The following is a 55839-nucleotide window of genomic DNA, read 5'->3' as shown; positions in this document are numbered from 1 at the left end:
TTGGCCGTCGACACGCACGCGCCGCTCGCGTCCGTCCTGCTCGAATTCCCAGGCATAGAGCCCGCCGTAAGTCGGCAGCCGCAAATTGATGCAGGCATGGCCAGTGAGCTCCTCGAGCGTCTGCGGCCGCCCGCGCGCGGCGAAATAAGCGGGTGACGCCACCGCCAGCATGCGTGCGTCGGGGCCGATCGGCACTGCGATCATGTCCTTCGCGATGATCTCGCCGAAACGCACGCCCGCATCGAAACGCTCTGCGACGATGTCGGTCAGCGTATAATCGGTGACAATCTCGACCTGGATATCCGGATAGTCGCGCAGCACAGGCCTGAGCGCGGGCCACAACACCATCCGCATCGAATGCTCGTCGGCGCTGATTCGCACCTTGCCGCCGGGCTTGTCACGTAGCGCGCTCAGCTCGGCGACCTCGGCCTCGATCTCGTCGAAGCGCGGCCCCAGCGACAGCAGCAATTTCTCGCCCGCCTCGGTCGGCGTTACGCTGCGCGTGGTGCGGTTGAGCAGCCGCAGCCCGAGCCGCTCCTCAAGCGCACGCATGCTGTGGCTGAGCGCCGAAGGCGTCACGCCCAGTTGCGCCGCGGCGCGCGTGAAGCTGCGCTCGCGCGCGACCACCAGGAAGGCCGATAGCTCGGCCAGCTGCTGCCGGTTCATTGATGAATCCCGTTCACGACCACATGGAGACCATAGGCGCTAATCGACGGTGTCGGCCATGGCTATCTGTGCAGCCTGGCAGCCACGAAAGTGCAGGCAATGAAGATACTACGCAGCGGATCGCAGCCCTCGCAACAGGGGCCGGCGGACTGGTTCACCGGCGACGTCCGCATCGACCCGCTCAACGCTGCCCCCGCCCCGGCCCGGGTCGGCGTGGCGAGCGTGACCTTCGAGCCCGGCGCCCGCACCGCATGGCACACGCACCCGCTGGGGCAGACGCTCGTCGTCACCGCGGGCATGGGCTGGACGCAGTGCGAAGGCGAGTCGATCGTCGAGATCCGCGCTGGCGACGTCCTCTGGTGTCCGCCCGGCCACCGGCACTGGCACGGCGCCTCGCCGACCACGGCAATGACGCACATCGCGATCCAGGAGAGCCTGGACGGCAAGATGGTCGAGTGGATGGAACATGTCACCGACGAGCAATATCTCGCCGGTGCGGCACAGGAGCAATGACGATGCAGACGCGTATTCTAGGCAAGGGTCTCGAAGTCTCGGCGATCGGCTTCGGCTGCATGGGGCTCGACTTCGGCTATGCGACCAAGGTCAGCAAGGCGGATGGGGTCGCGCTGATCCGCCAGGCGGTCGAGCGCGGCGTTACCTTCTTCGACACTGCCGAGGTCTATGGCCCCTTCACCAATGAGGAAATGGTCGGCGAGGCGCTGCGCCCGATGCGCGACCAGGTGGTGATCGCGACCAAGTTCGGGTTCAACATCGTCGACGGCAAGCAGCAGGGCCTCAACAGCCGGCCCGACAATATTCGCGCGGTAGCGGACGCATCGCTGCAGCGGCTCGGGGTCGAGCAGATCGACTTGTTCTATCAACACCGCGTCGATCCCGACGTGCCGATCGAGGAGGTCGCGGGCGCAGTGAAGGAGCTTATCGCCGCGGGCAAGGTCAAGCATTTCGGCCTGTCCGAGCCGGGCGCCGCGACGGTGCGCAAGGCGCATGCGGTGCAGCCGGTGACCACGCTCCAGAACGAATATTCGCTGTGGACGCGCGGGCCCGAGACCAACGGCATCCTCGATGCGTGCGAGGAACTCGGGATCGGGCTGGTGCCGTACAGTCCGCTCGGCAAGGGCTTCCTTACGGGCGCGATGGGCAAGGACACCAAGCTCGGCGAGGGCGATTTCCGCGCGCTGCTGCCGCGCTTCACCCCCGAGGCGATGGAGAAGAACCAGGCGCTGATCGACCTGCTCAAGCGCATCGCCGACGCCAAGCAGGCTACCCCGGCGCAGATCGCGCTCGGCTGGCTGCTCGCGCAGAGGCCGTGGATCGTGCCGATCCCCGGCACCACCAAGCTCCACCGGCTCGAGGAGAATATCGCCGCGGCGCAGGTCGAGCTCACCCCGGCCGACCTGGCGGAGATCCGCGAGGCGCTGACCCATATCGACGTCGAGGGCGAGCGCTACCCGCCGCAACTGCTCGCCACCACCGGACGCTGAACTCACCAGAAGGAAGATTGATGACTGTTATCGCCTATGGCGCCTATGCCGCCGACAAGCCGCTCGAAGCGATCGAGATCGAGCGCCGCGCCCCCGGTGCGCACGACGTCCAGATCGACATCGCCTTCTGCGGCGTCTGCCACTCCGACCTCCACCAGGTCCGCTCGGAATGGGGCGGCACGATCTATCCGTGCGTCCCCGGCCACGAGATCGTCGGCAAGGTCAGCGCGGTCGGCGACGCAGTGACCAAGTTCGCGGTCGGCGACCTGGTCGGGGTCGGCTGCATGGTCGACAGCTGCCAGCATTGCGCCTCGTGCGGCGAGGGCCTCGAGCAATATTGCGAGAACGGCTTTACCGGCACCTACAACGCGCCGACCCCGGACGCGCCAGGCCACACGCTCGGCGGCTATTCGCAGCAGATCGTCGTCAGCGACAAGTTCGTGCTCAAGATCGGCCATGACGAGGCGCAGCTTGCCGCGGTCGCACCCCTGCTCTGCGCCGGGATCACGACCTGGTCGCCGCTGCGCCACTGGAATGTCGGCCCGGGCAAGAAGGTCGGCGTGGTCGGGATCGGCGGGCTCGGCCATATGGGCGTCAAGCTCGCGCATGCGCTGGGCGCGCATGTCGTCGCCTTCACCACCTCGGAGAGCAAGCGCGCGGATGCGCGCGCGCTTGGCGCCGACGAGGTCGTGGTGTCGCGCAACCCGGACGAGATGGCGACGCATGCCAACAGCTTCGACTTCATCCTCGACACCGTCGCCGCGAGCCACAATCTCGACGCGTTCACGGCCTTGCTAAAGCGCGACGGCACGCTGACCCTGGTCGGCGTTCCCGAGCATGCGCATCCGACCCCGGACGTGTCGGCGCTGATCTTCCGTCGTCGCGCGATCGCCGGCTCGCTGATCGGCGGAATCGCCGAGACGCAGGAGATGCTCGATTTCTGCGCCGAGCACGGCATCGTCTCGGAGATCGAGATGATCCGCGCCCAGCAGATCGACGAAGCCTATGAGCGGATGCTGCGCAGCGACGTGAAGTACCGCTTCGTCATCGACATCGCGTCGATGGCCGGCTGAGGTGGAGGCGCTGCCGACGTATCTCGCGTCGGCGGCGCTACCGCCATCTCAAAGCGGAACGAACCCCGCATCGGTCAGGCGGAGCTTGCGCAGGTCGACTCCCATCTCGCTGCGAAATCGCGCGACCGCGGCGTCGCCCAGCCGGCGCATCGTGTCGCGATCGCCGCGCTGCATCGCGTCGACATAGACGGCGTGCTGGATCAGGAAGTTGAGGATGAATATCTCCGACATTTCCTGGCGCTGCCCTTCGCTCTGCCCGGCCAGCCTCGGGTTGGCGCCAAGAATCCCCTCGACCTGTCGCCGCACCGCCAGCGCCTGGCTGCGATTATTGTCGGCGCCATTCGCCATCGCCCAGTTGAGCACCCAATAGCCGGTCAGCGAATCCGCGAGATCGTCGGTGTGCAGGCCGTCGCTCGCGACGATCTTCGACCAGCTCTGCACCGGGTTGCCGCGCTCCAGCGCCGCGCCGAGCTTGCCGGCGTCGGCGGCACCTATGGTGGTTCCCATCCACCCGATGAACTGTTTGCGGACTCGAAGGCTGACATCCGGCGACGGGCGATAGCGCGTGGTCGGCACGGGCGCGGACGGCCGGGCCGCGGGCTTGCTCGCCGGGCGGCGCGGGCTGGCCGGCGTACCGATCGCCGCATCGATCCGCTGGCGGTTGAGGATGTCCGAGAGGACATAGTTTTGCGGGAGGACGGTCGGCATGTCCTGCGCGGCGACCGGAGTCGCGAGCAAGCCGAGACCAAGCAACAGGGCGAATCTCGACACGCATTCCTCCGCGATCTTGCGCTCGATCGAGGCATAGCCTGCCGTCACGACGCGCGTAGAGCCGGACGCCTCACCTCATCGCAACGATCCCTCGCCTGACCCGAAACGCGCCCGACCAGTCGCCGGCAGCCTTCCGCATTACCCTCACCGCGATGCCGGTCGCATGGCCGTCAGACGTTCGCTCGGATCTCCGTCTGATCGCTTGCAAAGTCCGCTGCGTGATGCGCTACTAAGGCCGTCTTTAGGAGAGCAAGCGGTTGCCGACAGAATTTATCGTGCGCGAGTCGTGCGGCGAATGAGCGACGCCGATCCCGCCGAGCCAGCGCGCGAGCGCGCCGGCAGCCAGACTTTGCTGCGCGGGCTCGACATCCTCGAGCAATTGAGCGGCGAGCCGCTGCGCATCGCGGAGGTGTCCGACCGGCTCGCATTGACCTTCCCGACCACGCAGCGGCTGGCCTATGCGCTGATCGACCGCGGCTTTCTCAAGAAGCTTCCCAAGGGTCAGCTCGCGCTTGGCCCCAAGCTGGTCCAGCTGGGCTTTGTCGCGCGCGAGCAGATCGACATGCTCGACCTCGCCCGCGCCGGTGCCGACGCCTTGTGCGAGGCGATCGGGCTGTGCGTGTTCATCGGCGCGCGCGACGGCGATATGGCGCTCCACCTCCACCGCGCGATGGGCCGCCAGCGTATCGAGGTCTCGACCAAGCCGGGGACGCGGCGCGCGCTCGCCGATACCGGGCTCGGCAAGGCACTCATGTTCGACGACACGCCCGCGGCCTGGGCGCGGCTGTTCATGCTCGCGCGGCCGGAGCAGGATGACGGCGCCGCGGCGATCGACGAGATGCGGCAGCATGTCGCGGCCGGCGTGGTGCTCCATCACAGCACCAGCGACGACACGATCCGCTCGGTCGCCGCGCCCGTCCGCGACGCCAGTGGCGCGATCGTTGCGGCGCTGAGCGTGGCGAGCCCGGTCCAGTATCTCGACGAGCAGCGGATGCGCGAGATCGCGCCACAGATGATTCAAACCGTGCGCGAGATCAGCATCGGCCTGGGCTGGCGCGGCGAGGATCCGCCCGAAGCGTGAGATGCGGTGCTCCCGCGGATGCAGGAGCATGAGCGTATCAGGGCTTGCGCGGCGGCTTGTTACCAGCACCGGGCCCCGGCCCGCGCTTGGGGCCTTGACCGCCACCACGCGGCGGCCGACGCTCGCCCCCCGCGCCACTGCGCGGACGATGCACAGGCGCAGTTGGTGGCGCGCGGCGTACCTCGGCCGCCCCCTGCGGCGCGACCGAATAGCCTTCCTTGAGCAGCCGCGTGAACGCCGAGCGCACATTGGTGGCGATCGCCCCCTGCACTTCCTTGGGCAGATCGCTGAAGGTCGTGTTCGGATGAATGCTGTTGAGCTCGCGCAGCAACGGATTGGGAAGCCCGTTCGACGCGTCCTTCAACGCCACGATCGAATCGAGGACGGTGGAGAACAGGATCTCCTGCATCAGGTCGGTAGCCGATTTCGCCATAATGGTGCCTCAACGCCCGTCCGCGGCCGCGGTGTCAAGCGATGACATGTTTCGCCAATGTGACGCGCGCGCGACTAGACCGTCTCCAGCTCGGTGAATTGAACCGCCATCACCTCGCGCAGTGTCAGTTCGTCGCCGTCGCGCACGCCGCGCACCAGCCGCTGCGCGCCCGGCTCGCCGAGCGGCAGGACGATCCGCCCACCCTCGGGCTTGAGTTGCGCGACCAGCGCCTCGGGCAGGGTCTTCGCCGCGGCAGAGACCAGGATCGCATCGAACGGCGCGACCTCCGCCCAGCCGCGCGAGCCGTCGCCGATGCGGATCGCGATATTTTCGTGCCCGAGCTCGACCAGTTGCGCATCCGCGATCGCCGCGAACTCCTCGACCACCTCGACACTCCACACGCGGGCGGCGAGCCGGGCGAGGATCGCAGTCTGGTAGCCTAGCCCGGTTCCCACCTCGAGCACGCTGTCACCCGGCTCGAGGTCGAGCAATTCGGTCATCAGCGCCGCCACGAACGGCTGCGAGATCGTCTTGTCGAAACCGATCGGCAGCGGGCTGTCCTGATAAGCGAGTGTCCTGAACTGGGTGGGGACGAACAAGTGACGCGGCACCGCGAGAAACGCATCGCGGACGGGCGCGCTCGGCGCCGGACGGCCGATCTCGTCGCGCAACAGGTCGAATTCGATGTCGATGACTTCGACCATGTGGCGGCGAAGAATGGCGAGATGGGCGTCGGTAAGCGGCCGCATGAAGTTTGTCCTGAAGGTCCCGCCCACGAGAACGCATGATCCCGGTTACCGCAACATCAATTCGCCAACCGGCGCTCGCGAATGCCATGTCAATTCCTACCGATAGGTACGAATCTGCTTGCAACCGCCGTCAGCGGCGCTACTTGCTGCAGTGCAGAAAGGGGACCTTTGTGAGGCTCGCAGTCGCGTTTTTAGGATTGTCGTTGCTTGCCGGATGCGGCGGAGAAAAGGCACCGCCTGCTCCGCCTCCGCCCCAAGTGACCGTTGCGACTCCGGTGCAGCGCGAGGTCGAGGATTGGGACGATTACACCGGCCGCTTCGTCGCGCCGCAGGATGTCGAGATTCGTCCGCGCGTAAACGGCGTGGTGACCGCGATCCACTTCCGCGACGGTCAGGACGTGCGCCAGGGTGCACCGCTCTTCACGATCGACCCCCGCCCCTATCGCGCCGCGCTGGCCCAGGCCCAGGCCCAGGCGACCCGCGCCAGCGCCGCGCTGTCGAACGCGCGCCAGGTCACTGCACGCAGCCGCAAGCTCGCCTCCGCCCAGGCAGTGAGCACCGAGGAGCTGGAGGCGAACATCGCCGCCGAGCGCACCGCCGCCGCCGATCTCGCCGCTGCGCGCGCCGCGATCGACAACGCCCAGCTCAACCTCAGCTTCACCACCGTCCGTGCGCCGTTCGGCGGTCGCATGTCGGACCGCAAGGTCAGCATCGGCGACTCGGTCGCCGACGGCCAGACCGTCCTTACCCGCATCGTCTCGCTCGACCCGATCTGGTTCGAGTTCGAAGGCGCCGAGAGCTTCTACCTCAAGAATCTCCGCCAGGATCAGCGCGGCGAGCGCGGCTCGTCGAGGACGACCGCCAATCCGGTTCAGATCCAGCTCGCCGACGAAGCCGAATATCGCTGGCTCGGCCGGATGGAGTTCCTCGACAACGCCGTCGATCCGCAATCGGGGACGATCCGCGCCCACGCCGTGGTCCAGAACCCAAATCGCTTCCTCACCCCCGGCATGTTTGGCCGCGCCCGGCTCCTCGGCTCGGGCACCTACAAGGCGATGCTGATCCCCGACGAAGCCGTCGTCACCGATCAGACCCGCCGCCTCGTCTATGTCGTCGGTGCTGACAACAAGGCGCAGCCGCGCCCGGTCGAGGTCGGCGCGACGGTCGAAGGGCTGCGCATCGTCCGCGACGGGCTAGCGCCGACCGACCGTGTGGTCATCACCGGCATCGGCCGTCTCCAGCCGGGCGCGGTGGTCTCACCGGTCAAGGGCGTGATCAAGGCCGACAAGACCAAGCAGGCCGCGCCGACTGCGCCGACGCAGGAGCCGGCCTCGGGCCAGGCGACTGTCCGCTAAGGACCGCTTCGATGAAATTCCCTCATTTCTTCATCGACCGGCCGATCTTCGCGGCGGTGCTGTCGATCCTGATCGTGATCGTCGGCGCCATCGCCTATCCGTCGCTTCCGATCGCGCAATATCCGAGCATCGCGCCGCCGACGGTGGTGGTCACCGCCACCTATCCGGGTGCGAGCGCCGAGACGCTTGCCGAGACCGTCGCCGCGCCGATCGAACAGGCGATCAACGGCGTCGAGAACATGATCTACATGACCTCGTCGTCGACCGGCAACGGCCAGACGCAGATCACGATCGCGTTCAAGCAAGGCACCGATGTCGACCAGGCGCAGGTGCTGGTGCAGAACAAGGTCTCCCAGGCCGAGCCGCGCCTGCCCGAGGACGTCCGCCGCCTCGGCATCACGGTGAACAAGAACTCGCCCGACTTCCTGATGGTCGTGTTCTTCACCTCGCCCGACAACAGCCTCGAGATTCCCTACATCTCGAACTACGTCACCCTGCAGGTCCTAGACCGCATCGCCCGCGTGCCCGGCGTCGGCCAGGCACAGGCGTTCGGTGGCCGCGACTACAATATGCGCGTGTGGATCGATCCCGGTCTCGCCGCCGCGCGCGACATGACCGTCGACGAAGTCGTCACGGCGATCCGCGGCCAGAACCTCCAGGTTGCCGCCGGCGCGGTCGGCCAGCCGCCCTACGGCAAGGCGAGCCCCGCTTTCGAGCTCGGCGTCCAGGCCAAGGGCCGCCTCAGCACCCCCGAGGAGTTCGGCAAGGTGGTCGTCAAGCGCGACACCGAGGGCCGGCTGACCTATTTGCGCGACGTTGCGCGGATCGAGCTCGGTGCGCAGGACTACAGCTTCAACGGCTATCTCGGCGGCAAGCGCGCGGTCGGCATGGGCATCTTCCAGATGCCGGGGTCGAACGCGCTCGCCACCGCCGACGCGGTCAAGAAGGAGCTCGCCACCCTCTCGCAGAGCTTCCCCGCGGGAATGAAATATTCGATCGACTACAACCCGACCGAATATATCTCCGAGTCGATCAGCGCGGTCGAGCACACGCTAGTCGAGGCACTCATCCTCGTCGTGCTGGTGGTGCTGATCTTCCTGCAGAGCTGGCGCACCGCGCTGATCCCGATCATCGCGATTCCCGTGTCGCTGGTCGGCGCGTTCGCGGTGCTGCTCGCCGCGGGCTATTCGCTCAACACGCTGTCGCTGTTCGGGCTCGTGCTCGCGATCGGCATCGTCGTCGACGACGCGATCGTCGTCGTCGAGAATGTCGAGCGATTGATGGAAGAGGAAGACATCGGCCCGCGCGAAGCAGCGCACAAGACGATGGATGAAGTGTCGGGCGCGATCGTCGCGATCTCGCTCGTCCTCGTCGGTGTGTTCGTGCCGACGATGTTCATCCCGGGCATTTCGGGCGCCTTCTACCAGCAGTTCGCGATCACCATCGCCTCGGCGACGGTGATCTCGGCCTTCGTTTCTCTCACGCTCTCTCCGGCGCTTTGCGCGATCGTGCTCAAGAAGCCGGAGCACGGCGATGCCGCCCCGACGGGCTGGCGCAGCATCCCGTACCGTGCCGGCCGCAAGTTCAACGCCGGCTTCAACTGGCTCTCGCACAAGTACAGCCGTCTCACTGCCCGGCTGGTGCGGATGCTGGTGATCGTCGGCGCGATCTACCTCGTGCTGATCGTCGTCGTCGGCTGGCGCTTCACCGCGACCCCGAGCGGGTTCATCCCGCCGCAGGACCAGGGCTATCTGATCGGCGTCGTCTCGCTGCCGCCGGGCTCGTCGCTCCAGCGTACCGACGAGGTGGTTCGCCAAGGCATCGCGGCGTCGATGAAGCTCGATGGGGTGCAGACCTCGATCGGCTTCGCCGGCCTCGACGGGGCCAGCTTCTCGACCGCGCCGAATGCGGGCGTGATCTTCTTCGCGCTCAAGCCGCATGCCGATCGTAAGCAGAGCGCCGACGAGATTCAGCAGGCGCTCTATCCGGCGCTCGGCGGGATCAAGGGCGGCGACATCATGGTCATCGCCCCGCCCCCGGTTCCCGGCATCGGCACCGGCGGCGGCTTCAAGATGATGATCCAGGACCGTAGCGGCCAAGGCTATCAGGCACTCGCCCAGGCATCGATGGCGATGATGATGGGCGCCAACCAGGCCGAGGGCGTCGCCGGCGCCTTCTCGCTGTTCAACGTCGGCACTCCGCGCCTCACCGCCGAGGTCGACCGCGACCGCGCCGAGCGGATGGGCGTGCCGGTTTCGAACATCTATTCGACGCTCGGCTCCTATCTCGGCTCGGCCTATGTCAACGACTTCAACTATCTCGGCCGCACCTTCCGCGTCACTGCGCAGGCGGACGCCGCGTACCGCGACGACGCCTCCGACATCCAGTTGCTCAAGACCCGCTCGGCCTCGGGCAAGATGGTGCCGATGAGCGCGGTGATGGCGCTCAAGAACGATGCCGGACCGTATCGCGTGGTGCGCTACAACCTCTATCCCGCTGCCGAGCTGATGGGCGACACCAAGCCGGGCTATTCGACCGGCCAGTCGCTCGACTCGATGGAGGCGCTCGCCGCCAAGACCCTGCCCAAGGGCATGGGCTTCGAATGGACCGAACTCGCCTTCGAACAGCGCCAGGCCGGCAATACCGGCGTGATCGCCTTCGGGCTCGCGGTGGTGTTCGTCTTCCTGCTGCTCGCCGCGCTCTACGAGAGCCTGGTGCTGCCGCTCGCGGTGATCCTGATCGTGCCGATGTGCCTGCTTGCGGCAATCCTCGGCGTCAACGCGATGGGAATGGACAACAACATCCTGACGCAGATCGGCCTCGTCGTGCTCATCGGCCTGGCGGCGAAGAACGCGATTCTGATCGTCGAGTTCGCGCGGCAGGGCGAGGAAGAGCAAGGCCTCGAGCCACGCGCCGCGGCCGAACAGGCCGCGCACCAGCGCATGCGCCCGATCATCATGACCTCGATCGCGTTCATTCTCGGCGTGCTGCCGCTGGTGATCGCGACCGGCGCGGCGGCCGAGCTTCGCCAGGCGCTTGGCGTCGCGGTGTTCTTCGGGATGATCGGCGTGACCTTCTTCGGCCTGCTGTTCACCCCGGCATTCTACGTCATGGTCCGCAAGCTCGCGAGCTGGGCCGAGCACCAGCGCGCCCGCTTCTCGCACAAGAAGCCGGACGCCCCCCATGCACCCGAAGCGGAGGCTTCGGCATGAAGCGCCTGACGATTCTCGCCGCCGGCCTGCTCTCGGCCTGCGCGGTCGGTCCGAACTATGAGCGCCCCGAGACCCCGCAAACTGCGGCGGGGACGTTCGTCGATCCGGGCGTCACCAAGGTCTCGACCGGGCCGGTCGAAGGCGAATGGTGGCACCTGTTCCGCGATCCGGCGCTCGACCGCCTCGTCGTTGACGCGCTCGCGCACAACACCGACATCCGCGTCGCCGCGGCCAACCTCCGCCGCGTCCGGGCCTTGCTGTCGGAGGCGCGCAATCAGCGGCTGCCGACCACCGATCTCAGCGCGCAGTACACGCGGCAGCGTCAGGGCGGGAATGCGACCAACTTCCCCGGCGTGCAGAGCCAGGAGTTCGATTTCTTCCAGGTCGGGCTCGACGCCGGCTACCAGGTCGATCTGTTCGGTGGTGTCTCGCGCTCGATCGAAGCGGCGCGCGGCGACGTCGCCGCGGCGCAGGCGGCACTCGACGCGGCGCGCATCGCGATCGCTGCCGAGACCGCGCGCACCTATGCCCAGGCCTGCGGCTTCGCGGCGCAAGCCGCGGTCGCGCGTGAGACCGTCCAGCTCCAGGAGCAGACGCTCGGCCTGACCCGCCGCCTGCTCGAGGCCGGCCGCGGCACCCAGCGCGACGTCGACCAGACCTTGGTGCTCGCCGAGAATGCCCGGTCGCAGGTTCCGCAGTTCGAGGCCGAGCGCCGCGCCGCGCTCTATGCGCTCGCCACACTTACCGGCCGGCCGCCCGCCGAGGTCGATGCCGCCGCGGCGCAGTGCGCGGTGCCGCCCCAGGTCAGCGGGCTGATCCCGGTCGGCGACGGCGCCGCATTGCTCGCGCGTCGTCCCGACGTCCGTCAGGCCGAGCGCACGCTCGCGGCCGATACTGCGCGGGTCGGTGTGGCGACCGCTGCGCTCTACCCATCGATCCGGCTGCTCGGTTCGGTCTCGCTCGGCGCGCAGGATATCGGCGATCTCGCCAAGTCCGATTCGTTCAGCTTCTCGCTCGGGCCGCTGATCAGCTGGAGCTTCCCCAATATGGGCGCCGCGCGCAGCCGGTTGCGCCAGGCCGAGGCGACCGCCGAGGGCTCGCTCGCGACCTTCGACGGCACCGTGCTGACCGCGCTGCGCGAAGTCGAGCAGGCCCTCGCCCGCTATTCGGGCGAGATCGAGCGCAACATCGCGCTGCGCCGTGCCGAGGCCGCCGCGAGCAACGCCGCGCGGATCGCCGGGCTGCGCTTCTCCGCCGGCCGCGATACGCTGCTCCAGCGCATCGACGCCGAACGCGACCGCGCTACCGCGCGCGCTCAGCTCGCCCAGTCGAACGCCACGCTCGCCGAGACGCAGGTTGCCCTGTTCAACGCGCTTGGCGGCGGCTGGGAAAATGCGCCCAAGCCCGAGCGGCGGGAGCCGGCGGCCAATTGAGCACGATTGCCTAAAGCGTCGCGCCGAGTCATGCTGACGCCTTCCTAATAAGGGGGACAGGTGATGATCGTCTTGTTGTTCGCCATGTCGCAGGCGGCCTCGCCTGTCGCACAGCCGCCGCGACTGATCGATCCGCAGCCGTTGATCACCTATGACGACTATCCCGAAGACGCGATCCGGCGTGGCGAAGCCGGGGTGGTCTCGGTGCTGCTCAAGGTATCTAGCGAAGGCGCGGTGACGCAGTGCGACATCACCGAGTCGAGCCTGTCGTCAATGCTCGACGAACGGACCTGCGCGCTGGTTACCCGCCGTGCACATTTCGCGCCAGCCACCGACGCTTCCGGTCGCAGCGTCGCCGGCCAATATCGCCTTTCGGCTCCATGGGGGCTGGAAAAGGCGCCGCGCACGACGATCGACGCGGTGCTCGAGGTCGCGGCGCTGCCGAGCGGCTATGATCACCCGGCCCAGGTTCAGCTCGTCTATCCTCGCGCCGGCGCGCCCGCGGAATGCGCAGTGCTGAAATCGAGCGGCAGCACCGTCGCCGATCGCACCGCATGCGACTACGCCACGCGCACGTTTCGGGCAGAAGCCCCCAGGAACCGCGCGACTTCGGTTCCCGCAGCCGCGGTGCGCTATTTCAATGCCAGTTTCGCGGTCAAGCGGATGGCATCGCGCTGAACGGCCGGTGCATCACGGGCGCCGCACCGTGATCGCCGATCCTTCATAGACGAAGCTTTGCGGCGATTCGGCAAAGTCGGGCACCACGGCGCGGCTCGGCGTGTAGAAGCGTACCGAGATTGCGCGCTTCTTCGCCATGCCCGTAAAGCCGCCCTCGCGCGCGCCGATCGTCAGCGTGCCCGCGCTTTCGTCCCATTTCACCGGCACGCGCGCGAACTTGCCCAGCTTATAAGCGGGGCTGACCCCGTCATCCTCATAGAGCGAAAAGGCCCCGTCGGCACCCGTGAACACCTGGAGCACGATCGGCCCGTCGGGCTGCTCGCCGACATGGTTGATCGCGGCGCCGGTCGGCACGATCGATCCGGCGCGGACGAACAGCGGCATGCGCTCGCGCGGCGCGGCGGCCTGGATCGTCTGGCCGCCTTTGTGAAAGGCGCCGGTGGCGAAGTCGTACCAGCCGCTAGCCGCGGGCAGATATACCGCGCGCGACTGTGCCCCGAACTCCGTCACCGGCGCGACGAGGAACGCCGGCCCGAACATGTACTGGTCATCGACGTTCCACGCCTTGCGATCGGCTTCGAAGTCCATCACCAGCCCGCGCATCATGGTGCCGTCCTTGTGCCAGGTGTCGGCGGCGATCGTGTAGATATAGGGCATCAGCCGGTAGCGCAGGCGGTCGTACCAGACCATCGCGTCGTACATCGCCGGATCGCCCACCGCGATCTCGAATATCTCGCGCTTGGGCGTCTCGCCATGGCTTCGGAACAGCGGCGAGAAGGCGCCGAACTGGAACCAGCGCAGGTTGAGTTCGCGCCATTCCGCGACATGCGCCGGGTCCTGCCGGGTATAGCGGTCCTCGAGCGCGAACCCGCCGATATCGTGCGTCCAATTGGGCACCCCCGACATCGACAAATTGACCCCCGCCGAGATCTGGTCGCGCAGATCGTCCCAGCGCGACGCGACGTCGCCCGACCACAGAGCCGAGCTGGTCCGCTGGATGCCCCCGAACCCCGAGCGGGTGAGGATGAACGGGCGCTTGTCCGGCAAGGCCGCACGCAACCCATCGGCGACACCCTCGGCATGGACGAGCGGAAAGCTGTTGAACAGCGACGCAGCGGGCCCCGCCGCAGTCGGCCCCATCCGCTCGATGCGCTGCTCGATCGACAGGTTCGAATGGATGTCGGGCTCGGTGGCGTCCATCCACCAGGCGTCGAACCCCTTGTCGACAAGCCCTTCCTTCATCTGGCGGAAATAGATTTCGCGCGCTTCGGGCGAATAGGGATCGTAATCGGTATTCTCATAGCCCTTGCCGACCCAGTCTTTCTCCTTGGCCTTGAGGTTGCCGAGATAGAGATGCCCCTTGGCCATCAATTCCTGGGCGTTCTTGGTGTTGGGATAGAATTTGGGCCAGACCGAGATCATCACCTGCCCACCCAGCGCATGGACCTCGTCCACCATCCCGACCGGATCGGGGAAGCGCTTGGCGTCGAAGCAATGGCAGCCCCATTGATCCTCGGGCCAATAAAACCAGTCCTCGACGATGTTATCGAGCGGAACGCCGCGCTTGCGATATTCGCGCACCACCGACAGCAATTGCGCCTGCGTTTCGTAGCGCTGGCGGCTCTGCCAGAAGCCATAGGCCCAGGCCGGCATCATCTCGGCCTTGCCGGTGAGTTCGCGATAGCCGGCGATCACTTCGTCCATGCTGCGTCCGCCGACATAATAATAGTCGATCGCGCGGCCGACATCGGAAGAGAGCCATAGCGAGTGCCGGTCCGGCGCAGGCAGCGGGTCCGAATGGAACAGCGCGAGATAGCCCGCATTGGGCTCCCATTCGACGCGCAGGTCGACGGCCTTGCCCGCAGTCATGCCCAGCTCGAAATTGTGGAACCATGGGTTCCAATTCTGCCGCCAGCGCGACAGCACTTCCTTGCCGTCGGCGAAAACGCGGACATAGCTCGAGGAGTAGAGTCGGAACTTGTGTACGCCGGTCTTGTCCGGTGAGATGCTTCCGCTCCACACCACGCGCTGCTTGCCGACGACGACGCCCGCAGTGTTCTGTCCGCTCTCGGGCGAGGCGACGGTCTGTGCCTTGGCCATCTCCGGCCAGTTTTTCTGATCCTTGATGAACTGATAGTCGATGAACGGTTCTTGCCGCGTCACCGCCAGCTTCTCGCCGAGGAAATAATCGGCCCTCCAGCCCGGCTTGCCGCCGCTCGTCACCTTCAGCCCCTGCCCGACATGCGTATAGGGCGTCGGATTGCCGAAGCGCGTGATCGAATTGTTGTCCCAGAGCAGCCCGTAATTGCGCGTCGACATCACGAACGGGATCGCGATGTCCATATTGTGCTGCGCGAGTTCGACGTCCTCGCCATTGTAGTTTATCTGCCGGTTCTGGTGCTGGCCGAGGCCGTAAAAGCCTTCGTCGGTGCCGCGGTTGAACTGTTGCTCGGTGGCGAGGAAGGGCTTGCCGTCGGCGCTGGTCGTGACGAAGCGCCGACGCGCTTCGTCGAGCACCAATTTGCCTGCGGCGTCGCGGAACTGCACGTGTCCGTCGGACAGGCGGATCTCGGCAGTCGCCTTGGGCAGCTTGAGCGTCACCAGCCCCTTCGCCTGGATGACGATCGGGTCGCCGGCGGCGTCGGCGATGACCATAAGGCTTTTGGGCAAAGCGATATCGCCGGCCGGTACCGCGGTCACCCTGAAGCTGGCATCGCCATAAGCGAGCACGCGGATGCGCTTTGCGGCGCCCTGATCGGGGGTAATCAGGACCCCGTGCGGTACGCGTTCGACTTCGGACGCGAGCGCCGTGCCCGACATCAGCATTACGGCGAGTGCCGCACCCCGCAAAAGCCTCAAGCCCCATCTCCCGCTTTTCATCAATGCTATCCGCTTTCATGCCGCTGTCCAGACGGCGTTCGCGATCAAAGCTTGCTGCAACGCGGCGATCCGCAGAATCCCGGCATTGATGCGTTAACCTAGCCCCGCTAACCATGGCCTCGGGGATTCAAGCGGGGTGGGTTTGAGGACGATGGCCGAGTTTTTTATCTCTATCTACGCGATGTTGGCGATGTTCGTCCTGTTCGCGATGCAGCGCAACCAGCGCGAGCAGCGGCCCAACCCGCAGATGGTGACCCTGGTCGGCTGGGGCCTGTTCTCGCTGTCCTCGACCCTGGCGGTCCTGTTCGGCGCCGTCGCGCTCGCGTTCCTGATGGGCATGCACATGCCGGTGCCCGCCGGCTTCGACAGCCCGCTTTTCTGACCGCGTGCCGCTCTACGAACTGGGCGGCCAACAGCCGATCATCGCTCCCGACGCCTGGGTCGCGCCGAGTGCCGACCTAATCGGCGACGTACGCCTCGCCGAACTGGCGAGCATCTGGTTCGGCGCCGTGATCCGCGCCGACAATACTCCGATCATGATCGGCGCGCGCACCAACGTGCAGGACGGCGCGATGCTGCACTCCGATCCCGGCGCGCCCTGCGCCTTGGGCGACGACGTTACTGTCGGTCATCACGCGATCTTGCACGGCTGCACGATTGGGGACCGCGTGCTGGTCGGCATGGGCGCCACGATCCTCAACCGCGCCGTGATCGCCGAGGATTGCCTGGTCGGCGCCGGCGCATTGGTCACCGAGGGCAAGATCTTCCCGCCTGGACACCTGATCGTCGGCTCACCGGCCAAGGCGATCCGCCCGCTCGACGACATGCAGAAGGCGATGCTCAAGGCTTCGGCGGCGCTCTATGCCGCCAAGCAACGCCAATATGCCGAGGATTTGCGCCGAGTCGGCTGAAGTCGCCACGCGCCGCGCGGCCCTGCCGTAGCGTCGCCGGCACCGGGATAGACAGCCCCCTCCGTTGCGCTACAAAACTGGCTTATGGCCCTTCCCCCGCTGTTCGATCGTCTCCGGCTTCCCGTCATCGGCTCGCCGCTATTCATCATCTCGGTGCCCGATCTCGTCATCGCGCAGTGCAAGGCGGGGATCGTCGGCTCCTTCCCGGCGCTCAATGCGCGGCCGCAGAGCCTGCTCGACGAATGGCTCCACCGCATCACCGAGGAACTCGCCGCCTGGGACCGTGCCAATCCCGACACCCCCGCTGCGCCGTTCGCGGTCAACCAGATCGTCCATCGCTCGAACGACCGGCTAGAGGCCGATCTCCACACCTGCGCCAAGTGGAAGGTGCCGATCGTCATCACTTCGCTCGGCGCGCGCCCCGAGCTCAACGACGCGGTGCATAGCTGGGGCGGTATCACGCTTCACGACGTCATCGACGACCGCTTCGCGCATAAGGCCGTAGAAAAGGGCGCCGACGGGCTGATCCTCGTCGCCACCGGCGCGGGCGGGCATGCAGGCGTGCTGAATCCGTTCGCCTTCGTCCAGGAAGTCCGCGAATGGTATGACGGCCCCCTGATCCTTTCGGGCGCGATCGCCACCGGACGCGCGGTGCTCGCCGCGCAGGTACTCGGCGCCGACCTGGCGTATATCGGCTCGCCCTTCATCGCCACCGACGAGGCCAATGCCGTGCCAGCTTACAAGCAGGGCATCGTGGAGGGCCGTGCCGCGGACATCGTCTATTCGAACCTGTTCACCGGGGTCCACGGCAATTACCTGCGCAGCTCGATCGTCGCAGCGGGGCTCGACCCGGACAAGTTGCCGGAAAGCGATCCAAGCGCGATGAACTTCGGCGGGGCGAAAGCGTGGAAGGAAATTTGGGGCTCGGGCCAGGGGATCGGCGCGGTAACTGCAGTCGAGCCGGCCGTAGTCAAGATCGAACGGCTGAAGCGCGAATATGCTGCTGCCAAGGCGGCGCTGGGCACCTGAGGGTCCAAATGGATAGTGCGCCTGCGAAAGCAGGAGCTCAGGGCCACGGATGCCTCGCGTTGTAACCTTGAGCTCCTGCTTTCGCCGAAGCACGACGCGTCAGAACGAGGCGGAGAGCCGGTCGAGCATTCGTCGCGCGGGGCTTTCGTCGACCGCCGGTTCGTCGAGCGACGCGTCGAGTCGAGCGACTCGCCGGTGCAACTCCACACTGGTACCTATGATCGCCCGCGCCTGGGCCGGCAACGCATCGAGCGTCGCGGCATCGGTCTCGGGAGCGTCGCCCAGCCGACGCGACGGCGACAGCGCATCGAGCGGAGCGATCTCGCCGGCCTCGACCGCGCGCTGCGTCAGCAACCACGCGATGATGTGCATCAGCCGCGTGGTGACCTTCAGCGACTCGCAGGAAAAGGTGACCCGGCTCAGCGCCTCGAGTGAGTCGCGCTCGGCACGCCCGACGACGTCGAAATAGGCGCGCGCCTCATCAGCAAGCAGCATCGCCTCGACATAGAGCGCGTTGACCAGCTTGCGATGGATCGCCGAAGTTGCCTGGTCTGTCATCACACCCCGGAGTGCCATAAGCGCGGCATCAGTTGAATGCTTAATATCGCGGTCTTCTCGTCCCGCCCCGGGAGAGAAGGATTCGTAATTCAGGCGATGATGTCGGGAACCAATTCGTCCTCGAGCAGGCTCATTTCGTCGCGCAGGCGCAGCTTGCGCTTCTTGAGTCGCGCGAGCTGGAGCTGATCGGCCGAGCCGGTCTGGCCCAATGCCTCGATCGCGGTATCGAGATCGCGATGCTCGGTCCGCAGCGCTTCTAGCCGTCGCTGAATCTCGCCGTCTTTCATCGTACCCCCTTACGCATACCCGAACGAACCATCGCGCCTTTTTGGCAGACTGTCGATTGCGCTGAATACGGGGGGCGACAAGCAGCTCGAAAGGTGATCTATTGGCTTCCCCCGGCGCTTATCGAAGGAGGAATGCTTCCATGCAGAACGCGCATTTCGCGGCACTCAACGCCAAGCACTCAACTCTGGATCAACGGATCACAGCCGAGTCGCGACGGCCCCTACCCGATCAGATACTGATCGCGGATCTGAAGAAGCAGAAGCTGCGCGTCAAGGAGGAGCTAAGCCGCTAAGCGCGGCCATCCACAGCTTTGTTGGGGAAGGTGCGGTCCAGCGGCCGCACCTTTTCTCATAGACAGGATTTGGCGCCTCAGCGCCGCGTGAGCACAGGCTTTGCGTAGGACGCGGTCTGCGCGCCCTTGCCTACCGGCTTGCGCGCGAGCATCGGATCGATCTCGATATCGAAGGCGATGCCGACGCGGCCATCGGTGGCCCAGGCGATCCGCCCCTTTACCCAGCCCACGCCGCGCACTTCGATCTCGACCGGGGTGCGGGCTTCCAGCGGCGCAGGATATTCCGCCATCAGTCCGCCCGGCGACAGATTTCGGACGCGCACCTGGGCGATCTCATCCTTCCCCGCGACGCGGAAACGCGCCGTCAGCATGAGACTGTCGCGCGAACCGCTGCGCTGACCGGCGAAATCGTCGGCGGAGAGCGCATTCACGGAATCGGTAGAGAACTGGTCCATCGGAGCTGCTCAAACGCAAAAATTGAGGTGCGAAGATTAGAACAGCAATCCCTGACGAAAGCGTAAATTTGAAGGGCCGCGCCGAAAATTAGCGCGGCCCGACGGCCGCTATTCCTCGCGCGAGACCTTCTCGTTGCGCTCGTGGCGCTCCTGCGCCTCGACCGTCATCGTCGCGATCGGCCGCGCCTCGAGCCGGGCGAGCGAGATCGGCTCGCCGGTCACTTCGCAATAGCCATATTCGCCCTCGTCGATCCGGCGCATCGCGGCGTCGATCTTGGCGATCAGCTTGCGCTGGCGATCGCGGGTGCGCAGCTCGATCGACCAATCGGTCTCGCTCGACGCGCGATCGGTGAGATCGGCCTCGCGCAGCGAGTCGGTCTGGAGCTGGTTGAGCGTCCCCGCCGCCTCGCGATAGATCGCGTCCTTCCAGGCCAGCAGCTTCTCGCGGAAATAATCCTGCTGCCGCACATTCATGAAGGGTTCGTCGTTATGCGGCCGATATCCTTCGCCGCCGTCGTTCGCCGCGGCCGGAATATGTTTCCCGGTTTCCTCGGTCCGATCCAAAACAGTAGCCATCCCCACTCTCCACACCGGTCGCCCAGATGGCCAAGCCGCTGGTCGACTGCCTTTTGCCCGCCCGCCCTATACTTGCGCGCGAACGCATTAACAAGCGCGCTATTATGACAGGCGCGCTGTCTAATCCCCGATAACGTGGGGGAAATTAGCATTGGCTGAACATGATTCGCGATCGTGCACGCATTAACCACGATGTTTTACAAGTAACGACCCGGCAGCTCCGCAAACCGTACCGAAAGCGCACATTAACCATAAGTTCCGCGAGCGACCTGCGAAAAACAGTCCAAGAATAAGGTAAACGGAGCGCGTTGCGCTTGCGCTTAATAGTTTGTTTTGCGTTTGTTGCGCATTGAGGGCGCAGAAGCTGCTGACGGTCCCGTGGGGAGCGAGGCGCCAGCAACAGGAAGAGTGGGACATCATGTCGGTTCGCATGGCCTTGGCGAAACTCTGCGCATGTGCCTGTGGCGGTGCAGTCATCGGTGGCGGCGGCGTCTATGCCGTCGAGCGCGCGACGCAGCCCAGCGTGGTCAAGCAGTACACCGTCGCCAAGAAGCGCGTCGTCCGCAAAGGCCCCGTCGCCGGCGTCGTCCGCAAGAAGCTCGTGCGCCGCGTGACCACCACTACGACGCAGGCCCAGCCGCAGGTCGTCGTCGTGACGACGCAGGGCGCGCCGATCCCGCTTCCGCCGCGCGAAATGCCCGCGGTCGCCGCGAGCAGCGCTGCCGCGACCGGCGTGGTCGGCGGCTCGGGCGGCTATGGCGGCTTCGGCGGGGGCTTCTTCGCGGGCGGCTTCTTCGGAAGCTCCGGGAGCAGCTCGGGCAGCAGCGGGATCAACATCGAGATTTCGAGCGGGGGCTCGTCGACCAGCACGTCGTCGGGCGGATCGTCCACCTCCACGTCGACCGGCGGCTCGTCGACTTCGACGTCGAGCGGCGTGAGTTCGTCAACTTCGTCCTCGACGTCTTCGTCGACTTCATCGTCCACTTCTTCCTCGACTTCGTCGAGCACCTCCTCGAGCACCTCGTCCAGCGGCAATTGGAGCACGTCCAGCGGCTGGAGCACGTCGAGCAGCTGGGGCTGCAAATGGGGCAAGCATTGCGGCGGCGGGTCGAGCGGGCATCACGGCTCGAGCGGATCGTCGGGTGGCCCCGAGCCGGTCCCCGCCCCGCCGATGATCCTGCTGTTCGGCGGCGCCGCGGCGGCATTGGTCGCCCGCAAGCGCCTTACGAAGAAAAAGCTGGCAGTCGCGTAATCCCGTGCTCCTGCGAAAGCAGGAGCCAGGGTTATTCATTGCGTGGCTCGCGGGCTATTCTGCCTTGGCGAGCGCTTCCTCGATCTGCGGCACGGTGTGGTCGGTCAGGTCCTTGGCGAGCTCACCCTTGAGCCGGTCGCTCACTTCCTTGTGATAGTGCTTCCGCAGCTCGCCCAGCGTCTTGGGCGGCGCGACGATGATCAGCGACTCGAAATCATTGGCGAGCGCGCGCTTCTTGAGCAGTTCGGCGGTCTCGGCGGCGAAGCGATCTTCCTCCAATTGGTGGAAGTCGACTTCGCCCATGCTGCCGCCGCCCCATTGGCCGTTGCCGCGGGTGCTCGACGCGCCGCCGGCGAGATCGGTCGCCTGCTCGTTATGGTCGGGATTGTGCTTGTCGACGACTTTCTTCTCGACCTGCAGATTGGGATAGGCCTCGTCGCCCTCGTTCCTCAGGAACAGCATCTTCCGGCCATCCGCGACCACCACGACCGTATCGTGCGGAACCTGCATGTCTCGTCTCCTTGTTTCGGTGCTGCACCTCCAACGCGCCCACGCGCCGCAGGGTTGCGCGGGCCAGCGCACGAAGCCATAGCCCGACCATGCACGACATCCGCTTCATCCGCGAAAACCCCGAGGCCTTCGACGCCGGTCTGGCGAAGCGCGGGCTCGAGCCACGTTCGGCCGAGTTGCTCGCGCTCGACGAGCGCCGCCGCGCGCTGATCCATGAGGCGCAGACCGCGCAGGCGCGCCGCAACGAGGCGTCGAAAGCGATCGGCGCGGCCAAGGCGCGGCGCGACGATCCGACCGACCTGATGGCCGAAGTCGCCGCGCTCAAGGAGCGGATGCCGGCGATCGACGCCGAGGAGAAGGCAGTCGGCGCCGAACTGACCAACGCACTCGCCGCGATCCCCAATCTCCCGCTCGCCGACGTGCCCCAGGGTGCCGACGAGGAAGACAATGCGCTGGTCCACGAACGCGGCACCCTGCCGAGCTTTGCCTTCGCGGCCAAGGAGCATGACGCGATCGGCCCGGCGCTCGGGCTCGATTTCGAGATCGGCGCGCTGCTCGCGGGGTCGCGCTTCACCTTCCTGCGCGGTTCCGCCGCCCGGCTCCACCGCGCACTCGGCCAGTTCATGCTCGACACATTGACGCGCGAGCACGGATTCGAGGAAGCGGTCGTCCCGCTGCTCGTCCGCAGCGAAAGCATGTTCGGCACCGGCCAGCTTCCCAAATTCGCCGAGGACAGCTTCGAGACCACCGACGGCCGCTGGCTGATCCCGACCTCGGAGGTGAGCCTGACCAACAGCGTGCGCGAGCAGATCCTATCCGAGGAGATATTGCCGCTACGCTTCACCGCGCTGTCGCCCTGCTTCCGTTCGGAGGCGGGCTCGGCAGGACGCGACACCCGTGGCTATATCCGCCAGCACCAGTTCGAAAAGGTCGAGATGGTCTCGATCACCACGCCCGACCAGTCCGAAGCCGAGCATGAACGTATGACGGCCTGCGCCGAGGACATTCTCGACAAGCTCGGCCTCGCTTTCCGTCGGATGAAGCTGTGCACCGGCGACATGGGCTTCTCGGCCGCGCGCACCTACGACCTCGAGGTCTGGCTGCCCGGCCAGGCGCGCTATCGCGAGATCTCGTCCTGCTCGACCTGCACCGATTTCCAGGCGCGCCGGATGAACACGCGCTACCGCCCCGAGGGGGAAAAGGGCACGCGCTTCGTCCACACGCTCAATGGCTCGGGTCTCGCGGTCGGGCGGACGCTGGTCGCAGTGGTCGAGAATTATCAGCAGGAAGACGGTTCGGTCGCGGTGCCCGAGGCGCTGCAGCCCTATCTCGGCGGGTTGAACCGGCTCGAACCGCGCTAACTCAATCCGTTCGGGCTGAGCTTGTCGAAGCCCCGTTCTCCTTCCGCGAACAAGTACGGCCCTTCGACAAGCTCAGGGCGAACGGAGTGACGGAATGCGCATCCTGCTCACCAATGACGACGGCATTCACGCACGTGGCCTTGCCGTGCTCGAACGCATCGCTCGCACCCTATCCGACGACATCACGATCGTCGCCCCCGCCGAGGAGCAATCGGGCAAGAGCCGCGCGCTGACGCTGACCGAGCCGTTCCGCGTCCGCCGCATCGACGACAAGCGTTTCGCCGTCCGCGGCACGCCGACGGACTGCGTGATGTTCGCCCTCGGCGAGGCGATGAAGGATGCGCCGCCCGACCTCGTGCTCTCGGGTGTCAATCGCGGCGGCAACCTTGGTGAGGATGTCAGTTATTCCGGCACCGTCTCAGCGGCAATGGAAGGCGCGCTTGCCGGCATCCGCTCGGTCGCGCTCAGCCAGCGTTACGAACGCAGCGGAATGGGCGACAAGGTGCCGTTCGACACCGCCGAGGCCTGGGGCGAGCGCACGCTCCGTCCGCTTCTCGAGGCGCCCTGGGAACCGCGCACGCTGGTCAACATCAACTTCCCGCCGGTCCCCGCCGACGCCGTCAGGGGGATCAAGCCGGTGGCGCAGGGCCTGCGCGATTATGGCCGCGCCGGACTCGACAAGCGTATGGATCCGCGCGGTTTTCCCTATTACTGGCTGGCGATGAGCCGGCTGCCGCACACGCCCGATCCCGAGACCGACCTTGAGGCGATCGAGCAGGGCTGGATCACCGTCACGCCGCTCCATCTCGACCTTACCCACCGCGGCGCGCTCGAAAGCCTCAAGGCGGTCTATTGTTAACCAACCCTGTTTCCCTTATTAAATTTTGAGGGTTAGGGGGTTCGCAATGCGCCGTATGGGGGCATCGCTGCTCGGCATCGTCCTGATGTCGGGCTGCATACCGGCGGAAGCCGGCCGGGGGCCGCGCGCATATGCGGCGCCGGAACAGAATAGACCGCAGGAGACGTTCGAGCGCCGCTCGCTCGATCAGGACGTGCGCGCGCTGCCCGCGCCACCGCCGGCCTGGGAGGCGCGCCGTGTCACCGCAGACGCTAAGGCGGTGCCGAGCTCGACCTATGTCGTGCAACCGGGCGAGACGTTGCGGACGATCTCGATAAAGACCGGCGCAGGCTCCGAGGCGATCGCGCGCGCGAACAATCTCGTCGCGCCGTTCGTCATTCAGCCCGGCCAGCGGCTGACCATTCCCGGCGGGCGCTATCACCTGGTCCGCGCCGGCGAGACCGGCATCGCGATCGCCCGCGCCTACGCAGTCGACTGGTCGCGGATCGTTGTCGCCAATGCGCTCACCGAGCCGTACATCCTGCGCACCGGCCAGCGCCTGCTGGTGCCGACCGCACGCCCCGAGACCATCGAGGAGCGTGCCGCGCGCTTCCATCTCGACATCGACGACATCCTCACCGGCGGTGAGCCCGCGCTGGCGGCGAATGCCAAGCCGGCCAAGCCCACCGCCTCGACGTCGCGCGTGCTGCCCGCGACCACGCCGGTCGCGCCCCCCGCCACGCGTATTGCCGGGCAGTTTGCGTGGCCGGTCAAAGGATCGATCGTCAAGCGCTTCGGGCCGGGCAAGAGCGGCGAGCGCAACGACGGGATCAAGATCGCGGTCCCGCTCGACACGCCGGTGCTCGCCGCCGCCGACGGCGTCGTCGCTTATGTCGGCAGCGACGTACCGGCGTTGGGCGGGCTGGTCATCGTCAAGCACGGCAACGCCACCACCACCGTTTATGGCCATGCCGGGCAGTTGCTCGTCCAGCGTGGCCAATCGGTGAAGAAGGGCCAGATGATCGCGCTCTCGGGCAATTCGGGCTTCGCCGACCGCCCCGAACTTCATTTCGAGATCCGCCAGGGCCGCACGCCGATCGATCCGGTGACGCGGCTGCCGAGGCGTTAGACGGGCGCATTAAACCCTCCTGTTCCCCGGCGAAGGCCGGGGCCCAGTCCTCGAACAAGCACGCGCGGTAGCGCGCCTTCGCGCACGCTGAGTCTGGGCCCCGGCCTTTGCCGGGGAACAAGCGTGGTTCGACCCGGTTGCACCTCGATGGCGATCCCTCTTATTCCCGAATGATGCCGCTCTCCCCCGCCACCCTCAAGCGCAAGTCGAGCCTGCCGGTCTGGGTGTCGATCGCCTGGCGCGTGCTCGCGGTGCTGGCGCTGCTGGCACTCGCGGTGGGGGTCCACTGGATCGAGCGCGACGGGTTGAAGGACACTGCCGACGGGCAGGTCAGCTTCCTCGACATCCTCTATTTCACGTCGATCTCGGTCACCACCACCGGCTATGGCGACATCGTGCCGGTCAGCACTTCGGCGCGAATGTTCGACGCGTTCGTGGTCACCCCGATCCGCGTCTTCGTGGTGCTGCTGTTCATCGGCACCGCCTATAATTTCGTGCTCAAGCGCACCTGGGACAAATGGCGTATGGCAGTGATCCAGCAGACCCTATCGGGACATATCATCGTCGCCGGATACGGCACCACCGGCTCGGAAACCGTCGACGAACTGATCGCGCGTGGCCACGATCGGGGCAGCATCGTCGTGATCGACCCCAACGAGGCTCGCCTCAGCCGCGCCAAGGAATGCGGCTGCACGATCCTCCAGGGCGATGCGACCCGCGACCAGGTGCTCAAGGACGTGCGGATCGAGAGCGCCGAATCGATGATCGTCTGCGCCGGCCGCGACGATACGTCGATCCTGATCACCCTCACCGCGCGTCACATCGCCGATGCGATCCCGATCAGCGTGATCGTCCGCAACGAGGATAACGAGCTGCCCGCGCGCGCCGCGGGGGCGACAACGGTGGTCAATCCGGTGAGCTTCGCCGGGCTGCTGCTCGCCGGCTCGTGCCAGGGACCGCATCTGTCGGGCTATCTGATGGACCTCGCTTCGTATCACGGCCAGGTCGAGCTTTCCGAGCGCCCGGTGCGCCTTGACGAGATCGGCAAGCCGCTCGCCGACATCCGCACCGGTCTGGGAGTCCGCATCCATCGCGGCGACACGCATTACGATCACCGTGCGCCCGAAGCCGCCGCGCTCGAGGCGGGCGACCTGATCGTCGAGATCATTACCGCCTGAGGCTGTCGCGCGCCTCGTCGCATTCGTCGCAGCCTGCGTCCGCATCGTGGAGGAAGATCAGCGGATCCGCCGCGATCCTCGGCACCGCCACGCGGATCAAATCCTCCGCGTCGAACAGCCGCGCCTCGGCATTGCCGACGCGTCCCTCGCGCTGAAGCCCGTCTGCCCGCAACCAGTCGTCGGCTAGCGCGAATTTCTCGCAGCAGCTGTCATTCTCGCCATAATGGACCTCTGTCCCGTTGGCGGCGACATAATGGAAGTCGCTGCGATACGGCACGCCGCCGAGTAGTTCGGCGAGATGCAGCATCGTATTGGCATCATGGCCGACTCCAAGCAGAAGCACCTGCCCGCCTGCCTCGCGGATGCGGTCGATCGCGCTGCCGGGTGCCGCCGGCGGCAGCACGAACGGGCCGCCGGTGATCCATTCGGCCCGCGGACCGATCGCCGCCACCGCGTCGAAATGGGCGCTGCGCACCACGCCGGGCTGCTGCCAGAACAGCGACGGCACTACGCCGAGATCATCGCGGTTGGGCGTCGTCGCGGGATCGAACGGGGCATCGTCGTCCCCGGTCGCGGAGGGCATCGCCAGCGTACCGCCAGGGCCCAGCGCCGTCCGCAACGCCGCGATCAGCCCGAGCGGCCCACCCTCGACCGGTCGCAGCGCGCGAAAGCTCGAATGGACCAACAGCACTCCGCCCGCGCGCACGCCCAGCGCACGCAGGTGCGCGACCAGTTCGGCTTGCGTCGTCACTTTCATCCTTGACCCTTTGCCCATGTTCGCGAAGGTCGCGGCATGCCTGCAACGCCTTTCGCCCGCGCTTTGCCGATCCTGCTGCTGATCGGCTCGAACGTCCTGATGACCTTCGCCTGGTATGGCCATCTCAAGTTCAAGGACAAGCCGCTGCTTGCGGTGATCCTGGTGAGCTGGGGCATCGCCTTCTTCGAATATTGCCTCGCCGTCCCGGCAAACCGCTGGGGGAGCAATCTCTATTCGGCGGCGCAGCTCAAGGGGATGCAGGAAGTGATCACCCTGGCGGTGTTCGCGGTCTTCTCGATCCTCTATCTCGGCCAGAAGATCACGATGAACCATCTGATCGGCTTCGCGCTGATCGCCGCCGGCGCCTTCTTCCTGTTCCGCGCGCCAATCTCGGCCTAGCTCAGCAGCCCGAAGATGGCGCCCATCACCAGATAGACCGTGATCCAATAGCCCGCGTCGATCAGGAACAGCGTCCGCGGTAGCTGCGAGAACAGGTAATTCACGCCGATCGAGGTCGCGATGAACCCGACGCCGATGATCGCGGCGATCACTAGCGAATGGTGCAGCCCGACGGGCGTGTCGTAGGTCAGATAGAGATGGTCGAGCATGAACGCGGCGATCACATTGAGCACGAAGGTCGTCCCGAACAGCAGCGGCATGTTCGCGCCGGTATTGCCCTCGCGTGTGATTCCGCGCGCCTGCATCCACGCCTTGCCGAACAGCGGCCCGTACCAGAGCGCTCCGACCAGAAAGCCGGCGAGCGCCGCCAACAGGATCGCGAGCCAATGGAAATGCATCCTCCCCTCCCTTTATCTGCAAGGAGGTGAAGCTATACCGGAAACCCCCGGCTAGCAATTTCCCGCAAAATCCCTATGTCGCCCGCCAATCATGGCAACCAAACTCCCTGACTCCCCGCGTATCGGGATGGTGTCGCTCGGCTGTCCGAAGAACCTCGTCGACAGCGAACGCATCCTCACCAAGCTGCGCAGCGACGGCTATGCGATGTCCCCCGATTATCAGGGCGCCGACATCGTATTGGTCAACACGTGCGGCTTCCTCGACAGCGCAAAGGAGGAATCGCTCGAGGCGATCGGCGAGGCGATCGCCGAGAATGGCCGCGTCATCGTCACCGGCTGCATGGGCAAGGAAGCCGAGGTCATCCGGGCGCGCTTCCCCAACGTCCTCGCGGTCACCGGCGCACATCAGTACGAGGAAGTCGTCGGCGCGGTGCACGAGGCGGCGCCGATGCCGCCCTCGCCCTTCGTCAACCTCGTCCCCGATGCCGGGCTCAAGCTGACGCCGCGGCACTACAGCTATCTGAAGATCTCAGAGGGCTGCAACCATCGCTGCGCCTTCTGCATCATCCCAAGCCTGCGCGGCGACCTGGTCAGCCGGCGCCCGGACGCGATCCTGCGCGAGGCCGAGAAGCTCGTCGAGGCCGGCACCAAGGAATTGCTGGTCATCAGTCAGGACACCTCAGCATACGGCGTCGACATCCGCAAGGAACCGCGGATGTGGAAGGGCGAGCAGATCGTCCCCCATATGACCGACCTCGCCCGCGAGCTCGGCAAGATCGCCCCCTGGGTGCGGCTCCACTACGTCTACCCCTATCCGCATGTCGACCAGGTCATCCCGCTGATGGCCGAGGGGCTGGTGCTCCCCTATCTCGACATCCCGTTCCAGCATGCGGCGCCCAATGTGCTGCGCCGCATGCGCCGTCCGGCCAACGAGGCCAAGGTGCTCGAGCGGCTGCGCGGCTGGCGCGCGATCGCTCCCGACATCACGATCCGCTCGACCTTCGTCGTCGGCTTCCCCGGCGAGACCGAGGAGGACTTCCAATACCTCCTCGACTGGCTCGACGAGGCCCAGCTCGACCGCGTCGGCGCGTTCCGCTTCGAGCCCGTCGAGGGCGCGACTGCGAACCTGCTGCCCGATCCGGTGCCCGAGCAGGTCAAGGAGGAGCGCTACGCCCGCATCATGGAGAAGACCGCGGCGATCTCCGCCGCCAAGCTCCAGGCCAAGATCGGCCGCACGCTCGAAGTGATCATCGACGAAGTCGGCGAGGACGGCGCCACCGGCCGCAGCAAGGCCGACGCCCCCGAGATCGACTGCGAGGTGTTCCTGCGCGACGCGGGACACCTCAGCCAGGGTGACATCGTCCGCGTCGCGATCGAGGATGCCGATGAGCATGACCTTTACGGCGTGCCGCTGGCGAGCTGAGCGTCTCTTGCTTAGGGTATAACTCGCGGCCAAACCCCCGGTGACACCGGCGGCGCGGCGTCTATGCTGCCCGACGATGTTGCGTTCCGCCCTGCTCGCCAGCTTGACTTGGCTCAGCCTCGCCGGGGTCAGCGCGGGCGAGCCCGGCACTCGAGTAACCCCGGTCGACCCGCTGCAGGTGCAAGACGACGATTTTGCCCGGCATCGCGATCGCGCCGAATGGAGCGGACTGACCGTCCACCGGATCGCGTTTCGCGAAGAACGCGCGGCGTGGCGATTGTGGCGGATCGCCAACGTCCATCAGCGCCGCGGGCCGCTCTGGTTCGTGCCGCACGACAATGAGAATGCCGGGTTCGAGGCGGCGCTCGTGGCGGTCCGCAAATATGGCGGCACCCTGATCGCTGTCGATACCGACAACGGCGTCCGGCTGAACGACGCGGTCGATTATGGCCGCCCGGTCGACCCCAACCGCAATTTCGACAGCGCGCTCCCCGGCTATGCCCGCCGCATCCTCGCCGACCTCGCGCCCGGCATGCCGATCATCGCGCTTCACACCAATGCGTTCGGCTTCGACACCGGCGAGTCGCGCTGCAACCAGTCCGATCCCTCGGGCAGCGGCGTGATTTCGATCCGCTATTGCGACGAGGTGCTGACTCCCAGCCCGTCGCAGGCGCGCGCCTGGCCCTGGGACGACGACGACACCGTCGCCTTCGCGACCTATCGCGGTGGGGCGAGTCCGAGCACTGCCTTCTGCCGCGACGCGATGGTCGGCGCAGACTTCAACGTCGTCCAGGAGCGCGTCGTCGCCAGCGACGGCTCGCTGTCGAACTACGCGGTGCTTCACGACCTCGACTATCTCAACTTCGAGACGCTCGACCGCGGCGACAATCCGGAAGGGCTCGCGGAGGGCCGCAAGCGCCTCCTCGCTATTATCGACCGCGCACTGGCGATGTGCGCGCCCGACGTCAGGCTAGTCCGCGCTCGTGTGCACGCAGGAGCCCAGGGCCACGCACCGGCCCGACCGGAACTCTGGGCTCCTACTTTTGCGGGAGCGCAAATCACGCAGGCAAAGCGTACGCCACGACCTCGTCGCTCACCGGCGTCTGCATGAAATGGTGGCCGCCGGCATAGATCACCAGATATTCCCGGCCGTTCATCTCATAGACCATCGGCGTCGCCTGGCCGCCGCCGGGCAAGACGTCCTTCCAGACCGTCTTGCCGGTGTTGAGGTCGATTGCGCGGATCAAATTGTCGGTCGCCGCGGCGACGAACACCAGCCCGCTCGCCGTCACCACCGCGCCGCCATTGTTCGGCGTGCCGATCGTGATCGGCAGCATCGACGGGATGCCGAACGGCCCGTTGGTCCGGGCCTCGCCGAACGCGCGATCCCAGATCGTCTTGCCCGTCGCCATGTCGATCGCGCGGATCCCGCCATAAGGCGGCTGCTTGCACAGCATGCCGGTGAAGGGCAGCCGCCAGCCGGCATTGACGTCGATCGCATAGGGCGTGTGGGCCTGCGGATCGCCCGCGCCCTCGGCGCCGCCGATCTCGCCGCGAGCCTGATCGCGCGGTGCCCAGCCCTTCTTGTCGGCCTCGGCGCGCGGCACCAGCCGGACGTAATTGGGCATGTCGTTGTAATTGGCTACGATCACCCCGCGCGCCGGATCGACCGCGATCCCGCCCCAATCGGTGCCGCCATTATAGCCCGGATATTCGATCGAGCGGCGGTCGGACTCGGGCGGGGTGAAGAAGCCCTTATAGCTCGCCCGGCGGAACTGGATCCGGCAGATCATCTGGTCGATCGGCGACATCCCCCACATGTCGTGCTCGGTGAGGTCGGGCTTGCGCAGGCTGTGCCACAGCGAAACCGGCTGGGTCGCCGCGCGCTCCTGCGGCTCGACGCCGCCCGCAGGCGCCTTGATCTCGCCGATCGGCGTCAGCGGCTGGCCGGTGCGCCGGTCGAGCACATAGATGTCACCCTGCTTCGACGGCAGCACCAAGGCCGGCGCGCCCTTATAGTCGACCAGGGTCGCCTGCGCGCCGAAATCATAGTCCCACACGTCCTTGCGCACCGCCTGGAAGCGCCAGCGCGGCTTGCCGGTGGTGACGTCGAGCGCGACCAGCGACGTGGCGAACTGATTCTCCTCGGGCCGGCGCAGCGACGAATAATAGTCCGCCGCGGCATTGCCCATCGGCAGGTAAACCAGCCCCAGCTGCTCGTCGCCGCTCGCGATCGTCCACATGTTCGGCGTGCCGCGCGTCCATTCCTGACCGGCCGGCGGCATGCCGTTCCATTCGGGATGCATCATATCCCACGCCCAGCGGAGCTGGCCAGTGCGCGCGTCGAAGCCCTGGATGACCCCCGAAGGCGCCCAGCGGTCCTGCCCGTCGAGCACCTGATGCCCGGTAACCAGCACTCCGCGCACCAGCGTCGGCGGCGAGTTGATCGAGACGAAGCCGGCGGGGACCTTGCCCATGCCGTTCTTGGCATCGACCTGGCCGCCCGTGCCGAAATCGGCGCACAGCCTGCCTGAGCGCGCGTCGACCGCGATCAGCCGCGCGTCGAGCGTGCCCTCGATGATCCGCGTCGCGCAGGGCTGCTCCGCCGCCATGCCCGGCACCGCGTAATAGACCACCCCGCGGCACGCCGCAGTGTAGGGAATCGCCGTGTCGGGCACCTTGGGATCATAGCGCCAGCGCTGCTTGCCGGTCGCCGGATCGAGCGAAATCATGATGTTCTTGGGCGTGCAGATATAGAGGCTGTCGCCGACCTTGAGCGGGGTATTCTCGGCGCCATAGGTGTTGCGGATCTGCGGCGAGGACGGCAGGTCGCCGGTATGGATCGCCCAGGCGCGCTCGAGCTTGCCGACATTCTCGGCGTTGATCTGGGTGAGCGGCGAATAGCGGCGCGCGCTGGTCGTTCCGCCATAAGCCGGCCAGTCGGCGCCGACCTGCTGGCCGGAGGGATCGGCCATCCCCTGTGTCGACGCAGCAGGAAGTCCGCTCAGCACCGGGTTGGGAGCACCGGCGGCGGCTGCCCAGAAATTGACCGTGGTGAGCACCAGCGCCAGCGCCCCGCCGGCAAGTGCGAACCGCCAACGCTCGCGCCGCAGGCTCAACGTTGCCATCGCCGCAATCACCGCGAGCAGCAGCACTACCGGCGCGATTACCCGCGGCACCTGCGCCCAGGCATTCGCGCCGACTTCCCACCACGCCCAGACGATGCTGAGCACCACGATCGCGAGGTAGAGCCACCCGCCGGTCATCCGCCCGCGGATCAGCAACACGCCCGCCGCGATCATCGCGGCGCCGGTGATCACATAATAAAGCGAGCCGCCGAGCAACGCGAGCCATGCCCCGCCGATCACGAGAACCAATCCGATCAGCGCGAGGATCCCGCCGACCAGCATCGACACCCAGCTCCCCCAGCGTCGCGGGCGGGTCTCGGTCACCACCGGTCCGTTGTCGGTATAGTTGCGGGTATCGGTCACGCTCGGTCTCCCCGCCGGCGCGCGAAACCGGCGCGCAGGATTGAACGCCAACCAGCCGGGCGGAAGGCCGGTTCCGGAATGAACAAAATTTCATCTCGGCCAAAGGGCTAGGCGCGGCGGCTTCGCGCCCCTAGATCGTGGCCATGCCTGATCTTTCCACGCTGATTCAGCCCGATCGCGGCCAGCCCGCGCGCACCATCCACCTCATCGACGCCAAGGGCTATGACGCCTGGCTCGCCGCGCAGCCGCCGCGTCATCGCACCGCCGCGCAGGCGCAGAAGCTTGCCCCTACCGGCTATTCGAGCGCGATCCTGCCCGGCGACGGCCCCGAGGATTGGTCGGTCGTCACGGTCGTCGCCAATGTCGAGCGACTGACCCCCTGGTGCCTCGCCAAGCTCGCCGAGACACTGCCGGAAGGGACCTACCGCGTCGATGGCCGCGAGCCGGGCAAGGCGCTACTCGGCTGGCTCACCGCGCAGTACAAGTTCGACCGGTACAGGAAGAAAGAGGACAAGCCGCAGGGCGCGCGCGTGCTTCTCACCGGCGATCCCGCCAAGATGGAAGAGGCGCTCCGCCTCGCCGCCGTCACCGTCAAGCTCCGCGACCGGATCAACACCGGCGCCAACGACATGGGGCCCGCCGACCTCGAGGCGGCGGCCGCCGATCTCGCCAAGGAATATGGCGCGACGCTCAGCGTCGCCAAGGGCAAGGACGTCGAGAAGGGCTATGGCATGCTCTGGGCGGTCGGCAAGGCCGCCGGCGAGGGTCGCGAGCCCCGGTTGATCGAGCTTGAATGGGGTAATCCCGAGCATCCGCGCATCGCCATCATCGGCAAGGGCGTGTGCTTCGACACGGGTGGGCTCGACATCAAGCCGGCCGCGGGCATGCGGCTAATGAAGAAGGACATGGGCGGCGCCGCGCATGCGCTCGCATTGGCCGAACTGGTCATGCAGCACCGCCTGCCGGTGCGCCTCCACATGCTCGTGCCCGCCGTCGAGAACGCGATCAACGGCGAGGCGACGCGCCCCGGTGACGTAATGATCTCGCGCAAGGGACTGTCGGTCGAGAACAGCAACACCGATGCCGAGGGCCGGCTGATCCTCGGCGACGCGCTGACCAAGGCGGCCGAGAGCAATCCCGAGCTCGTCTTCGATTTCGCGACGCTGACGGGTGCCGCGCGGGTCGCGCTCGGCGCCGACCTCCAGGCCCTGTTCGCCAATGACGAAACGCTCGCCGCCGAGCTGCTCGCCGCGAGCGAGTCCGAAGCCGATCCGATGTGGCGGATGCCACTCTACGATCCGTACAAGGACTTGCTGAAGTCCGACGTCGCCGACCTGGTCAACGCCGCCGAAGGGCCGTTCGGCGGGGCGATCACCGCGGCCTTGTTCCTCAAGGAATTCGCCCCCGAAAAGGCGCAATGGGCGCATTTCGACATTTTCTGCTGGAACGGCAGCGCCAAGCCGGGCCGCCCCAAGGGAGCCGAGGCCGTCAGCCTGCGCGCGACGTGGAAGGTGCTGAAGGACCGCTACGCCGGCTGAGCCGCGCCGGCCAGCGCCTCGATCTGCTCGACGGGCATCGGATATCCGTAATGGAAGCCCTGTCCCATCGCGCAGCCGAGGGCGGCCAGCGTGCGTGCGGTGGACTCGAATTCGATTCCCTCGGCGACCACCGGCAGGTCCAGCGTGCTGGCGAGCGTGATGATCGCATGGACCAGCCGCAACGCCTGCGGGTCTCGCTCCATCGCCGTCACGAACGAGCGGTCGATCTTGAGCCGGTCGAACGGCAGCATCTGGAGATGCTGGAGCGACGAATAACCGGTCCCGAAATCGTCGAGCGCGAGCTGGATGCCCTGGTTGCGTAGCGAAGCGATCGTCTGCTGCGCGCTGTCGGCGTCGACAATCAGCGCATTTTCGGTGATCTCGATCGTCAACCGCGGCGGCGGGAAGCGCTCGCGCGTCAGCACCGCGAGAACCTTCTGGCTAAACCACGGGTCCTTGAGCTGGGTCGGAGATACGTTGATCGAGATCGGCACCGCCCAGTCGCGCGTCTCACGGCATGCGCGGCGCAGCAGCCGCAGCATCAGCGCGTTGATCAGCCCGCATTCCTCGGCGATCGGGATGAACAGCTCGGGGCCGATATCCGCGCCATCCGCTCGCAGCCACCGCGCGAGCAGCTCGTACCCCACCACCTCGCCGTTTGCGAGGGCGACGATCGGCTGATAATGCGGCACCAGCGCGTCGCGCTCCATCGCCTCACGCAGCTCGCGCTCGATCTCGGCGCGGCGACGGATCTCGGCATCGAGCAGCGGCTCGAATGCGCAGAGCCGGCTGCGGCCGGTTTGCTTGGCCTTGTAGAGCGCGATGTCCGCGCGGCGCATGAGGGTATCGAGATCGCGGGCGTCGTTGGGATAGAGCGAAATCCCCACGCTCGCGCCGATATGATGGACGAGGTCGGGCGCCGCGAACGGCTTGCGCATCGCCTGGACGATTGCGTGGGCGGTACGCCTGGTCCCCTCGCCATCGGCATCGACGATCACGGCGAATTCGTCGCCGCCTAGCCGGTAGCTCGTCCCCTGCCCGCCCACCACGGCATTCAGCCGCGCAGCGACGTCGCGGAGCAATTGATCGCCGGCCGGATGACCGTGCACGTCGTTGATCGACTTGAAGCGATCGAGATCGATGATGAGCAGGCCCATCGTGCCGCCACTCGAGGTGCGGAGCTCGAGCGCCTCGGCAAGCGCGCGGCGGTTGGGCAGCCCGGTCAGCGGGTCGTGATAGGCGAGCTGGTGCGCGCGCTGCTCGGCACCCTGGGCGCGGCGCTGCTCGGCAGCCATGTCCGCGCGCGAGGCCAGCACTTCGACGAAGCCGGCATGGTTGGCATGCAGCATGCGCAGGATCACCGTGGTGACGACGACGATGTTGACGCCGAGACCGCGCAGGAACCAGTCGGCCGAGAAGAGCAGGCAGAGCGTGACCGGTGCCGCGCCGCAGGCGAGGACGGCATGGCCGGCGCGCGGAAAAGACTGCAGGCAGTAGCAGCAGCTGATCGCGCCGATGAAGATGTAGAGCGCGATGCAGGCGCGTCGCACGAGATCGGCCTGGACGTAAAGGACCAGCCCCCACCCACCGAAGCCGAGGCTGAGCACTATCGCGACCGCCGTCGTGCCGATCAGGTAGCGCGGGATCCGCGCCGGATCGGGCGCGGTGCCGCGGCGCCGCAGCCAGAACAGCGCGCGCGCGCCGCCCAGCACCGCCAGCACCACCGGCATGCCCAGGCTCCACCAGTCGCTCACCGTGCCGTGCGACGCGAAGCTGAGGAACGCCGCGTCGACGAGCATCAGCGCATACATCAGCGGGACCTGCTGGCGCAGGGCACGGAACTGCTCGACCAGAATCGCCTGATTCTGCTCGATGCCGATAGCGACGGCCTGGGGAGCACGCCTGAACATAGTCAAATATAGCAGCGAACCTGCCGAGGATTGCGTTTCCTGCAGCATTTCAGCGGCTTGAATCGCAGGTTCGCCGACGTTCGCCGACGCTCCCGCAACACCCATAATGCTGCTAGCGTGAGCGCATGTCCGCCGCCCATTCGAGGCTCACCCTCGTCGCCTGCATCCTCGCGTCCAGCCTCGCCTTCATCGACGGCTCGGTGACCAATGTCGCACTGCCCGCGATCGGCGCCGATCTCGACGCGACGCCGGCCGAACTTCAATGGACGATCAACGCATATCTTCTGCCTCTCTCGGCGCTGCTGCTAGTCGGCGGCGCGGCGGGCGACCATTTCGGCCGGCGGCGCTTACTCGTCCTCGGCATTGCTATCTTCGCGCTCGCCTCGGTCGCCTGCGCAATCGCCGCCGACCTGACGCTGCTCCTCGCGGCACGCGCGGTGCAGGGCGTCGGCGCGGCGATCCTGCTCCCCAACAGCCTCGCCACGCTGAGCCACGCCTTTACCGGCGAGGCGCGCGGCAAGGCGATAGGCACCTGGGCGGGGGTCGGCGCGATCGCCGGCGCGGTCGGCCCGCCGCTCGGCGGATGGCTGGTCGACGCGATCGGCTGGCGCGCAATTTTCTATGTCAATATCCCGGTCGCCGCCGCGGCGATCTTCATCGCGCTTCGCTACGTCGAGGAGAGCTCGGAGGGCGAATTGCCGCTCGACCTGCCGGGCGCCTTCGCCGCGACGCTGGCGCTCGGAGCGCTCACCTGGGGGCTGACCTTGTGGTCGAGCCACCACAGCTTCGACACCTCGGTCGCGATCGGCCTCGCCGCGGGCCTGCTCGCCGTCTTACTCTTCCTGTGGATCGAGCACCACCGCGGCAGCCGGGCGATGATGCCGGTCGCGATGTTCGGCTCGCGCGCCTTTGCCGGCCTCACCTTGCTCACTTTCCTGCTCTACGGCGCGCTCGGCGGGATGCTGCTCCTCCTGCCCTATGTGCTGATCCAGGCCGCCGGCTATACCGCGCTCCAGGCGGGGCTTGCCCTCCTGCCGATGCCGCTCGGCATGGGCATGGCCTCGCGCGTGATGGGCCGATTGACCGCGCGGCTCGGGCCCCGCTGGCCGCTGACGATCGGCGCCGCCATCGTCGCGATCGGCTTCGCCTTGCTCGTCCGCGTTGATCAGAGCGCGCCTTATTGGAGCTCGGTCTTCCCCGGCTGCCTCGTCATCGCGATCGGCATGTCGAGCGTCGCCGCGCCGCTCACCACCGCAGTGCTCGCCTCGGTCGACGACACGCACAGCGGCACCGCCTCGGGCTTCAACAGCGCGATCGCGCGCACCGGCGGGCTGATCGCCACGGCCATCGCCGGCGCCGTGATCTCGAGCGCGGGCGCCGGGCTGATCGCCGCCTTCCACGGCGGTGCGCTGGTAGGCGCCGCGCTCGCCGCTGCGTCCAGCCTCACCGCGCTGCTGACTCTCGGCGAGATCAGGAAAGCGACGCCGCAGCCCGAATGATCGGCACGAACTTGTCGGCAGTGAGGCTTGCGCCGCCGACCAGCGCGCCGTCGACATTGTCGACCGCGAGGATGTCCGCAGCATTCGCGCCGGTCACCGATCCGCCGTAGAGGATGCTGATGCCGTCGGCAGCCTCGCCAACCATCGTCCGCAGCTTGGCGCGCGCAATCGCGTGCATCGAGCCGATCTCGTCGAGCGTGGGGGTCTTGCCGGTGCCGATCGCCCAGCGCGGCTCATAGGCCAGCGTCAGCCAGTCGCCGTGCGCGCCTTCGGGCAGCGACTTCTCGATCTGCGACTGGACGATGCGTTCCGCCCTGCCCGCATCGTGCTCGGCCTCGGTCTCGCCGCAGCACAGGATCACCCGCAGCCCGCCGCGGCGCGCCGCCGCCGCCTTGGCCCAGGCGTCGTGGCTGGTCTCGTGCTGGTCGGCGCGGCGCTCCGAATGGCCTACGATCGTCAGCGTCGCGCCCGCCTCGCGCAGCATCGCGGCGGAAATGCAGCCGGTATGCGCCCCCTTCTCGGCCTCATGGACATCCTGCGCACCGATCGGCAGCGTACCCGCGACCGCCACTGCCGGCGCGATCAGGGTGAACGGCACGCACAAGGCGACGTCGACCCCGGGCGACGCCGCAGTGGCCGCGGCGATAGCCTCGACCTCGCCCAGCTGCGCCTTCAGCCCGTGCATCTTCCAGTTTCCGGCGACCAGCTTGCGGCGCATGTCCCACTCCCTCTTGTTGTCCGCAGCCGATACCAAGCCCCGCGCGCTGCACAAGCTTGAAGGCGGGCACCGAGCGCCCTAAAGCACGCCGGATTCCTCTTTCGAACGGCCCTTCATGCTCGATTCCTTCCGTCGTTTCACCAAGTCGCGCTTCGGCCTGATCGCGGTGTTCGTGTTCCTCGCGCTGATCGCGCTTGCCTTCGCGGCGGGGGACATCACCGGAATACGGTCGAACGGGGCGAGTGGCAGCGGGGGCGACGTCGTCGCGAAGGTGGGCAGCCGCAAGATCACCGATCGCGAAGTGCGCGAGCGGATCGACCTGTTCCTGCGCAATCTCCAGCGCGACGGCCAGAACGTCACGATGCAGCAGTTCCTCGCCCAGGGCGGGCTCGAGCTTGCGATCGACGAGATGATCAACGGCGCCGCCGTGGTAGAGTTCGCAAAGTCCGCGGACATGCAGGTGAGCAAGCGGCTGATCGACGGTGAGATCGCCAGCAATCCGGCTTTTCTCGGGCTCGACGGCAAGTTCAGCCAGTCGCAGTTCAACAATCTGCTGTCGCAGAACCGTATATCGCCGGTCAGCTTCCGCGACCAGCTTACCAACGAGCGTTATGCCAATTGGCTGGTGAACCGCGGCACGCTGGGTAGCCAGATCCCCGACGGCGTCGTGCTGCCTTATGCCTCGCTGCTGCTCGAGCGCCGCACTGGCATCGTCGGCCTCGTCTCGACGATTGCGATGGATCCCGGCGCCGATCCCGACGACAAGACCCTGACTGCCTGGTACAATAGCAAGCGCTTGCGCTATACGGTGCCGGAGCGCCGCATCGTCCGCTTCGCGATGGTCAAGCCCGATACGCTCAAGGCGCAGACTGCCGCCACCGACGCCGAGATCGCCGACGCGTACAAGAAGGCGGGCAATCGCTTCGCCGCCACGCAGAAGCGCACGATCGAGCTCGTCACCGCGCTCGACCAGAACACCGCTGGGCAGGTCGCCGCCAAGGCCAAGGCCGGCGCGCTGCCTGCCGCGGCCACGGCCTCGGGCCTCGAGGCGCGCACGCTGACTGCGCTCGAAAAGCCCGCAGTTGCCGGGCAGGTTTCGCAGGCCTTTGCCGATGCCGCCTTCGCCGCGGCGCCGAACGCGTTGGTCGGCCCGGTCAAGATCGGGTCCAGCTGGCTCGTCTACCGCGTGACCAAGGTCGAGCAGGTCGCCGCCAAGACGCTCGACCAGGCGCGCCCCGAGCTTGCCACCGAGATCGGCGCGCGCAAGCTCGCCGAGGCGACCGCCGCGCTGCGTCAGTCGATCGACGACGGCGTCGGTGACGGCAAGACCTTCGACGAGGCGGTTGCCGACGCCAAGCTCACCGCCATGCGCAGCCCCGCGCTCACCGCCGCCGGCGCCAACCCCGACGATCCCAATTTCAAGCCCGATCCGGCGCTGGTCGCAGTGATGCGCGCCGGCTTCGCGATCGAGCAGGCCGGCGACGAGCCGCAGGTGGTGCAAATCGCCGCCGACGGCAGCTTCGCCCTGGTCAAGCTGGAGAGCATCGTCGCTGCCGCACCGCGCCCGCTCGCGCAGATCCGCGAGCGCGTCGTGAAGGACTATCTCGTCGACCAGGCGCTGACCAAGGCGCGGGCCGTGGCCACCGCGATGATCGCCAAGCTCGAAAAGGGCGTGCCGATGCAGCAGGCGCTGGCCGAGGCCGGCGTGACCAAGGGCCCGCCGCCCAAGCCCTTCGACTTCAAGCGCCAGGACGTGCTCGGCCCGAACATGGCGCCGTATCTCCAAATGGCGTTCAGCATGGCGCCAAAGAAAGCCAAGCTGGTCGAAGGTCCCAATCGCGAGGGCTTCTACGTCGTCTATCTCGACTCGATCGAGGAGCACAGCGCAGCGAACGACCCCGCGGCGACCCAGCGGGTGCGCGGCGGCATCGCGCCGCAGGTCGGCCCGGAGTTCGCGCGCCAGTTCATCGCGTCGATCCGCAACCACCTCAACGTGACGCGCAACGAGAAGGCGATCGCCGCTTTGCGTGCCGACCTGTCCCGCTCGGGCTCGGCGCGCTGAAGTGATCGAAGGCGTCGAAGCCGCACGGGCGGCGCTCGCCGCCGTCCGTCCCGCCTTGCTGTGGCGCCGCGAGGTTGCTGACACCGAGACGCCGGTCGCCGCGGCGCTCAAGCTGATCGAGCCCGGCCGCGGCGACTTCCTGCTTGAATCGGTCGAGGGCGGATCGGTGCGCGGGCGCCACAGCCTGATCGGGCTCGCGCCCGACTTGGTCTTCCGGGCGACCGAGGGCAGTGCCGCGATCAATGCGCGCTGGCTGACCGAGCGCGACGCCTTCGTGCCGTGCGGGGCGCCGGCGCTCGAAGCGCTGCGCGAACTTGTCGCCGATTGCCGGATGGACGTCCCGCACGAGCTGCCGCGCGCGCTCGCCTGCCTCGTCGGCTATTTCAGCTACGAGACCGTCGGGCTGGTCGAGAAGCTGCCGCGTCCGCCGGCCAATCCGGTCGGCGTCCCCGACATGATGTTCGTGCGCCCGACGGTGATCCTCATCTTCGACCGACTCGCCGACACCTTGTTCCTCGTCGCGCCGGTCTGGCCAGATCTCGCGCGTCCGCCCCAGGCTTTGGTCGACGCCGCAGCCGAGCGGATCGAGGCGACCGCCGCGCGGCTCGCCACGGCACCGCTGCCGCCGCCGGTTCGCGCCGAGCCCGAAGCGGTCGAGCCCAGCCCGGTGCTCGAACCCGGCCGCTATGGCGAGATGGTCGCCAGGGCGAAGGACTATATTTCCGCCGGCGACATCTTCCAGGTCGTGCTCGCCCAGCGCTTTACCACGCCTTTCGCACTGCCGCCGTTCGAGCTCTATCGCGCACTCCGCCGCGTGAACCCCTCGCCCTTCCTCTACCATCTCGATTTGCCCGGCTTCACGCTCACCGGATCGAGCCCCGAAATCCTCGTGCGCGCGCGCGACGGCGAGATCACGATCCGCCCGATCGCCGGCACCCGCCCCCGCGGCAAGACCGCGGCGGAGGACGAGGCCAACCGCACCAGCCTGCTCGCCGACCCCAAGGAGCGCGCCGAGCATCTGATGCTGCTCGATCTCGGCCGCAACGATGTCGGCCGCGCGGCCGAGGCGGGCAGCGTCAAGGTCACCGACAGCTATACCGTCGAATTCTACAGCCACGTCATGCACATCGTCTCGAATGTCGTGGGCCGCCTGCGTCCCGGCAGCGACGCGCTCGACGCGCTGTTCGCGGGCTTCCCTGCAGGCACGGTGAGCGGCGCGCCCAAGGTCCGCGCCTGCCAGATCATCGCCGAACTCGAGCCAGAGACGCGCGGGCCGTATGCGGGCGGCGTCGGCTATTTCTCCCCCGACGGATCGATGGACAGCTGCATCGTGCTGCGCACTGCCCTGGTCAAGGACGGGGTGATGCACGTCCAGGCCGGCGCCGGCATCGTCGCCGACTCGAACCCGGAATATGAACAGCGCGAATGCGAGGCCAAAGCCGGCGCGCTGTTCGCCGCCGCACGCGAAGCCGTGGCGAGGGCCAGCGAAGCAGGCTTCGGGCAGTAACAACTTCCCTCTCCCCTTGTGGGAGAGGGAGGGAGCCGATGAAATCGGCGGAAGGGTGAGGGGAGTCGTAGCAGGCGACGTCGCCCCTCATCCTTCCCACTCGATTTCATCGAGCGGGCCCCCTTCCTTCTCCCACAAGGGGAGAAGGAAATACCAATCAATCCCCCGGCCCCGTCACTCGCGCGGCCTTGGCCTTGGCGTCGAGCCGCTCCTGATACCATTGCTGGATCGCCGCGCGGGTGCAGCCGGTCTGTCCGCCTGTCCCCACGGGCGAGCAGCTGTTGGGCAGGCCGGCGCGGTTGAACTTCTCGACCGTCTCGACGCGATTGGTCCAGGCCTGGGCGGCGGCGCCTTCGTCGGGCTGGTTGCGGAAGCGCTTGGGGATTCGATACGGCGATTCGCCGGCATTGGCGCACACCACCACTTCGTCGGGGCTCGCCGCCTTCGGGCATTTCTCTTCGCCATAGAGCAGGATCGAGCGCACGCGCTTGGGCGGGCCGTTCTGGGCGCCGGCATCCTGCGGCGCGGCCGGCGCGGTCAACAGGGCGGCCAGGAACAAGGTGGTAAGCATGGAAACTCCTTAGATCGCGTACAACGCCTCTGTGTGCCCCGCGTTGCCGCCCCATCATGGCCGCGCCAAGGCAATTGTCCGATCGCGCGAAACGCCTTAACCGGACCTGCATGATCCTCGTCCTCGACAATTACGACAGCTTCACCTGGAACCTCGTCCATTATCTGATGGAGTTGGGCGCCGAAGTGCAGGTCGTCCGCAACGACGCGCTCACTGCGCGCGACGCGATCGCCAGCAACGCCCAGGCCTTCCTGATCTCGCCAGGCCCGTGCACACCCAACGAAGCCGGCATCAGCCTGGACCTAGTCGCCGCCTGCGCCGAACTGCGGAAGCCCCTGCTCGGCGTCTGCCTCGGCCACCAGGCGATCGGCCAGCATTTCGGCGGCCAGGTGGTGCGCGGCGGGCTGATGCACGGCAAGACCTGCCCGGTCGAGCATGACGGCACGGGACTGTTCGCCGGCCTCCCCTCGCCCTTCACCGCGACTCGCTATCATTCGCTGATCGTCACCGACATTCCCGACGATCTCGTGGTCAACGCCACCGCCGACGATGCCTCGGTAATGGGCTTCCGCCACCGCGCGCTGCCGATCCACGGCGTCCAGTTCCACCCCGAGAGCATCGCGACCGAGCACGGCCATGCGATGCTCGCCAATTTCCTGCGCCTTGCCGGCATCGAAGCAAAGGCGCTGGCTTGAGGCTCAGGACCCGGTGCAGGTCATCGGCACCATCCGCCCGACGGCATAGGTGATCCGCTTGCCCTTGCCGCGGATGCTGTGGGTCGGACTCTCATACCAGAAGCCCGATTTCGTCGGCTTGCGCTGCAATAGCACTTCCTGGTCGCTCGCGGGCGTCAGGATCCGCGCGGTCTCGCCCGCATAGGCCACGATGATTCCCGGCGCGCGATCGCAGGCATAGGTCACGCGCATGTCGGTCATCGCGGGCGGCTTGTGCGCGCAGGCTGCCAGGCTCGCCACGACGCCGATCGCCAAGAGACTGCGCATTTTCTTCTCCTTCATTTCGTCGCCCAGCGCGATCTCACACGATGCGAGGATAGCATGTATCCACGATAACAAGGGGCCGCCAATGCTATTCGTTGGGAGGGGCGAGAGGGCCCGGCTGCAAGTTGACGCGCTTGAGAAGTTGGATTTGCTCTGCTTCCGGTGGGACATGCACCGGTCAGATCTCAATCTCGCAAACCTCCATGGTTTCGTCGCGAAAACGCCCGCGTCGCGCGGGCGGCGCAACACTGTCGCCTTGGCGTTGCCTCACCGTAGTTTGGGCGTAGCGCGCGTGGCGCGTGGGCGTAGCGCAAGTGACGCGCAGAGGGCGCGCCAGTGTCGCGTCGCGGTGGCGTTAGTGCCGCGTTCCAGGCGCAAACATGGCGCTTTCCAAGCAAAACTCGCGATCGTGTCAACTTCGTCATGCGCCACAGTCCCGGGCGTGGTCGCGAAACTGCACAGTGCTGCTTGCCTCCGCGTCAGCAGGATTTGCTCGACTCAGCCCCGCCGCGCCGGAATAGAGGCGGCGTGACCGTGTCGACACTCCTCCCCGATCCTTCATCGCCGCTCGCCCGCGAGAGCGCGGCGCAGGCTTTTGCGGACATCCTGGACGGCAGCGTGCCCGAGGCCGAGATCGAAGCATTCCTGGTTGCCCTCAGCATTCGCGGCGAGACCAGCATCGAAATCGCCGAGGCCGCGCGCGCGATGCGCAACCGGCTCATCCCGATCAGCGCGCCGCCGGGCGCGATCGACGTCTGCGGGACGGGCGGCGATGGCCATCACACGCTCAACGTCTCGACTGCGGTCAGCCTCGTCGTCGCGGCGTGCGGCGTCCCCGTCGCCAAGCACGGCAACCGCGCCGCATCGTCCAAGGCCGGCGCCGCCGACACGCTCGAGGCTTTGGGCCTCAACCTGGATCGCGCCGCCGCACGCGCCGAGGAGAGCCTGCACGAGCTCGGCATTGCCTTTCTCTTCGCACAGCATCACCACCCGGCAATGGCCCGGATCGGCCCGTTGCGCCGCCGCATCGGCCGGCGGACGATCTTCAACCTGATGGGTCCGCTCGCCAATCCCGCGCACGTCACGCGCCAGCTGATCGGCATCGCCCGGCCCGATTACGCACCGATCTACGCCGAGGCGTTGCTCCAGCTCGGGGCGGAGGCGGCGGCGGTCGTGTCGGGCGAGGAGAGCCTCGACGAGCTCTCCACCGAAGGCGCGAGTATCCTCGTCAATGTCGGCAGCGCGCGCCTGCCGACGCGGATCACGCCCGAGGATGCCGGGCTGCCCCACCACCCGCTTGCGGCGATCCGCGGCGGCGATCCCGAACACAATGCGCTCGCCTTGCGCCGCCTGCTGCTCGGGGAGACCGGCGCGTATCGCGACGCCGTCTTGCTCAATGCCGCCGCCGCTTTGATGGTCGCCGGGCGCGCCGACAGCCTCGTCGACGGCGTCGAGGAAGCCGCCGAGGTGATCGATGCCGGGCTTGCCAATGCCCTGCTCGACTGCTGGATCGCCTTCGCATGAGCACGATCCTCGACACCATTCTCGCCACCAAGCGCCGTGAGGTCGCGGCGCGCCGCGCCGCGCCGATCGACCGCGCCGCGCCCTCGCCGCCGCGCGGGTTCGAGGCGGCGATCGTGGCGAAGGTTGCCCAGGGCGGCTACGGATTGATTGCAGAGATCAAGAAAGCAAGCCCATCCAAGGGTTTGATTCGAGAAGATTTTGATCCACCCGCGCATGCCCGGGCCTATCAGGCGGGTGGCGCAGCCTGCCTGTCGGTGCTCACCGATCAGGAATATTTCCAGGGGCATGAGGACTATCTGATCGCCGCGCGCGCCGCGTGCGACCTTCCGGTGATCCGCAAGGATTTCATGGTCGATCCCTGGCAGGTCGCGGAATCGCGGTCGATCGGCGCCGACGCGATCCTGATCATCGTCGCCGCGCTCGACGACACGGCGATGGCCGAGATCGAGGCCGCCGCGATCGAGCAGGGCATGGACGTTTTGGTCGAGGTCCACGATGCCGACGAACTCGAACGCGCGCTCCGGCTCAAGTCGCGGTTGATCGGCGTCAACAATCGCAACTTGAAGACGTTCGAAGTCGATCTTCAGAAAACCTACGAGCTTGTCCGGCACGCGCCGAAAGATTGCACGTTCGTGGCCGAATCCGGCCTCACTAGCCGCGCCGATCTCGACGCGATGGCCGAGCACGCCATCCGCTGCTTCCTGATCGGCGAATCGCTGATGCGGCAGGACGATGTCGAAGCCGCGACGCGGGCGCTGGTCGGGTGAGCGGGCTGGCGTCCCCTATCCCTCTCCCCTTGTGGGAGAGGGAGGGAGCCGACTTAGTCGGCGGAAGGGTGAGGGGGAGTGAGACTCACGCCCCCTGATCCTTCCCACTCGCTTCGCGAGCGGGCCCCTTCCTTCTCCCACAAGGGGAGAAGGAGCGCATGACTCTCACCCACCTCGATGAAACCGGCGCCGCGCGCATGGTCGATGTCGCCGGCAAGCCCGTCACCGCGCGCGAGGCAGTCGCCACGGGCCGCATCACGATGTCGCGCGAAGCCGCTGCGGCGATCCGCGACGGCAGCAGCAGGAAGGGCGACGTCCTCGCCACCGCACGGATCGCGGGAATCATGGCGGCCAAGCGGACCGCCGAGTTGATACCATTGTGCCATCCGCTGCCCCTCACCCGCGTGGCCGTCGATCTCGCGCTCGATGAGACCGGCGTCACCGTGACCGCCACTGCGGCAACCGAAGGCAAGACCGGAGTCGAGATGGAGGCGCTCACCGCCGCGAGCGTCGCACTGCTGACGGTCTACGACATGGCCAAGGCGCTCGACAAGGCAATGGTAATCGCCGGAATCCGCCTCGTGTCGAAGAAGGGCGGCAAGTCCGGCGACTGGTCCGCCTGACGCGCCCTTGGCCAAGCCTTCGCGGCGTCCCGCTCAAGCTGTCCCGCGAATTAGGGATTCTACAACCGCTTTGATTAACCTGGCTTTCAGGCCGCTTAAGCATTGCTCGCCCCGGGGCCGCGTTGGAAAAGCAGGATGATTCAAGCACTCAGGTCGGCCACGATTTTCTCGCTGTCGGCCGAACGTCCCCAGGCGGTCCGCCAGCAGCCCGACGCGCAGGCCGCGTTCGATACGGCCTTCCTCGTTGGCGACGAGGTGCGCCTCCCCTGCTCGCTTCAGCGGCTATCGTCGGCAGGCGCCACGCTCCAGATCGACGCAGCGCTCGCCGAGGCTGAGCCTCTGTGTCTCGAAATGATCAGCGGCCAGGCGATCCCGGGCACGATCGACTGGCGCGCCGAGGGCGAGATCGGCTTCCTCTTCGACGAGCCGATCGACATCATCGCCACGCTGGCGCGGACGCTGGCGAACCTCCCCGCCGAGCGCCGCAGCATGCCGCGCGTCGAGGTGAACCAGCTCGTCTCGATCCGCGCAGGAAGCAAGGTCGAGCACGCACGCACCCGCAACATCTCGCAGGGCGGCGTCGGCATCGAGACCAAGCTCGATCTGGCGATCGGCGACGCCGTGCAGCTGACCTTCGATACGCTCCGCCCGCTCGACGGCGTAGTCCGCTGGACGCAGGACGGCCATGCCGGCATCGCCTTCAACGAAGAGCTAGGCTGGCAGACGCTGATGCCGTGGCTACGCCACGTCCAGCGCGCGCAGGCCAGCGCGGCTCCCGCCGTCGCGCCCACGCCGCTCAATCCCGAGGGCGACGGCCTGATCCCCGACAAGCACGCGATCCGCCTCGACGCGCCCGCCAGCGTCCGCGAAGGCGTGCGCTGGTGGAATGCCCGCGTCCGCGGCCTGACGGCGCACCTCGTCGAGCTCGAGACCCGTGCGATGTTCGCGCCCGGCGCCCAGCTCTGGGTGTCTCTTCCCGAAATCGGCGGCGGACCGGCCAACGTCATCGAATCGCGGCACAACCGCATCCTCTGCGAATTCCGCCTGCCGCTGCGCCCGCGCGAGCTGAGCCTCGTATCGAGCGGACAGACGCCGCGCTGAGCCTGGCTAGGGATCGGAGCGTCGACACAGCGGCGCGGGCACCTCCGGGAACCCAGTATTAATACGTAGGGCGCTACCTCGCAGGCCGGGGGATCGTCATGCACAGCGCAAATCGCAACATTCTTTGGTGTGCCTTGGGCGTCGCCGCCTTGCTGGCGATCCTGCTCTGCGGCCTCTCCAGCCTGTCGCTCGCCGCCGACTCGATCCTGTGGGCAGTCGCAATGGCGACCGGCGCGCTCGTCTGTCTCCTCCGGCCTCCCCACACCTTCTCGACGCAGGCTGGATTGGTGCGCTTCCTGGAAGGTGCCGTGATCCTCGTGATTTCCGGCACTTTGGGAGCGGTACTGACCTATGTGTCGATGCGGCACTCCTCCGGCTTTTCCGACGCATTGCTCGACCGTGCGGACGACGCGTTGGGCTTCCGCTGGCCAGCGGCCCGGGCCGCGGCGGAAGCCTGGCCGGCGATATTGCACGTCCTGGAGATGGCTTATTCGAGTTTCGCGTGGATGCCGTTGCTGATTCTGTTCCTGCTGAGCAGGAGCGACCGTCCGGAACGTATCTATCTGTTTCTTACTGCTTATGGGCTCGCGCTCGCAGTAACCGTGGTGATCTTCCATTTCTTCCCCGCCCGCGCCGCCTTCGCGCATTATTGGCCAACAGGCAGCGCATTTCCTGCAAATGCGGAAAGCTATGGCCGGGCCATCGCAAACCTGCGCAGCGGCGCGCCAGGACCAATCAACCTTCTCGAACTGGAAGGGATCGTTACCTTCCCGAGCTTTCATGGCACGATGGCGATCCTCTATGTCTGGGCCGCCTGGCGCGAAGCCGGCTGGTTGCGGATCCCGCTGGTCGCGATCAATGGGCTCATGTGGCTAGCGGCAGTTCCAGTCGGTGGCCACTATATGGTCGACCTGCTCGGCGGATCGATCGTCGCTCTCGGCGGGATTGCCATGGCGCATCAGCTCTTCGGTGACCGCCGTGCTTCGGCAATGCCGCGGTTCCGGCGCATCATCGCACAAGATGGGGTGCCTGAAATGGGGCTGGCAGGCGCGTCCGCAGGTACGCAGGTCGCACGAACCTAGCGCTTGCGTCGCGCCCGCCTTCGCGGCCATGGCTGACGCGATGTCCCCGCTCCTCCCTCTCGACCAGGTCTGGTCGCGGCTGTTCGCGCTGGCGTTGCCGCTACCGACCGAGCACGTCCCGCTTGCGGCCACCGGCGGGCGTTGGGCAGCAGCCGATCTGCGCGCCTTGCGGACCCAGCCCAGCACCGACCTTTCCGCGATGGACGGCTATGCGCTCCGCTTCGCCGACCTGCCGGGCCCGTGGCGCGTGATCGGCGAGAGCGCCGCCGGCCGCGGCTTCGCCGGCACCCTGGGCTCGGGCGAGGCGGTGCGGATCTTCACCGGTGCGCCGCTGCCGCCGGGTAGCGACACCGTGCTGGTCCAGGAAGAAGCGGAGCGCGAAGGCGACACCCTCCGCCTCGCCGGCGAAGGCCCGCCATCGCAAGGGCGCAACGTCCGCCGCCGCGGCCTCGATTTCTCCGAGGGCGACCTGCTCGTCCGTGCCGGCCAACGCCTCACCCCCGCGCGCCTGGCATTGGCCGGCACCGCGGGGCACGGCCAGCTCGCGGTGCGTCGCAAGATCCGCGTCGCGATCGCCGCGACCGGTGACGAGCTGGTCGCGCCGGGCAGCCCCATCGGTGAGTCCCAGCTTCCCGAAACCAACCGGCTGATGCTCGCCGCGCAGCTCGCCGATCTGCCCGTCGAATTGATCGACCTCGGCATCCTGCCCGATCGCCAGGATGTGCTCGAGCGCGCCTTTCGCGCCGTCGATGCCGACCTGCTGGTCACCAGCGGCGGCGCGTCGGTCGGCGATCACGATCTCGTCCGCCCGGCGCTGGTCGCCGCGGGTGCGGCGATCGACTTCTGGCGAATCGCGCTGCGCCCGGGCAAGCCGATGATGGCAGGCAAGCGCGGGGACTTGATCGTGCTCGGCCTGCCGGGCAACCCGGTCTCGGCGTTCGTCACGGCATTGCTCTTCGTCCGCCCGCTCGTCGCGCACCTCGCCGGCGCCGCCGATCCGCTGCCGCGAACGCGCACCGCAACGCTCGGCGAGCCGCTACCGGCCAATGGCGAGCGCACCGATTATCTCCGCGCCGAGATGCGCGGCGACCGGGTCTTCGCCTCGACATTGCAGGACAGTGCGATGCTCCAGGCGCTCGCCCGCGCGACTTGTCTCGTCATCCGCGAACCCCATGCGCCGACGGCGCAAACCGGCGACTCGGTGGAAATCCTCGACCTCGCTTGACAAGCGCCAGGAACATTGCATAAACGTTCCGTGTCTGTTCTGGACAGGAGGATTGGGATGCTCACCCGCAAGCAGCACGAGCTCATCTGCTTCATTGCCGATCGCTTGGCCGAGACCGGCGTTTCGCCTTCGTTCGAGGAAATGAAGGAAGCGCTCGACCTCAAGTCCAAGTCGGGCGTGCACCGGCTGATCAGCGCGCTCGAGGAACGCGAGTTCATCCGGCGCCTGCCCAATCGTGCGCGCGCGCTCGAAGTGCTCCGTATGCCCGAGCGCGGCGACGTCAAGAAGCCGGCCAAGGGCGACGGCGCGCAGCCCGCAACTTTGACAACTTCGGCACCCGCAAAGGCCACGCCACCAACACCGGCCAACGACGTGATCGAGATCCCGCTCCACGGCCGCATCGCCGCGGGCACCCCGATCGAGGCGCTCGAAGGTGCTTCGATGCTTCCCGTCCCCGCGGCGCTGCTCGGCTCGGGCGAACATTATGCGCTCGAAGTGGCCGGCGATTCGATGGTCGAGGCAGGCATTCTCGACGGCGACTATGCGCTGATCCGCCGCACCGAGACTGCGCGCGACGGCGAGATCATCGTCGCACTGATCGACGATAGCGAGGCGACGCTCAAATATTTCCGCAAGGAAGGCGCAATGGTCCGCCTCGACCCGGCGAACCGCGACTATAGCGCCCAGCGCTACCGCCCCGATCAGGTGCGCGTACAGGGCCGGCTGGCGGGACTGCTGCGACGGTATTGAGGAGCGGGCGCGTCTGAGCCCCCTCTCCCTGAGGAGCATCAGGTCAGCCAGGCCCCCGGCACGGCCTGAACAGCGCTGGGCAGTTTTTACCTGACGCTGGGTCGGGATGGGGTCCGTTCGCGAGCGAAGGTCCTCATCTGACGGGAGTTGCGCCACCTCGCCTTCGCTGGCGTAGCGCCCTGGTACGGCGGCTGCACGGTCAGCGGGGCGAGCCAGGGATGCGATCCGCCGCCCCGAACGGTCCGTACCCGGGCATCGGCGAAATTGATTGCCACGCCCCCCGTGTGCGCCAGCGTGTCGCGGTCCAGCCGCAGCCAGTGCGGGTGGCAGTCCGGCGGCAGGCGGCGTTCGCTGACCACCACGTCGGCGGCGGCGCACGCAGCAACCATCTCTCGCCACGATACCATATAGCCGCTGCGCGTCGCGAGCACCCGCCAGCGCCGCGCGCCCGCCGTCACTTCGACCAGGCAAAGATCGGGACTGCACCGCGCCCCCGACACCTCGGAGAGCAACGCGAGTTGCCCATCCTCGGCGCCGCTATTCTCGCCGAGCATCGCGCGGGTATAATCGCCGGCGCGGTCGCGCAGCAGCGCCATCTCGCCATTGGCCATGCGGATTGCGAGGTGGCGGCCGTCGCCCGTGACCAGCAGGTCGGGCGGCGGGGTGAGCAGCGCCCAGCCCAGCCCGATTGCGAACGGTATCGTGCCCGCCCAGCGCACCCGCGTGCGCCACAAGGCAACCCACAGCCCGCCCGCGACGATCAGCGCATAGGCCCCGGCCGGCATCGCCGGCAGCGCCGCGACTGCCCCCGGCGCCGAGGCAGTGGTGTGCGCGAGCCAGAGCAGCAGGTCGAGCGCCCGCGCAGTCAGCCACCAGACCGGCCCGCCGATCCCGCCAAGGTCGAGCGCCAGCGCCAGCGCCTCGAGCGGCATGATCACGAAGGTGGTCAGCGGGATCGCGACGATATTGGCGAGCGCGCCGTAGATCCCGGCCTTGTGGAAGTGGAACAGCCCGATCGGCATCAGCGCGAGCTCGACCGCGACGCCGGTGAGCAGCAGCGAGGCGAGGCTGCGCAGCAGGCGCCGGCCGCGCCCTTCTTCGCGCGGCTTGAACCAGCCGCGGACGCGCGGACTCTCATGAAGCGCGACGATCGCGGTCACCGCGGCGAAGCTCAGCTGGAAGCTCGGCCCGGCCAGCGCCTCGGGCCAGAGCAGCAACACGACGAACGCGCCCGCCGCGACCAGCCGCAAGGTGATCGCCTCGCGCCCGAGGCTGAGCGCAAGCAGGACGAGCAACGCCGCCGCGCACGAGCGGATCGTCGGCACTTCGGCGCCGGTCAGCCAGGTATAGCCGATCGCCGCCAGCGCGCCCGCCCCCGCTGCGACGAGCGGCAGCCGCCAGCGCAAGGCAAGTGTCGGGCTAAGCGAGAGCAGCCGCAGCACCAGCAGCATCGCCGCCGCGGTCACGGCAGTGACGTGGAGCCCGCTCACCGACAGCAGATGCGCGAGCCCCGAGCGCCGCATCGCGTCCGAATCCGCCTCGGCGATCGCGCCTTGGTCGCCGGTGGCGAGCGCGCTGGCGATCCCGCCGCCGCTCCCCGCGATCCGCGACTGGATATGCGCGGAGAGCCGCGTCCGCAGATCGGCGCCCGGCGCGGCGGCGGGGGCGACCACCTCGACGGGCGCGAAGCCCTTGCCCGTCGCGCCGAGCCCGGCGAACCAGGCGACGCGGGCGAAATCATAGGCGCCGGGCACCGCGGCGCTCGGCGGCGGCATCAGCCGCGCGCGCAGCCGGATCACCGCACCGCGCGCGATCCCCGCCACCGAATCGGCCTCGGCGAGGTTGACGCGCAGCCGCGGCGGCAGGTCGGCATGCCCGAGCGGCGCCAAGGTGATGCGCACCATCTCGCGCGCCGGAAGCTGCTCTACCCGCTCGACGCGGCCGGTGACGATCACTACCGCCGGACGCGCGAGCACCGGCGCGGCGACGCGTTCGCTCCGCCACCAGATCAGCACGCACCCCGCGGCCAATACCACGCCGGCGATCGCCACCACCCGCGGCGCCCTGCCCCCACCCGGCAGCGCGATCGCCACCAGCGCCAGCGCGAGCCCGCCGAGGATGAACCCGATCCAGCGCGTGGCATCGGGCAGCACGAACCACGCGGTGATCCCGGCCCCGAGCATCACCGGCAGCCACAGCACCAATTGCTCGCGCTCGGCCTCGAGCCATTCCTCGATACGGCGATTGCCATGGCGAAGCGCCGTCCGCGCCCCCATTTGAAGGGCGGGCAACCCCGTGCTAGGGGCCTCGGCGGCTGAGCTGGCCATCGATTTCACAGTCTGGGAGCACGCGCGGTTGAGCGCAACATCTGATACCGGCGGCAAGCCCGTCGTCACGCGCTTCGCGCCCTCGCCTACCGGGTACCTCCATATCGGCGGTGCGCGCACCGCCTTGTTCAACCTGCTGTTCGCCCGCCACCACGGCGGCAAGTTCCTGCTGCGCATCGAGGATACCGATCGCGCGCGCTCGACCGAGCCGGCGATCGCCGCGATCCTCGACGGGATGCGCTGGCTCGATCTCGAATGGGACGGCGAGGAAGTCTACCAGTTCGCCCGCGCAGCGCGCCACGCCGAGGTCGCGCACCAGATGCTCGCCAACGGCCACGCCTATAAGTGTTTCGCGACCGCCGAGGAGCTCGAGGCGATGCGCGCCGAGCAGCGCGCCAACAAGCAGCCGCTGCGCTATGACGGCCGCTGGCGCGACCGCGACGCGAGCGAGGCCCCAGAAGGCGCGCCCTTCGTCCTGCGCCTCAAGGCGCCGCGCGAGGGCAGTGTCACGATCGAGGACCAGGTCCAGGGCGCGGTCACCGTCAACAACAGCGAGCTCGACGACATGGTCCTGCTCCGCTCGGACGGCACGCCGACCTATATGCTCGCAGTGGTGGTCGACGATCACGACATGGGCGTCACCCACGTCATTCGCGGCGACGATCACCTCAACAACGCCTTCCGCCAGCTGCCGATCTACCGAGCGATGAACGCGATAGAGGGGGGCTGGGACGACCCGACCTATGCGCACATCCCGCTGATCTTCAATCCCGACGGCACCAAGATGTCGAAGCGCAAGAACGCGGTCGCGGTCGACGAATATCGCGATGCGCTCGGGCTGCTGCCGGAGGCGGTGTCGAACTACCTGTTGCGCCTCGGCTGGGGGCATGGCGACGACGAGATCATCAGCCGGGAACAGGCAGTCGAGTGGTTCGATCTGGCCGGCGTCGGCCGCAGCCCGTCGCGCTTCGACCTCAAGAAGCTCGAAAACCTCAACGGCCATTATATCCGTCAGGCCGATGACGGACGCCTCGCCGCGCTCGTCGCCCAGCGGCTGCCGCTGGAAATCTCCGAGGCGCAATCGACCCTGCTTCAGGCGGCGATGCCGTCGCTCAAGCCGCGCGCCGCGAATTTGAACGAGATCGCTGAAGGCGCGATGTTCCTTTTCAGGACGCGCCCGCTGGAACTCGACGAGGGCGCCAGCGCTTTGCTCGCGGGCGATGCGCCTGCGCTCCTGTTTCGGATTCATGTCGCGCTTGACGCGGCCGGAAGCTGGGATACGGAGACGCTCGAAGCGGCGGTACGCACCGTCGCCGACGATGCGGGGGTCAAGCTCGGCGCCGTCGCGCAGCCTTTGCGCGCGGCACTCGTTGGGCGGAAGACCTCTCCGGGCATCTTCGACGTTCTGGCATTGCTGGGACGGGAAGAGAGCCTGGCCCGCATCGCCGATCAAATGACCAAGCCCGCCTGATCGGGCCAGACAAGGACGACGTGTATGAGCGACACCGCGAAGCTTCAGGTTCCGGGTAAGGAAGTCGAATACCCGATCCTCACGGGCAGCGTCGGCCCCGACGTCGTCGACATCCGCAAGCTTTATGCCCAGACCGGCAAGTTCACCTACGATCCCGGCTTCACGTCGACCGCTTCGTGCGAATCGGGCCTGACCTATATCGACGGCGACGAAGGCGTTTTGCTTCACCGCGGCTATCCGATCGGCCAGCTCGCCGAGCAGTCGAGCTTCATGGAAGTCGCCTATCTGCTGCTCAACGGCGAGCTGCCGGGCGCGGAAGAGCTGGCGAAGTTCAACACCACGATCACGCGCCACACGATGCTCCACGAGCAGCTGGCAACCTTCTATCGCGGCTTCCGTCGCGATGCGCATCCGATGGCGGTGATGTGCGGCGTCGCCGGCGCGCTTTCGGCCTTCTACCACGATTCGACCGACATCACCGATCCAAAGCAGCGCATGATCGCGTCGCACCGGCTGATCGCCAAGATGCCGACGATCGCGGCGATGGCGTACAAGTACAGCGTCGGCCAGCCGTTCCTCTATCCGGACAACGACCTCAGCTATACCGGCAACTTCCTGCGCATGACCTTCGGCGTGCCCGCAGAGAAGTATGAAGTGAACCCGGTGGTCGAGAAGGCGCTCGACCGCATCTTCATTCTCCACGCCGATCATGAGCAGAACGCCTCGACCTCGACCGTGCGTCTCGCCGGCTCGTCGGGCGCCAATCCGTTCGCCTGCATCGCGGCGGGCATTGCCTGCCTGTGGGGCCCGGCGCATGGCGGCGCCAACGAGGCGGCGCTCAACATGCTCCACGAGATCGGCCGTCCCGAGCGCATTCCCGAGTTCATCGCGCGCGCCAAGGACAAGAACGATCCGTTCCGCCTGATGGGCTTCGGTCACCGCGTCTACAAGAACTACGATCCGCGCGCGACCGTGATGCAGAAGACCGTTCGCGAAGTGTTCAAGGAACTGAACGTCACGGATCCGGTGTTCGAAGTCGCGCTCCAGCTCGAGGAAATGGCGCTCAAGGACGATTATTTCGTCGAGAAGAAGCTGTTCCCCAACGTCGATTTCTATTCGGGCGTGATCCTTTCGGCGATCGGCTTCCCGACGACGATGTTCACGGCATTGTTCGCGCTCGCCCGCACTGTCGGCTGGGTTGCGCAGTGGAACGAGATGATCTCGGACCCCGAGCAGAAGATCGGCCGCCCGCGCCAGCTCTACACCGGCCCGACCCAGCGCGAATACGTCCCCATCGACAAACGCTGACGCGCTGACGCAGCCTTCGATCGCCCAGGTCGTTACGCCTCCAATAGTTTGTAACGACTTCAGCCAAACTTCCCTCTCCCCTTGCTAGGGGAGAGGATAGCGCAGCTTGGCAGCTTGCTGCCTAGCGTAGCTTGGTGAGGGGTAGAGCGGCGCTTAGCGCCGCGGGGGGGGGGGGGGGGG

At 67.2% G+C, this 55839-nt stretch carries 52 protein-coding genes (1 of these 52 only partly in view); 34 read left to right on the top strand and 18 right to left on the bottom strand.

Annotation, left to right across the window (positions count from 1 at the left end; genetic code table 11):
• Positions 1-666, bottom strand: the 5' portion of a protein-coding gene (locus tag AC3WJI_RS04955; RefSeq protein WP_492756139.1) for a LysR family transcriptional regulator. The gene continues 228 nt to the left of window position 1, outside the view; the window shows 666 of its 894 coding nt (coding positions 1-666); it begins with the start codon at positions 664-666; the stop codon falls past the left edge of the window.
• 99 nt (positions 667-765) lie between these two features.
• Between AC3WJI_RS04955 and AC3WJI_RS04950 the strand changes: the two genes are divergently transcribed.
• The 3 genes from AC3WJI_RS04950 to AC3WJI_RS04940 are packed head-to-tail and all read left to right on the top strand — an operon-like array spanning position 766 to position 3241.
• Positions 766-1179, top strand: coding sequence for a (R)-mandelonitrile lyase (locus tag AC3WJI_RS04950; RefSeq protein ID WP_492756138.1), 414 nt, complete (start codon positions 766-768; stop codon positions 1177-1179).
• A 2-nt stretch (positions 1180-1181) separates the two neighbouring features.
• Positions 1182-2168, top strand: a complete 987-nt coding sequence (locus tag AC3WJI_RS04945) for an aldo/keto reductase (protein WP_492756137.1) — start codon at positions 1182-1184, stop codon at positions 2166-2168.
• 20 nt (positions 2169-2188) lie between these two features.
• Positions 2189-3241 (top strand): NAD(P)-dependent alcohol dehydrogenase, encoded by a 1053-nt coding sequence (locus AC3WJI_RS04940; protein ID WP_492756136.1) that lies wholly within the window; start codon positions 2189-2191, stop codon positions 3239-3241.
• A 48-nt stretch (positions 3242-3289) separates the two neighbouring features.
• On the opposite strand, the gene AC3WJI_RS04935 is transcribed toward AC3WJI_RS04940, so the two are convergent.
• Positions 3290-4060 carry a DUF6683 family protein gene (locus AC3WJI_RS04935; RefSeq protein ID WP_492756135.1) on the bottom strand — a complete coding sequence of 257 codons (771 nt, stop codon included), beginning with the start codon at positions 4058-4060 and terminating at the stop codon, positions 3290-3292.
• A 247-nt stretch (positions 4061-4307) separates the two neighbouring features.
• Here AC3WJI_RS04935 and AC3WJI_RS04930 point away from each other — a divergent pair, with 247 nt between their 5' ends.
• Entirely contained in the window at positions 4308-5093 is a 786-nt protein-coding gene (locus AC3WJI_RS04930) for an IclR family transcriptional regulator (protein WP_492756134.1), read from the top strand.
• A gap of 37 nt (positions 5094-5130) precedes the next feature.
• Here AC3WJI_RS04930 and AC3WJI_RS04925 read toward each other — a convergent pair whose 3' ends face one another.
• Positions 5131-5526, bottom strand: a complete 396-nt coding sequence (locus AC3WJI_RS04925) for a hypothetical protein (RefSeq protein WP_492756133.1) — start codon at positions 5524-5526, stop codon at positions 5131-5133.
• 74 nt (positions 5527-5600) lie between these two features.
• On the bottom strand, positions 5601-6275 hold the full coding sequence (locus tag AC3WJI_RS04920; RefSeq protein WP_492756132.1) for a protein-L-isoaspartate(D-aspartate) O-methyltransferase: 675 nt from the start codon (positions 6273-6275) through the stop codon (positions 5601-5603).
• A 257-nt stretch (positions 6276-6532) separates the two neighbouring features.
• Here AC3WJI_RS04920 and AC3WJI_RS04915 point away from each other — a divergent pair, with 257 nt between their 5' ends.
• From AC3WJI_RS04915 to AC3WJI_RS04900, 4 genes are all read left to right on the top strand, one after another.
• A complete protein-coding gene (locus AC3WJI_RS04915) occupies positions 6533-7630 on the top strand; it encodes an efflux RND transporter periplasmic adaptor subunit (RefSeq protein ID WP_492756131.1) in 1098 nt (365 codons plus the stop codon).
• Between the two features lie 11 nt (positions 7631-7641).
• Complete coding sequence (locus AC3WJI_RS04910; RefSeq protein WP_492756130.1) at positions 7642-10842, top strand: efflux RND transporter permease subunit; 3201 nt, start codon at positions 7642-7644, stop codon at positions 10840-10842.
• A complete protein-coding gene (locus tag AC3WJI_RS04905) occupies positions 10839-12275 on the top strand; it encodes an efflux transporter outer membrane subunit (RefSeq protein WP_492756129.1) in 1437 nt (478 codons plus the stop codon). Before AC3WJI_RS04910 ends, AC3WJI_RS04905 begins: the two co-directional genes overlap by 4 nt.
• A gap of 63 nt (positions 12276-12338) precedes the next feature.
• Entirely contained in the window at positions 12339-12953 is a 615-nt protein-coding gene (locus tag AC3WJI_RS04900; protein ID WP_492756128.1) for an energy transducer TonB, read from the top strand.
• 12 nt (positions 12954-12965) lie between these two features.
• On the opposite strand, the gene AC3WJI_RS04895 is transcribed toward AC3WJI_RS04900, so the two are convergent.
• Positions 12966-15812 (bottom strand): glycoside hydrolase family 31 protein, encoded by a 2847-nt coding sequence (locus tag AC3WJI_RS04895; RefSeq protein ID WP_492756127.1) that lies wholly within the window; start codon positions 15810-15812, stop codon positions 12966-12968.
• 172 nt (positions 15813-15984) lie between these two features.
• Between AC3WJI_RS04895 and AC3WJI_RS04890 the strand changes: the two genes are divergently transcribed.
• The 3 genes from AC3WJI_RS04890 (at position 15985) to AC3WJI_RS04880 (ending at position 17773) form a co-directional block, all read left to right on the top strand.
• A complete protein-coding gene (locus AC3WJI_RS04890; RefSeq protein WP_492756126.1) occupies positions 15985-16215 on the top strand; it encodes a hypothetical protein in 231 nt (76 codons plus the stop codon).
• Between the two features lie 4 nt (positions 16216-16219).
• A complete protein-coding gene (locus AC3WJI_RS04885; protein WP_492756125.1) occupies positions 16220-16744 on the top strand; it encodes a gamma carbonic anhydrase family protein in 525 nt (174 codons plus the stop codon).
• Positions 16745-16828: 84 nt separating this feature from the next.
• Entirely contained in the window at positions 16829-17773 is a 945-nt protein-coding gene (locus AC3WJI_RS04880; protein WP_492756124.1) for an NAD(P)H-dependent flavin oxidoreductase, read from the top strand.
• A 99-nt stretch (positions 17774-17872) separates the two neighbouring features.
• Here AC3WJI_RS04880 and AC3WJI_RS04875 read toward each other — a convergent pair whose 3' ends face one another.
• Both AC3WJI_RS04875 and AC3WJI_RS04870 read right to left on the bottom strand, forming a co-directional pair.
• On the bottom strand, positions 17873-18331 hold the full coding sequence (locus tag AC3WJI_RS04875; protein ID WP_492756123.1) for a DUF1465 family protein: 459 nt from the start codon (positions 18329-18331) through the stop codon (positions 17873-17875).
• Positions 18332-18420: 89 nt separating this feature from the next.
• The gene (locus tag AC3WJI_RS04870) at positions 18421-18618 is read right to left on the bottom strand and encodes a YdcH family protein (RefSeq protein WP_492756122.1); all 198 of its coding nucleotides are present in this window, start codon (positions 18616-18618) and stop codon (positions 18421-18423) included.
• Positions 18619-18758: 140 nt separating this feature from the next.
• On the opposite strand from AC3WJI_RS04870, the gene AC3WJI_RS04865 reads away from it, so the two are divergent.
• Positions 18759-18911 carry a YdcH family protein gene (locus tag AC3WJI_RS04865; protein WP_492756121.1) on the top strand — a complete coding sequence of 51 codons (153 nt, stop codon included), beginning with the start codon at positions 18759-18761 and terminating at the stop codon, positions 18909-18911.
• Between the two features lie 77 nt (positions 18912-18988).
• Here the strand turns inward: AC3WJI_RS04865 and AC3WJI_RS04860 are convergent, their stop codons facing one another.
• Both AC3WJI_RS04860 and dksA read right to left on the bottom strand, forming a co-directional pair.
• Entirely contained in the window at positions 18989-19342 is a 354-nt protein-coding gene (locus tag AC3WJI_RS04860; protein ID WP_492756120.1) for a PilZ domain-containing protein, read from the bottom strand.
• A 132-nt stretch (positions 19343-19474) separates the two neighbouring features.
• Complete coding sequence (gene dksA, locus AC3WJI_RS04855) at positions 19475-19942, bottom strand: RNA polymerase-binding protein DksA (protein ID WP_492756119.1); 468 nt, start codon at positions 19940-19942, stop codon at positions 19475-19477.
• A 349-nt stretch (positions 19943-20291) separates the two neighbouring features.
• Here dksA and AC3WJI_RS04850 point away from each other — a divergent pair, with 349 nt between their 5' ends.
• On the top strand, positions 20292-21194 hold the full coding sequence (locus tag AC3WJI_RS04850; RefSeq protein ID WP_492756118.1) for a hypothetical protein: 903 nt from the start codon (positions 20292-20294) through the stop codon (positions 21192-21194).
• A gap of 54 nt (positions 21195-21248) precedes the next feature.
• Here the strand turns inward: AC3WJI_RS04850 and AC3WJI_RS04845 are convergent, their stop codons facing one another.
• Positions 21249-21704: a host attachment family protein gene (locus tag AC3WJI_RS04845; protein WP_492756117.1), complete on the bottom strand. Its 456-nt coding sequence runs from the start codon at positions 21702-21704 to the stop codon at positions 21249-21251.
• An 89-nt stretch (positions 21705-21793) separates the two neighbouring features.
• Between AC3WJI_RS04845 and serS the strand changes: the two genes are divergently transcribed.
• From serS to AC3WJI_RS04825, 4 genes are all read left to right on the top strand, one after another.
• The gene (gene serS, locus AC3WJI_RS04840; RefSeq protein ID WP_492756116.1) at positions 21794-23065 is read left to right on the top strand and encodes a serine--tRNA ligase; all 1272 of its coding nucleotides are present in this window, start codon (positions 21794-21796) and stop codon (positions 23063-23065) included.
• A gap of 94 nt (positions 23066-23159) precedes the next feature.
• Positions 23160-23924 (top strand): 5'/3'-nucleotidase SurE, encoded by a 765-nt coding sequence (gene surE / locus AC3WJI_RS04835; protein WP_492756115.1) that lies wholly within the window; start codon positions 23160-23162, stop codon positions 23922-23924.
• A gap of 46 nt (positions 23925-23970) precedes the next feature.
• Positions 23971-25032: a peptidoglycan DD-metalloendopeptidase family protein gene (locus AC3WJI_RS04830; protein WP_492756114.1), complete on the top strand. Its 1062-nt coding sequence runs from the start codon at positions 23971-23973 to the stop codon at positions 25030-25032.
• A gap of 173 nt (positions 25033-25205) precedes the next feature.
• A complete protein-coding gene (locus tag AC3WJI_RS04825; protein WP_492756113.1) occupies positions 25206-26210 on the top strand; it encodes a potassium channel family protein in 1005 nt (334 codons plus the stop codon).
• On the opposite strand, the gene AC3WJI_RS04820 is transcribed toward AC3WJI_RS04825, so the two are convergent.
• Complete coding sequence (locus AC3WJI_RS04820; protein ID WP_492756112.1) at positions 26200-26967, bottom strand: AAC(3) family N-acetyltransferase; 768 nt, start codon at positions 26965-26967, stop codon at positions 26200-26202. The genes AC3WJI_RS04825 and AC3WJI_RS04820 overlap by 11 nt on opposite strands.
• A 36-nt stretch (positions 26968-27003) precedes the next feature.
• Between AC3WJI_RS04820 and AC3WJI_RS04815 the strand changes: the two genes are divergently transcribed.
• Positions 27004-27366: a DMT family protein gene (locus AC3WJI_RS04815; RefSeq protein ID WP_492756111.1), complete on the top strand. Its 363-nt coding sequence runs from the start codon at positions 27004-27006 to the stop codon at positions 27364-27366.
• Here the strand turns inward: AC3WJI_RS04815 and AC3WJI_RS04810 are convergent.
• Positions 27363-27764 (bottom strand): DUF1761 domain-containing protein, encoded by a 402-nt coding sequence (locus tag AC3WJI_RS04810; protein ID WP_492756110.1) that lies wholly within the window; start codon positions 27762-27764, stop codon positions 27363-27365. The genes AC3WJI_RS04815 and AC3WJI_RS04810 overlap by 4 nt on opposite strands.
• 91 nt (positions 27765-27855) lie before the next feature.
• Between AC3WJI_RS04810 and rimO the strand changes: the two genes are divergently transcribed.
• On the top strand, positions 27856-29187 hold the full coding sequence (gene rimO / locus AC3WJI_RS04805) for a 30S ribosomal protein S12 methylthiotransferase RimO (RefSeq protein WP_492756109.1): 1332 nt from the start codon (positions 27856-27858) through the stop codon (positions 29185-29187).
• A 76-nt stretch (positions 29188-29263) separates the two neighbouring features.
• A complete protein-coding gene (locus tag AC3WJI_RS04800; protein ID WP_492756108.1) occupies positions 29264-30298 on the top strand; it encodes a hypothetical protein in 1035 nt (344 codons plus the stop codon).
• Here the strand turns inward: AC3WJI_RS04800 and AC3WJI_RS04795 are convergent.
• Entirely contained in the window at positions 30246-32639 is a 2394-nt protein-coding gene (locus AC3WJI_RS04795; protein ID WP_492756179.1) for a membrane-bound PQQ-dependent dehydrogenase, glucose/quinate/shikimate family, read from the bottom strand. The genes AC3WJI_RS04800 and AC3WJI_RS04795 overlap by 53 nt on opposite strands.
• Positions 32640-32821: 182 nt before the next feature.
• On the opposite strand from AC3WJI_RS04795, the gene AC3WJI_RS04790 reads away from it, so the two are divergent.
• On the top strand, positions 32822-34216 hold the full coding sequence (locus AC3WJI_RS04790) for a leucyl aminopeptidase family protein (protein WP_492756107.1): 1395 nt from the start codon (positions 32822-32824) through the stop codon (positions 34214-34216).
• Here AC3WJI_RS04790 and AC3WJI_RS04785 read toward each other — a convergent pair.
• Positions 34204-36126, bottom strand: a complete 1923-nt coding sequence (locus AC3WJI_RS04785) for a putative bifunctional diguanylate cyclase/phosphodiesterase (RefSeq protein WP_492756106.1) — start codon at positions 36124-36126, stop codon at positions 34204-34206. The two genes, AC3WJI_RS04790 and AC3WJI_RS04785, sit on opposite strands and share 13 nt — an antisense overlap.
• 125 nt (positions 36127-36251) lie before the next feature.
• Between AC3WJI_RS04785 and AC3WJI_RS04780 the strand changes: the two genes are divergently transcribed.
• Positions 36252-37625, top strand: a complete 1374-nt coding sequence (locus tag AC3WJI_RS04780) for an MFS transporter (RefSeq protein ID WP_492756105.1) — start codon at positions 36252-36254, stop codon at positions 37623-37625.
• On the opposite strand, the gene tpiA is transcribed toward AC3WJI_RS04780, so the two are convergent.
• The gene (gene tpiA / locus AC3WJI_RS04775; RefSeq protein ID WP_492756104.1) at positions 37597-38343 is read right to left on the bottom strand and encodes a triose-phosphate isomerase; all 747 of its coding nucleotides are present in this window, start codon (positions 38341-38343) and stop codon (positions 37597-37599) included. The genes AC3WJI_RS04780 and tpiA overlap by 29 nt on opposite strands.
• Before the next feature lie 115 nt (positions 38344-38458).
• Here tpiA and AC3WJI_RS04770 point away from each other — a divergent pair, with 115 nt between their 5' ends.
• Both AC3WJI_RS04770 and trpE read left to right on the top strand, forming a co-directional pair.
• Entirely contained in the window at positions 38459-40405 is a 1947-nt protein-coding gene (locus AC3WJI_RS04770; protein ID WP_492756103.1) for a peptidylprolyl isomerase, read from the top strand.
• A 1-nt stretch (position 40406) separates the two neighbouring features.
• On the top strand, positions 40407-41912 hold the full coding sequence (gene trpE, locus AC3WJI_RS04765; protein WP_492756102.1) for an anthranilate synthase component I: 1506 nt from the start codon (positions 40407-40409) through the stop codon (positions 41910-41912).
• Between the two features lie 157 nt (positions 41913-42069).
• Here the strand turns inward: trpE and AC3WJI_RS04760 are convergent, their stop codons facing one another.
• Entirely contained in the window at positions 42070-42483 is a 414-nt protein-coding gene (locus AC3WJI_RS04760; protein WP_492756101.1) for a hypothetical protein, read from the bottom strand.
• A 110-nt stretch (positions 42484-42593) separates the two neighbouring features.
• On the opposite strand from AC3WJI_RS04760, the gene AC3WJI_RS04755 reads away from it, so the two are divergent.
• Positions 42594-43178, top strand: a complete 585-nt coding sequence (locus tag AC3WJI_RS04755; RefSeq protein ID WP_492756100.1) for an anthranilate synthase component II — start codon at positions 42594-42596, stop codon at positions 43176-43178.
• A 3-nt stretch (positions 43179-43181) separates the two neighbouring features.
• On the opposite strand, the gene AC3WJI_RS04750 is transcribed toward AC3WJI_RS04755, so the two are convergent.
• Complete coding sequence (locus AC3WJI_RS04750; protein ID WP_492756099.1) at positions 43182-43484, bottom strand: hypothetical protein; 303 nt, start codon at positions 43482-43484, stop codon at positions 43182-43184.
• A 525-nt stretch (positions 43485-44009) separates the two neighbouring features.
• Between AC3WJI_RS04750 and trpD the strand changes: the two genes are divergently transcribed.
• The 7 genes from trpD (at position 44010) to lexA (ending at position 50553) form a co-directional block, all read left to right on the top strand.
• A complete protein-coding gene (gene trpD, locus AC3WJI_RS04745; RefSeq protein WP_492756098.1) occupies positions 44010-45005 on the top strand; it encodes an anthranilate phosphoribosyltransferase in 996 nt (331 codons plus the stop codon).
• The gene (trpC, locus tag AC3WJI_RS04740) at positions 45002-45772 is read left to right on the top strand and encodes an indole-3-glycerol phosphate synthase TrpC (protein WP_492756097.1); all 771 of its coding nucleotides are present in this window, start codon (positions 45002-45004) and stop codon (positions 45770-45772) included. Before trpD ends, trpC begins: the two co-directional genes overlap by 4 nt.
• A gap of 158 nt (positions 45773-45930) precedes the next feature.
• On the top strand, positions 45931-46395 hold the full coding sequence (gene moaC, locus AC3WJI_RS04735; protein WP_492756096.1) for a cyclic pyranopterin monophosphate synthase MoaC: 465 nt from the start codon (positions 45931-45933) through the stop codon (positions 46393-46395).
• A gap of 135 nt (positions 46396-46530) precedes the next feature.
• Entirely contained in the window at positions 46531-47496 is a 966-nt protein-coding gene (locus AC3WJI_RS04730; RefSeq protein ID WP_492756095.1) for a PilZ domain-containing protein, read from the top strand.
• Positions 47497-47630: 134 nt separating this feature from the next.
• Positions 47631-48578 carry a phosphatase PAP2 family protein gene (locus AC3WJI_RS04725; protein ID WP_492756094.1) on the top strand — a complete coding sequence of 316 codons (948 nt, stop codon included), beginning with the start codon at positions 47631-47633 and terminating at the stop codon, positions 48576-48578.
• 40 nt (positions 48579-48618) lie between these two features.
• The gene (locus AC3WJI_RS04720) at positions 48619-49803 is read left to right on the top strand and encodes a molybdopterin molybdotransferase MoeA (RefSeq protein WP_492756093.1); all 1185 of its coding nucleotides are present in this window, start codon (positions 48619-48621) and stop codon (positions 49801-49803) included.
• Between the two features lie 57 nt (positions 49804-49860).
• Complete coding sequence (gene lexA, locus AC3WJI_RS04715; protein WP_492756092.1) at positions 49861-50553, top strand: transcriptional repressor LexA; 693 nt, start codon at positions 49861-49863, stop codon at positions 50551-50553.
• An 86-nt stretch (positions 50554-50639) separates the two neighbouring features.
• On the opposite strand, the gene AC3WJI_RS04710 is transcribed toward lexA, so the two are convergent.
• Positions 50640-52829 carry a ComEC/Rec2 family competence protein gene (locus AC3WJI_RS04710; protein ID WP_492756178.1) on the bottom strand — a complete coding sequence of 730 codons (2190 nt, stop codon included), beginning with the start codon at positions 52827-52829 and terminating at the stop codon, positions 50640-50642.
• Between the two features lie 79 nt (positions 52830-52908).
• Between AC3WJI_RS04710 and gltX the strand changes: the two genes are divergently transcribed.
• Both gltX and AC3WJI_RS04700 read left to right on the top strand, forming a co-directional pair.
• On the top strand, positions 52909-54351 hold the full coding sequence (gene gltX / locus AC3WJI_RS04705; RefSeq protein WP_492756091.1) for a glutamate--tRNA ligase: 1443 nt from the start codon (positions 52909-52911) through the stop codon (positions 54349-54351).
• A gap of 24 nt (positions 54352-54375) precedes the next feature.
• Positions 54376-55659 carry a citrate synthase gene (locus tag AC3WJI_RS04700; protein WP_492756090.1) on the top strand — a complete coding sequence of 428 codons (1284 nt, stop codon included), beginning with the start codon at positions 54376-54378 and terminating at the stop codon, positions 55657-55659.
• Positions 55660-55839 lie beyond the last annotated feature (180 nt).

The sequence above is a fragment of the Sphingomonas sp. FW306-1B-B10E genome (genome assembly GCF_058782005.1).
This window is presented reverse-complemented; position numbering and strand designations above follow the sequence as displayed.

Excerpts from the sequence above, each read along its gene's own strand:
- AC3WJI_RS04950 (WP_492756138.1), top strand. The coding sequence starts at position 766 with ATGAAGATACTACGCAGCGGATCGCAGCCCTCGCAACAGGGGCCGGCG.
- AC3WJI_RS04945 (WP_492756137.1), top strand. The coding sequence starts at position 1,182 with ATGCAGACGCGTATTCTAGGCAAGGGTCTCGAAGTCTCGGCGATCGGC.
- AC3WJI_RS04940 (WP_492756136.1), top strand. The coding sequence starts at position 2,189 with ATGACTGTTATCGCCTATGGCGCCTATGCCGCCGACAAGCCGCTCGAA.
- AC3WJI_RS04930 (WP_492756134.1), top strand. The coding sequence starts at position 4,308 with ATGAGCGACGCCGATCCCGCCGAGCCAGCGCGCGAGCGCGCCGGCAGC.
- AC3WJI_RS04925 (WP_492756133.1), bottom strand. The coding sequence starts at position 5,526 with ATGGCGAAATCGGCTACCGACCTGATGCAGGAGATCCTGTTCTCCACC.
- AC3WJI_RS04920 (WP_492756132.1), bottom strand. The coding sequence starts at position 6,275 with ATGCGGCCGCTTACCGACGCCCATCTCGCCATTCTTCGCCGCCACATG.
- AC3WJI_RS04910 (WP_492756130.1), top strand. The coding sequence starts at position 7,642 with ATGAAATTCCCTCATTTCTTCATCGACCGGCCGATCTTCGCGGCGGTG.
- AC3WJI_RS04905 (WP_492756129.1), top strand. The coding sequence starts at position 10,839 with ATGAAGCGCCTGACGATTCTCGCCGCCGGCCTGCTCTCGGCCTGCGCG.
- AC3WJI_RS04900 (WP_492756128.1), top strand. The coding sequence starts at position 12,339 with ATGATCGTCTTGTTGTTCGCCATGTCGCAGGCGGCCTCGCCTGTCGCA.
- AC3WJI_RS04890 (WP_492756126.1), top strand. The coding sequence starts at position 15,985 with ATGGCCGAGTTTTTTATCTCTATCTACGCGATGTTGGCGATGTTCGTC.
- AC3WJI_RS04880 (WP_492756124.1), top strand. The coding sequence starts at position 16,829 with ATGGCCCTTCCCCCGCTGTTCGATCGTCTCCGGCTTCCCGTCATCGGC.
- AC3WJI_RS04875 (WP_492756123.1), bottom strand. The coding sequence starts at position 18,331 with ATGACAGACCAGGCAACTTCGGCGATCCATCGCAAGCTGGTCAACGCG.
- AC3WJI_RS04870 (WP_492756122.1), bottom strand. The coding sequence starts at position 18,618 with ATGAAAGACGGCGAGATTCAGCGACGGCTAGAAGCGCTGCGGACCGAG.
- AC3WJI_RS04865 (WP_492756121.1), top strand. The coding sequence starts at position 18,759 with ATGCAGAACGCGCATTTCGCGGCACTCAACGCCAAGCACTCAACTCTG.
- dksA (WP_492756119.1), bottom strand. The coding sequence starts at position 19,942 with ATGGCTACTGTTTTGGATCGGACCGAGGAAACCGGGAAACATATTCCG.
- AC3WJI_RS04845 (WP_492756117.1), bottom strand. The coding sequence starts at position 21,704 with ATGCAGGTTCCGCACGATACGGTCGTGGTGGTCGCGGATGGCCGGAAG.
- serS (WP_492756116.1), top strand. The coding sequence starts at position 21,794 with ATGCACGACATCCGCTTCATCCGCGAAAACCCCGAGGCCTTCGACGCC.
- surE (WP_492756115.1), top strand. The coding sequence starts at position 23,160 with ATGCGCATCCTGCTCACCAATGACGACGGCATTCACGCACGTGGCCTT.
- AC3WJI_RS04830 (WP_492756114.1), top strand. The coding sequence starts at position 23,971 with ATGCGCCGTATGGGGGCATCGCTGCTCGGCATCGTCCTGATGTCGGGC.
- AC3WJI_RS04825 (WP_492756113.1), top strand. The coding sequence starts at position 25,206 with ATGCCGCTCTCCCCCGCCACCCTCAAGCGCAAGTCGAGCCTGCCGGTC.
- AC3WJI_RS04820 (WP_492756112.1), bottom strand. The coding sequence starts at position 26,967 with ATGAAAGTGACGACGCAAGCCGAACTGGTCGCGCACCTGCGTGCGCTG.
- AC3WJI_RS04815 (WP_492756111.1), top strand. The coding sequence starts at position 27,004 with ATGCCTGCAACGCCTTTCGCCCGCGCTTTGCCGATCCTGCTGCTGATC.
- AC3WJI_RS04810 (WP_492756110.1), bottom strand. The coding sequence starts at position 27,764 with ATGCATTTCCATTGGCTCGCGATCCTGTTGGCGGCGCTCGCCGGCTTT.
- rimO (WP_492756109.1), top strand. The coding sequence starts at position 27,856 with ATGGCAACCAAACTCCCTGACTCCCCGCGTATCGGGATGGTGTCGCTC.
- AC3WJI_RS04800 (WP_492756108.1), top strand. The coding sequence starts at position 29,264 with ATGTTGCGTTCCGCCCTGCTCGCCAGCTTGACTTGGCTCAGCCTCGCC.
- AC3WJI_RS04790 (WP_492756107.1), top strand. The coding sequence starts at position 32,822 with ATGCCTGATCTTTCCACGCTGATTCAGCCCGATCGCGGCCAGCCCGCG.
- AC3WJI_RS04785 (WP_492756106.1), bottom strand. The coding sequence starts at position 36,126 with ATGTTCAGGCGTGCTCCCCAGGCCGTCGCTATCGGCATCGAGCAGAAT.
- AC3WJI_RS04780 (WP_492756105.1), top strand. The coding sequence starts at position 36,252 with ATGTCCGCCGCCCATTCGAGGCTCACCCTCGTCGCCTGCATCCTCGCG.
- tpiA (WP_492756104.1), bottom strand. The coding sequence starts at position 38,343 with ATGCGCCGCAAGCTGGTCGCCGGAAACTGGAAGATGCACGGGCTGAAG.
- AC3WJI_RS04770 (WP_492756103.1), top strand. The coding sequence starts at position 38,459 with ATGCTCGATTCCTTCCGTCGTTTCACCAAGTCGCGCTTCGGCCTGATC.
- AC3WJI_RS04760 (WP_492756101.1), bottom strand. The coding sequence starts at position 42,483 with ATGCTTACCACCTTGTTCCTGGCCGCCCTGTTGACCGCGCCGGCCGCG.
- AC3WJI_RS04755 (WP_492756100.1), top strand. The coding sequence starts at position 42,594 with ATGATCCTCGTCCTCGACAATTACGACAGCTTCACCTGGAACCTCGTC.
- AC3WJI_RS04750 (WP_492756099.1), bottom strand. The coding sequence starts at position 43,484 with ATGCGCAGTCTCTTGGCGATCGGCGTCGTGGCGAGCCTGGCAGCCTGC.
- trpC (WP_492756097.1), top strand. The coding sequence starts at position 45,002 with ATGAGCACGATCCTCGACACCATTCTCGCCACCAAGCGCCGTGAGGTC.
- moaC (WP_492756096.1), top strand. The coding sequence starts at position 45,931 with ATGACTCTCACCCACCTCGATGAAACCGGCGCCGCGCGCATGGTCGAT.
- AC3WJI_RS04730 (WP_492756095.1), top strand. The coding sequence starts at position 46,531 with ATGATTCAAGCACTCAGGTCGGCCACGATTTTCTCGCTGTCGGCCGAA.
- AC3WJI_RS04720 (WP_492756093.1), top strand. The coding sequence starts at position 48,619 with ATGTCCCCGCTCCTCCCTCTCGACCAGGTCTGGTCGCGGCTGTTCGCG.
- lexA (WP_492756092.1), top strand. The coding sequence starts at position 49,861 with ATGCTCACCCGCAAGCAGCACGAGCTCATCTGCTTCATTGCCGATCGC.
- AC3WJI_RS04710 (WP_492756178.1), bottom strand. The coding sequence starts at position 52,829 with ATGGGGGCGCGGACGGCGCTTCGCCATGGCAATCGCCGTATCGAGGAA.
- AC3WJI_RS04700 (WP_492756090.1), top strand. The coding sequence starts at position 54,376 with ATGAGCGACACCGCGAAGCTTCAGGTTCCGGGTAAGGAAGTCGAATAC.